Annotated in this window: 26 protein-coding genes and 1 tRNA gene; 7 read left to right on the forward strand and 20 right to left on the reverse strand. The window is 65.7% G+C overall.

Going from position 1 to position 41,019, the window contains the following annotated elements:
- Positions 1-199: 199 nt before the first annotated feature.
- The 8 genes from JHC57_RS07705 to JHC57_RS07740 all read right to left on the reverse strand — a co-directional run bounded on the left by JHC57_RS07705 (position 200) and on the right by JHC57_RS07740 (position 10,857).
- Positions 200-913 carry a response regulator transcription factor gene (locus JHC57_RS07705; protein ID WP_294029429.1) on the reverse strand — a complete coding sequence of 238 codons (714 nt, stop codon included), beginning with the start codon at positions 911-913 and terminating at the stop codon, positions 200-202.
- Complete coding sequence (locus tag JHC57_RS07710; protein WP_294029430.1) at positions 910-3,579, reverse strand: sensor histidine kinase KdpD; 2,670 nt, start codon at positions 3,577-3,579, stop codon at positions 910-912. Before JHC57_RS07710 ends, JHC57_RS07705 begins: the two co-directional genes overlap by 4 nt.
- Positions 3,576-4,166 (reverse strand): potassium-transporting ATPase subunit KdpC, encoded by a 591-nt coding sequence (kdpC, locus tag JHC57_RS07715; protein ID WP_294029431.1) that lies wholly within the window; start codon positions 4,164-4,166, stop codon positions 3,576-3,578. Before kdpC ends, JHC57_RS07710 begins: the two co-directional genes overlap by 4 nt.
- Positions 4,167-4,176: 10 nt before the next feature.
- Positions 4,177-6,213: a potassium-transporting ATPase subunit KdpB gene (kdpB, locus tag JHC57_RS07720; RefSeq protein WP_294029432.1), complete on the reverse strand. Its 2,037-nt coding sequence runs from the start codon at positions 6,211-6,213 to the stop codon at positions 4,177-4,179.
- A gap of 12 nt (positions 6,214-6,225) precedes the next feature.
- Positions 6,226-7,929: a potassium-transporting ATPase subunit KdpA gene (gene kdpA / locus JHC57_RS07725; RefSeq protein WP_294029433.1), complete on the reverse strand. Its 1,704-nt coding sequence runs from the start codon at positions 7,927-7,929 to the stop codon at positions 6,226-6,228.
- A gap of 12 nt (positions 7,930-7,941) precedes the next feature.
- Positions 7,942-8,031: a potassium-transporting ATPase subunit F gene (locus JHC57_RS07730; protein WP_294029434.1), complete on the reverse strand. Its 90-nt coding sequence runs from the start codon at positions 8,029-8,031 to the stop codon at positions 7,942-7,944.
- A 320-nt stretch (positions 8,032-8,351) separates the two neighbouring features.
- Positions 8,352-9,740 (reverse strand): nicotinate phosphoribosyltransferase, encoded by a 1,389-nt coding sequence (locus JHC57_RS07735; RefSeq protein ID WP_294029435.1) that lies wholly within the window; start codon positions 9,738-9,740, stop codon positions 8,352-8,354.
- Between the two features lie 52 nt (positions 9,741-9,792).
- A complete protein-coding gene (locus JHC57_RS07740) occupies positions 9,793-10,857 on the reverse strand; it encodes a bifunctional nicotinamide-nucleotide adenylyltransferase/Nudix hydroxylase (RefSeq protein ID WP_294029436.1) in 1,065 nt (354 codons plus the stop codon).
- A gap of 125 nt (positions 10,858-10,982) precedes the next feature.
- Here JHC57_RS07740 and JHC57_RS07745 point away from each other — a divergent pair, with 125 nt between their 5' ends.
- A complete protein-coding gene (locus JHC57_RS07745) occupies positions 10,983-11,642 on the forward strand; it encodes an NUDIX domain-containing protein (protein WP_294029437.1) in 660 nt (219 codons plus the stop codon).
- 68 nt (positions 11,643-11,710) lie between these two features.
- Here JHC57_RS07745 and JHC57_RS07750 read toward each other — a convergent pair whose 3' ends face one another.
- The 4 genes from JHC57_RS07750 to JHC57_RS07765 form a co-directional block, all read right to left on the reverse strand.
- A complete protein-coding gene (locus JHC57_RS07750) occupies positions 11,711-11,995 on the reverse strand; it encodes a DUF3325 family protein (RefSeq protein WP_294029438.1) in 285 nt (94 codons plus the stop codon).
- Positions 11,992-13,551, reverse strand: a complete 1,560-nt coding sequence (locus JHC57_RS07755; protein WP_294029439.1) for a PepSY domain-containing protein — start codon at positions 13,549-13,551, stop codon at positions 11,992-11,994. Before JHC57_RS07755 ends, JHC57_RS07750 begins: the two co-directional genes overlap by 4 nt.
- A complete protein-coding gene (locus JHC57_RS07760; protein WP_294029440.1) occupies positions 13,548-13,847 on the reverse strand; it encodes a hypothetical protein in 300 nt (99 codons plus the stop codon). The genes JHC57_RS07755 and JHC57_RS07760 overlap by 4 nt, the downstream gene beginning before the upstream one ends.
- Positions 13,848-13,915: 68 nt before the next feature.
- Entirely contained in the window at positions 13,916-16,030 is a 2,115-nt protein-coding gene (locus JHC57_RS07765) for a TonB-dependent siderophore receptor (RefSeq protein WP_294029441.1), read from the reverse strand.
- Positions 16,031-16,213: 183 nt separating this feature from the next.
- On the opposite strand from JHC57_RS07765, the gene JHC57_RS07770 reads away from it, so the two are divergent.
- From JHC57_RS07770 to JHC57_RS07780, 3 genes are read left to right on the forward strand one after another with little or no spacing between them, the layout of a single operon-like run.
- Entirely contained in the window at positions 16,214-16,861 is a 648-nt protein-coding gene (locus tag JHC57_RS07770) for a DUF4198 domain-containing protein (RefSeq protein WP_294029442.1), read from the forward strand.
- Positions 16,862-16,890: 29 nt separating this feature from the next.
- Entirely contained in the window at positions 16,891-17,400 is a 510-nt protein-coding gene (locus JHC57_RS07775; protein WP_294029443.1) for a hypothetical protein, read from the forward strand.
- Positions 17,397-18,356, forward strand: a complete 960-nt coding sequence (locus JHC57_RS07780) for a cation transporter (RefSeq protein WP_294029444.1) — start codon at positions 17,397-17,399, stop codon at positions 18,354-18,356. The genes JHC57_RS07775 and JHC57_RS07780 overlap by 4 nt, the downstream gene beginning before the upstream one ends.
- Before the next feature lie 123 nt (positions 18,357-18,479).
- On the opposite strand, the gene JHC57_RS07785 is transcribed toward JHC57_RS07780, so the two are convergent.
- Positions 18,480-32,423, reverse strand: a complete 13,944-nt coding sequence (locus JHC57_RS07785) for an autotransporter-associated beta strand repeat-containing protein (RefSeq protein WP_294029445.1) — start codon at positions 32,421-32,423, stop codon at positions 18,480-18,482.
- 770 nt (positions 32,424-33,193) lie between these two features.
- Here JHC57_RS07785 and JHC57_RS07790 point away from each other — a divergent pair.
- Entirely contained in the window at positions 33,194-34,354 is a 1,161-nt protein-coding gene (locus JHC57_RS07790; protein ID WP_294029446.1) for a sulfotransferase, read from the forward strand.
- Between the two features lie 232 nt (positions 34,355-34,586).
- Here JHC57_RS07790 and JHC57_RS07795 read toward each other — a convergent pair.
- Positions 34,587-34,662: transfer RNA gene (locus JHC57_RS07795), tRNA-Trp, on the reverse strand.
- Between the two features lie 92 nt (positions 34,663-34,754).
- Between JHC57_RS07795 and JHC57_RS07800 the strand changes: the two genes are divergently transcribed.
- Both JHC57_RS07800 and JHC57_RS07805 read left to right on the forward strand, forming a co-directional pair.
- Positions 34,755-35,687, forward strand: a complete 933-nt coding sequence (locus JHC57_RS07800; RefSeq protein WP_294029447.1) for a DMT family transporter — start codon at positions 34,755-34,757, stop codon at positions 35,685-35,687.
- Positions 35,684-36,307 carry a glutathione S-transferase family protein gene (locus tag JHC57_RS07805; RefSeq protein ID WP_294029448.1) on the forward strand — a complete coding sequence of 208 codons (624 nt, stop codon included), beginning with the start codon at positions 35,684-35,686 and terminating at the stop codon, positions 36,305-36,307. The genes JHC57_RS07800 and JHC57_RS07805 overlap by 4 nt, the downstream gene beginning before the upstream one ends.
- Before the next feature lie 177 nt (positions 36,308-36,484).
- On the opposite strand, the gene JHC57_RS07810 is transcribed toward JHC57_RS07805, so the two are convergent.
- From JHC57_RS07810 to gcvPB, 6 genes are all read right to left on the reverse strand, one after another.
- Positions 36,485-36,907 carry a hypothetical protein gene (locus tag JHC57_RS07810; RefSeq protein WP_294029449.1) on the reverse strand — a complete coding sequence of 141 codons (423 nt, stop codon included), beginning with the start codon at positions 36,905-36,907 and terminating at the stop codon, positions 36,485-36,487.
- Positions 36,904-38,463: a fatty acid--CoA ligase gene (locus JHC57_RS07815; protein ID WP_294029450.1), complete on the reverse strand. Its 1,560-nt coding sequence runs from the start codon at positions 38,461-38,463 to the stop codon at positions 36,904-36,906. The genes JHC57_RS07810 and JHC57_RS07815 overlap by 4 nt, the downstream gene beginning before the upstream one ends.
- 100 nt (positions 38,464-38,563) lie before the next feature.
- Positions 38,564-39,181 carry a DUF938 domain-containing protein gene (locus JHC57_RS07820; protein WP_294029454.1) on the reverse strand — a complete coding sequence of 206 codons (618 nt, stop codon included), beginning with the start codon at positions 39,179-39,181 and terminating at the stop codon, positions 38,564-38,566.
- A 14-nt stretch (positions 39,182-39,195) separates the two neighbouring features.
- Positions 39,196-39,642 (reverse strand): ABA4-like family protein, encoded by a 447-nt coding sequence (locus tag JHC57_RS07825; RefSeq protein WP_294029451.1) that lies wholly within the window; start codon positions 39,640-39,642, stop codon positions 39,196-39,198.
- 17 nt (positions 39,643-39,659) lie between these two features.
- On the reverse strand, positions 39,660-40,007 hold the full coding sequence (locus JHC57_RS07830) for a hypothetical protein (protein WP_294029452.1): 348 nt from the start codon (positions 40,005-40,007) through the stop codon (positions 39,660-39,662).
- Positions 40,007-41,019: aminomethyl-transferring glycine dehydrogenase subunit GcvPB (gene gcvPB, locus JHC57_RS07835; RefSeq protein ID WP_294029453.1), on the reverse strand; the 1,013-nt coding region annotated here is incomplete at its 5' end. The genes gcvPB and JHC57_RS07830, both read right to left, overlap by 1 nt.

Consider the following 41,019-nt stretch of genomic DNA (forward strand, 5'->3'; position numbering starts at 1 on the left):
GCTACCGTCGCGCACATATAGACTGTGAGGATCAGGGGCCCTTGCGCGCCCAGCCAGTCGATGACCCGGTCGTGCCGCGAAGCACCCGACGGGTTTTTGAAATCGTCGCCTATCATGGGGACTAGATAGGCGCTTACGCCATTTTAAATCGAGAGCAGGTCCGCCCCGACTTCATATGATCGGCGTAGAATTTGCGCGATTATTGCCCCTGCCCGGCTTCTTCGCTCACCGACCGCAACCGATAACCGATGCCGAGTTCGTTGCTGATGATCTGCGGCTGCTGCGGATCACTCTCCAGTTTCTGTCGCAGCGTGCGGACGAGGACACGCAGATATTCGACATGATGCTCGACCTCGCGCGGCCAGACTTCGGCCATGATCTGGTTGTGCGTGATGACGCGCCCCGGATGCCGCGCGAGCTGGGCCAGCACCGCATATTCCTTTGGCGTCAGATGAACCTCGCGCCCCGCCTTGACGACGGTGCGCGCGATGAGGTCGATCGTCACATCGCCCGCGGTCACCGCGAGCATCCCGCCGTCGCGGGTCATGCGGTTACGCAAGGCGACGCGCACGCGCGCGAGCAATTCGTCGGTGTCGAAGGGTTTGGTGAGATAGTCGTCGGCGCCCAGATCGAGCGCCGCGACCTTCTCTTCGGTCGCGTCGCGTGCCGACACGACGATCAGGGTCGTGTCGGAGTGCTGCTTGAACAAGGGCACGAGTTCGAGCCCGTCGCGGTCGGGGAGACCGAGGTCGAGCAAGGTGATGTCGGGCCGCTCGCTGCGCAGCAGATCGACCGCCCCGCGCGCATTTTCGGCCTCGACGATCGCATAGTCCGCACGTTCGAGCGCCGCGCGGATCAGCCGGCGGATATGGAGTTCGTCATCGACGACCAGAATCTTGTGGCGCACTTTCATGAAATATCCTCGTCGGCCGGATGCGTGACGATCAGTGCTTCGGGGATGCGGATCGTGAAACGTGCGCCGTGCGGATCGCTGGCGTTGCCCGCCTCGACCGACAGGCCCATCGCCTCGGCAAATCCCTTGACGATCGCGAGGCCGAGCCCGGTACCATGCTTGGCACGATCGCTGCCCTCGAGGCGGGTGAAGGTTTCGAAGACGCGCTTCTCGTTTCCGGGCGCGATGCCGGGGCCCTGATCGATCACCGACAGCAGGATCGCGTCGGCGGTGCGGCTCGCGCGGATCGTGATCGGCGTGCCGGGGTCGGCGTAGCGCCCGGCATTGTCGAGCAGGTTGATCAGGCAATGGTGGAGCAGCACCGGATCGAGGCGGACGAGCGGGATGCCCGAATTGATGTCGATCCGGACCTCGTGCCCGGCGAGCGAGGCACGCGTGTCATGCGCCGCGCTGGCCGCGGCATCGAACAGCTCGGTCGCCTCGGCCTTCATGGGCAGCGCCCCCGCCTCGACGCGCACCATGTCGAGCAGGTTCGAGACGAAGCGGTTCAGGCGCAGCGCTTCGGTCTCGATCGTCCCGGCCATCTCGGCGGTGGGATGGCGCCGCATTTCCTGCGCCGCCGAGAGGATCGTGGTGAGCGGCGTCCGGAGGTCGTGGCTGACCGACGAGAGCAAGGCCGAGCGCAGCCGGTCGCGCTCGTCGACCTGCCGCGCGCGCAGCGATGCCTCCTCCAGTTCCATGCGGTCGAGCGCGATCGACGCCTGATCGAGCAGGCTCATGAGCAGCGGCACCTGATCCGAACGCACCGGCTCGCGAGCATCGTCGCGAGTCAGGCCGAGCACGCCGAGCACCCCGCGCGTCGTGCGCAGCGGATGGAAGAGCCAGTCGGAGGCGGTGAGCGTCGCCGAGCCGCGTCCCGCGGGCTGTTCATTGTCCATCGCCCATTGCGCCGCCGCGCGCTCGATCTGTTCGAGCCGGTCCTCGGGCGGCACCGCGGCGCGGAGTGTCGGTCCGTCGACGGATGGCAGCAGGAGCACGGCGCGCACGTCGAGCAAACGGCCGACCTCGGCGCAGATCGCCTGCATCAGCACGTCCTGATCGGGCGCGGCGGTGAGCTGGCGCGAGAAGCTCGCGAGCGCGGCGTTCTGGCGCGCGCTCGATTGCGCGAGGTCGGCCTGCGCGCGCACGCGCGCCGCGAACTGGCTCGTGACGACGGCAACGCCGAGCAGTACCAATATGCTGACGACATTTTCGGGATTGTTGACGGTCAGCGTGCCCGTCGGCGGCAGGAAGAAGAAATTATAGGCGAGGCTCGACGCGAGGCCGGCGAAGAGCCCCGCGCGCAGCCCGAAGGTCGCGGCGGCGAACATCACCGGCACGAGATAGAGCAGCGAGATATTGCCGAGGTCGAGTATCTCGATCAGCAGGCGCCCGAGCGCGGTCATCACCGCGACCATCGCCAGCGACCAGAGGTAATGCGCCGGCTTTCCCCAGCGCCCGGGGATGGCGAGCTTCGGACGCGCCGCCGCCTTCGCGTCGGGCTCGCCCGGCAGGACGTGGACCGCGACGTCGTCGATCGTCCGCACGAGCTGGTCGACGACCGAGCCGTGGCGCAGCTCGAACCACCAGGGGCGCGCCGACTTGCCGATCACGATCTGGGTCGCGCGCGCGTCGCGGGCGAAGCTGCGCAACCCCTCGACCACGCTCGCCGCGGGCACCGTCGCGGTCGAGGCGCCGAGCCGCGAGGCCAGCGCGAGCGTGTCGGCGAGCTGCTTGCGATCATCGTCGGTCATCGCCTGGCTGCGCCGCGTTTCGATATAGACCGCCGTCCACGGGGCCCTGAGCGCATCGGCGAGCCGTTTGCCCGCGCGCACCAGTCCGGCCGCGACGGGCAGCTCGCTTACCGCGACGACGATCCGTTCGCCGACCGCGAAGCTGCCCGCGAGCGCGTTGCTGCGAACATGGTCGAGCATCTGTGCATCGACCGCCTGCGCCGCGCGGCGAAGCGCCAGTTCGCGCAGCGCCGTAAGGTTCGACTTGGAGAAGAAATGGGTGAGCGCGCGGGTCGCTTCCTGCGGAATATAGACCTTGCCGTCCTTCAGTCGCTCGATCAGCTCGTCGGGCGGAATGTCGACGACCTCGATCTCGGCATTTTCGAGGATGGAATCGGGCACCGTCTCGCGCACGCGGACGCGGGTGAAGGATGCGACGACGTCGTTCAGACTTTCGACATGCTGGATGTTGAGCGTCGAATAGACGTCGATCCCGGCGCCCAGCAGTTCCTCGACATCCTGATAGCGTTTGGGGTGGCGACTCCCCGGCGCATTGCTGTGCGCGAGCTCATCGACGAGCACGAGCCGTGGCCGGCGTTCGAGGATCGCATCGATATCCATCTCGCCCAGGCTGTGGCCCTGATGATCGACCTGCCGCCGCGGAATGATTTCATGCCCCTCGACCAGCGCTTCGGTCTCGCGGCGGCCGTGCGTTTCCACCACGCCGATCACCACATCCACCCCCGCTTCGCGCCGGTGGCGGCCGTCGGTCAGCATTTCCCATGTCTTGCCGACGCCAGGCGCCGCGCCGAGGAAGACCTTGAGACGGCCACGACCTTCCTGCGCCGCCTGACGCAGGAAGGCCTCGGGTGATGGTCGGTCGGCTTCGATCACGCGGCGGGTTTAGCCCCAAAGGCATCGAGTCGTCGATTGAGCTTGAACACATTCACGCGCGGCTCGCCGAGAAAACCCATCAGCGGACGCTCGACGTTCCGGTCGACCAGCCTCCGTACGGCCGCCGGATCGAGGCCGCGGACGCGGGCCACGCGATCGACCTGGAAAAAAGCCGCTTCGGGGCTGATATGGGGGTCGAGCCCCGAAGCGGAAGTCGTCACCAGGTCGGCTGGAACGGGTTGGCCCGGCGAGGTTCCGGAAAGTCTGGCGACATCGTCCTTCACGCGTGTTGCGAGCGCCCGCGACGCCGGCCCGAGGTTCGAGCCCGATGAGGCGAGCCCGTCGTAACCCTCGCCCGCAGCGGACGGCCGCGTGTTGAAATAGCGCTCGCTGACAAAGGCCTGACCGACGATCGTCGAGCCGATGACCCTGCCGCTCTCTCGCACGAGGCTGCCGTTCGCCTGCGTCGGGAAAAGCGCCTGCCCGATGCCGGTCAGCGCCAGCGGATAGGCAATCCCGAGCAGGGCGGCGAAAAGCAGCGTCATGACGAATGCCGGACGCAGCGAGCTGATAAGATCCTTGTTCATTTCGGCCTCCTCAGACCAGACCCAGGCCGCCGACGGCGAGGTCGATAAGCTTGATGCCGACGAAGGGCGCGACGAGGCCGCCAAGCCCGTAGACGGCGAGGTTGCGCGCGAGCAGCGGTCCCGCGCCCATCGGGCGATAGGTCACGCCCCTGAGCGCGAGCGGCACGAGCAGCGGGATGATCAGCGCGTTGAAGATGATCGCCGACAGGATCGCGCTTTCGGGACTGGTCAGCCCCATCACGTTGAGCACGCCGAGAGCCGGATAGAGCGCGATGAACATCGCCGGGATGATCGCGAAATATTTGGCGACGTCGTTGGCGACCGAGAAGGTCGTCAAAGCGCCGCGCGTCATGAGCAATTGTTTGCCGAGCCCGACGACCTCGATCAGCTTGGTCGGATCGCTGTCAAGATCGACCATATTGCCCGCCTCGCGCGCCGCCTGCGTGCCGGTGTTCATCGCGACGCCGACGTCGGCCTGCGCCAATGCAGGCGCGTCGTTGGTGCCGTCGCCGCACATCGCGACGAGCCGGCCGCCCTGCTGCTCCTTCCGGATCAGCTCGAGCTTGTCCTCGGGCGTCGCCTGCGCGAGGAAATCGTCGACCCCGGCCTCGGCGGCGATCGCCGCGGCGGTGAGCGGGTTGTCGCCGGTGATCATCACCGTGCGGATCCCCATCGCGCGCAGCTCGCCGAAGCGTTCGCGGATGCCGGCCTTGACGATGTCCTTCAGGAAGATCGCGCCGAGCAACTGGCCGTCCTTCGCGACCGCAAGCGGCGTGCCGCCGGCGCGCGCGATCTCGTCGGTGATGCGGCGCAGTTCGGTCGCGGCGGCGGTGGCACCCGCGCCCGGATTGGCTTTCAGGACGGAATCAACCGCGCCCTTCCGGATCACGCTTTCCCCGACCCTGACCCCTGAAATCCGCGTCTGCGCGGTGAAGGGGATGATTTCGGCGCCCTCCGGCAATTCGGCCATCGTCTGGCCGAATTTCTCGCGCGCCAATGCAACGATCGAACGACCTTCGGGGGTTTCGTCGGCGAGGCTCGCGAGCAGCGCGGCCTCCGCCAAGGCGGCTATCGACCGGCCGCCGACGGGGCGGAATTCGGTCGCCTGCCGGTCGCCGACGGTGATCGTGCCGGTCTTGTCGAGCAGCAGCACGTCGACGTCGCCCGCCGCCTCGACCGCGCGGCCCGATTTCGCGAGCACGTTGAAGCGCACGAGGCGGTCCATGCCCGCGATGCCGATCGCCGAGAGCAAGGCCGCGATCGTGGTCGGGATCAGCGTGATCAACAGCGCCGCAAGGATTGCGACCGGAATCGAACCACCCGCGTAGGATGCAAAGCCGGGTATCGTGCCGACGGCGATCAGGAAGATGATCGTCAGGCCGACGAGCAGCAAGGTCAGCGCGATCTCGTTCGGCGTCTTCTGCCGCTCGGCGCCTTCGACGAGCGCGATCATGCGGTCGAGGAAGCCCTGCCCCGGGTTGACCGTCACCTGGACGCGGATTTCGTCCGAGATGACGCGCGTCCCCGCCGTCACCGCGCTGCGGTCGCCGCCCGCCTCGCGGATCACCGGTGCGCTTTCACCGGTGATCGCGGCCTCGTTGACCGACGCGACACCCGCGACGACTTCGCCGTCCGAGGGGATCAGGTCGCCGGTCTCGACGAGTACGATGTCGCCGACCCGAAGCGCGCTGGCGGGAACACTTTCATGGGCTTTTCCGTCGCCCTTCACCCGCTTGGCGGTCAGTTCGGCCTTGGTGGCGCGCAGCGAGGCGGCCTGCGCCTTGCCGCGCCCTTCGGCGAGCGCCTCGGCAAAGGTGCCAAAGAGCACCGTAAGCCAGAGCCAGATCACGAGTTGCAACTTGAACCCCGTCGCAAGGCCGTCGTGACCGACGACGAGCAGCACGGTGAGCAGCGTTGCGACCACCGCAGTGGTGAACATCACCGGGTTGCGGACGAGTTCTTTCGGGTTGAGCTTGCGGAAGGCGTCGCCGATCGCCGGAACGATCAGATGCGCCGTGAACAATGATTTTTGTACGGACCGGGCCATTTGCGTGGATCCTCAGAAAAGCTGGCCATTGATCATCGCGAGATGATCGGCGATGGGGCCGAGCGCGAGGCTGGGCAGGAAGGTCAGGCCGCCGACGATCAGCACGATGCCGATCAACAGCCCCGTCCACAGCAACCCGGTGGTCGGGAAGCTGCCCGCCGTCGCCGGCGTATATTTCTTCGCCGCCAGACCGCCCGCGATCGCCAGCATCGGGACGATGATGAAGAAGCGACCGACCCACATCGCCGCGCCCAGCATGCCGTTATAGAAGGGCGTGTTGGCGCTGAGCCCCGCAAAAGCCGAACCATTGTTCGCGACCGCGCTGGTGAAGGCGTAGAGAATCTCCGAAAAACCGTGCGGACCCTTGTTGAGCGGACCCGCCAGCCCCGCCCCGGTCACCGACGCGATTGCGGTGAAGCCGAGGATGACGAGCGGCAGCACGGCGATCGCGAGCACCGCGAGCTTGACCTCGCGCGCCTCGATCTTCTTGCCGACATATTCGGGGGTGCGTCCCACCATCAGCCCGGCCACGAAGATCGCGAGGATCGCGAACAACAGGAAGCCGTATATGCCCGCGCCCACGCCGCCGATCACGACTTCGCCGAGTTGCATGTTGAACAGCGGGATCAGCCCGCCGATGGCAGTGAAGCTGTCATGCATCGCATTGACCGCGCCGCATGATGCGGCGGTGGTGACGACCGCGAACAGCGCCGATTGCGCGATGCCGAAGCGGACCTCCTTGCCCTCCATATTGCCGCCCATGGCGCCAAGATCGTGCAGGACGGGATTGCCGGCCGCTTCCTGCCAGTATGTGATCGCGGCGCCGGCGAGAAACAGCGTCATCATCGCGGCGAGGATAGCCCAGCCCTGGCGCGTGTTTCCGACCGCCTTGCCGAAGGTCCAGGTCAGGCCGACGCCGATCGCGAAGATCGAGAGCATCTGGACGAGATTGGTCAGCGCAGTGGGGTTTTCGAACGGATGCGCGCTGTTCACGTTGAAGAAGCCGCCGCCGTTGGTGCCGAGCAGCTTGATCGCCTCCTGCGACGCGACGGGGCCGAGCGCGAGCGTCTGCTTCGCTCCTTCGAGCGTCGTGACGTCGACCGATGCCGCCAGCGTCTGCGGCACGCCGCTCGCGATATAGAAGATCGCGATGGCGATGCAGAGCGGCAGCAGCAGGTAGAGTGTCACTCGCGTCATATCGGCCCAGAAGTTGCCGATCGTCTTCAACTCGCGTCGGGCGAAACCACGAAACAGCGCGAAAGCGAGTGCGATTCCGGTCGCCGCCGAAAGGAAATTGTGGATCGTCAGGCCGAGCATCTGCGACAGGTTCGACATGGTCGATTCACCGCCGTAGCTTTGCCAGTTGGTGTTCGCCGTGAAGCTGATCGTCGTGTTGAACGCCAGATCCGCGCTCGTCCCGTCATAGCCGAGAGGATTGAGCGGCAATACGCCCTGCAAGCGCAGGATCGCGTAGGTGAAGAGCGCAAGCGCCGCGTTGAAGATCAGCATATGCACCGCGTAGCGGCGCCAGCCCTGCTCCTCGTTCGGGTCGATTCCCGACAGGCGATAGAAGCCCGTCTCGACCGGACCGAGCAGGCGGTGGAGCGGCGTTCGCCGCCCCTCATAGAGCGCGAAGAGCCACTGGCCCATCGGCTTGCAAAGCAGCAGCAGGATGCCGGCGAACGCGGCGATCAGGAGCCATCCCTGAAAGGTCATGGCGCGCCTCCCCTAGAAGCGTTCGGGCCGCGCGAGCACGGCGACGAGGTAGAAAAGAAGGCCGAGCGCGGTGAAGCCCGCGAGCCACAGGTCGAGAGGCATGGCATCGATCCTTACGCGTCGTCGCACAGCCGCGCGTAACCGAGGCTCGCGGCGAGGAGGGCGAGGATGATGCCGATCCAGAGAATATCCTGCATGGGTGTTGCTCCGGCAAGGCGCTGGCCACGGGAAGCGGCGCGAGTCGTCTGCGGAGGCTCAAATAGGAGAGCGTCGCGTTTGAATTCGAGAGACCGAAAACCATGGGCGCATAGTAATCGCGTATGATTTTGCCGATTTCGTTCAGCGTGGCGCCCGATGGTGCGAACAGGAACGATAATGCGCTGGCGGGCACTCCCGGCGGGGCGCCGCCAGCGTCCTTCCGGTCAGCGCCGCCGTTCCGATCGCGCACGCACGGTGCCGAAGTCGTGGCGCACCAGCAGTTCGCCATTGCGCCACACGGGAACGAGCAAATCCTCGTTCGCCGCGACACCGTCGAGCCTCGCCGCCGTCATCCGGCCGTCCTTCATCACGACCGCCTGCCGCCCGGCCTTGCTCGCCTTCCCCGGATCGGTACTCGGCATCTTGAAGACGTCGTGCCATGCGCCGTCGCTGCCCAGCATCGCATTCGCCTTCATCGCGAAGCGCAGCGTGTCGCGGTTGACGTGCTGGAGCATCCCGCCGCCCATGCCGAAGGCGATATTGTCGATCGCGAAGCCTTCCCCGACCATCCGCGCGACGAGCCGGGCGATGCTGTCGACGGTCATCCCGTCGCCTTGGATCACGCGGACATGGGGGTCGAGGACGCGATAGCCCTTGCCGTTCACATGGCCGCCGAACTTCTCCCACAATGCCTTCACCGTGCGGAGCGGCGTCTCGATCGGATCGCCGCTGTCGGGACGCACGACCAGCGTGCCCTGCCGCGCCAGTATCTTCTCGCGCAGGCTGCCGCCCCAGATGTCGGCGACCGCGGCGTCGAGATCATAGCTGTCGGAGACGACCGCGACGATTCGCCCTTCGCCCTCGAACCGGTCGAGCATGTTGCGATAGGCATCCTCCTCGCGCTCGCGGCCCCAGCTCGTCATCGTGCTGTGCTCGGCGGCGGGGATGGAAAAGCCCGCCATGTCGGCGCCGTAGTAGCGCCGCGCCGCGACCAGCGCCTCCATCGTGTCGGTGCCCTGGAAATTGACGAGATGCGCGAGCCCGCCCAGCCCCGCGCTCTCGGCGGAGGACACGCCGCGCGCGCCGAAATCGTGGAGCTTGAAGGGGAGCTGCCCCTCGACATCGTCGGAGGTCTGTTCCAGCCCGGCGCGGATCACCTGCTTGCACTTCCAGCTCAGCGTCGCGACCGTCGTCGGGTACCAGATCGCGCGCAGCATCGCCGTCTCGATGAAGGTCGTCAGCCAGGGCATGCGCGGGTCGGTGTTTTCAAGCTGCACCATCGGCACGCCGGCGGGGACGATCGCGCCTTCGGGCAGCGCCTTGATCTCGAGTGGCAGGTAACCGCCGTGATCGGCGACGATCGCTTCCCAGCCCGCGCGGTTGAAGGGCACGCCGTGCGGGGCGCAGATCGCTTCGGCCTCGTCGATGTCGGCGGCGCTGATCGGCTGGCTGAAATAGTCGACCAGCAACGGTTGCAGCCCGAGGAAGACGATCTCGTCGGAAAAGGGGTTCGGCCGCGCCTCGACATAGGCGCTAATCACGCGCGCTTCGGGCGGATATTGCAGATAATGGCTCTGCTTGTAGCTGTCGGTCGCCAGGATCAGGTTTTTCATGATGTGAACTCCTCACATTCGCTTGTGTCGGCAGGCCTCCCCTGCCGCGGGGTTACAGGTCGGCCATTTCCTCGATGATCGACCAATGGTCTTCGAAGAACATTTCGGGGCGAAGGTCGCCGAGACGGTACCAGCGCGCATGCGCCGCATCGTCGCCGCCCCTGACCGCGAACAGCTTGCGCCGTTCGGGCAGGCGGAACAGGAAGGCGTGGGTGATGACGCGGCCGCGCAGCGAGCGGTTCGGGGCATCGAACACGCGTGTACGATGATCCTCGATGAAGCTCGCGAGCATCGCGGGCGGTATCTGCCCCTTGCCGTCGCTGATCCCTGTTTCCTCGCGCAGTTCGCGGATCGCGGCGTCGCGGATGCGCTCGCCGGCGTCGACGAAGCCGCCGGGCAGCGCGAGCAGGCCCTTGCCGGGCAATCGGCCGCGTTCGACGAGCAGGATATGCCCCGACTGGACGACGACCGCGTCGGCGGTGACGAATGGCCCTCTCCCCCATTCGGCCGGATAGCCGGCGAGATATTCGCTCTCTTCGAGCAAGGTGCGGAACGTCTCGCCCAACTTGAAGGCGTCGAGCCAGGCCGCGACGTCGGCGGTCAGGATCGACGCCGGCACTTCGGGAATGCGCCGGAAATAGCGCCGCCGCACATCGGTCGAACTGAAGGTGCCGTACTGACTGTCGATCTGGATATTGCTCCATTCGGGAAACAGGCGGAGATAATAGGATGACGCATCCTTGCCATAGCCCGTCAGCGCGACCTTGAAGTCGGCAATCCCGTGGCTGCCGAAGCCGTGCCCGTTGCCGACATCGAGAATGATGCGATTCACGCGCCGCTGCACCTCGGTCACCCAGGCGGTATCCGAATAGAGATGATCGTCGAGCGGTTCGACGATCAGCCGCTCCTCGGCCATTTCGTGACGAAAGGCCGCGCGGAGCATCGCCGCACGCTCGTCGAAGGTGAAGGGATTGCGCGGATCGCGCGCGACATTCGCCGAACCGACGAGGACGATCAGCCGCCCGACCTGTTCCAGCGCCTGGCGGATCACATGTTCATGCCCGATATGCAGCGGCTGAAAGCGTCCGATGAAGACGCCGAAATCTGCTTTTCCCATCGCTCGAGACTCCCTCGATCCATATCCGACCCCGGACTCCCCGGGATCATTTGCCATCCGATTGCGTAACGATGCCTCACTTATATCCATTTGACATATATCTAGTCAAGACATAAGTTGCGCTCATGCCGCAAGCCTATGACCCTGCCGACTTTCCACCGCTCGCGGTCACTGTCGATCTCGTTCTGATGACGGTGCGCGACGGCCGGCTGGCCGTTCTGCTCCAGCGTCGCAGCGACGGCCCGCACAAGGGCGGCTGGGCGCTCCCCGGCGGTTTTGTCGGTGTCGACGAGAGCCTCGACGACGCCGCGCAGCGCATCCTTGCGGGCAAGGCGGGTCTGACGGGCGGCTGGCTCGAACAGCTCTACAGCTTTGGCTCGCCCGACCGCGATCCGCGGATGCGCGTGGTGACGATTGCCTATTTCGCGCTGCTTCCCGCGGGCGAGTTGCTGGCCGCGCTCGACGAACGCGACGATCTGATAATCGCGCCTGCCGGTCCGGGCGAAACGCTGCCGCCGCTGGCGTTCGACCATGAAGAGATTCTCGATCACGCGATCAGGCGGCTGCGCGGCAAGCTGGCCTATGCACCCGTCGCCTTCGCTCTGCTCCCTCCGGTCTTTACCCTGCGCGCGTTGCAGGATGTTCATGAGGCGATTCTCGGCACCCGGCTCAACAAACCCGCCTTTCGCCGCCGCATGCTCGATACGGGGTGGATCGAGGGCACGGGCGAGCGCGAAGAGGGCGGCGCCTTTCGTCCGGCCGAATTGTTCAGGGCCAAAATATAGGATGATCCGGCAGGATGCGCCGCCCGGCGCAGCCTTCTTCCCCGGCTCGCTCCCAAAAGCCGCCGATGTCAGCGCGAAGAATTGCGCGAGGAACGCAACGACAGCATCAGCATCGTCGATACGGCACCGACACTGGCGGCACCGAGCCATTCGAGCGTCCCGGCCGCCCATCCGATACGATCGCCCGCAACGAAAAAGGCGAGCGCGAGACTGAACAAACCGCCCCACCGGGCACGATTTGCGGCTTTGCCCGTCAGTTTGCGCCCGAGCAGGTCGGACTGGTGGCGCGCTCGAGAGAGACAGAGCAGCCCGAAACCGATTGCGGTGAGAAGCAGGAGAAGAAGATGGATCATGCAGCCTCCGCGGCCGTCGCCGTCGAGCGCTTCCGTGCCCCCGCGCCCGGGCTCACGGTCCGGCGCCACGCCTTCGCCGCCGCCCAGCCGAAGCCCGCCGCGACAAGCAGCATCGCCATGTCGAAACCGGCAAAGACCCGGTCGCCGGCAGCAAGGCTGGCGACCAGCGAGCGGTCGGTGGTCAGCGCGTTCACGATCGGGACCGCTGCGAAGGACATGGCCGCGACCGCCAGCGCCTCCGTCCATGCGCTCCGGGTCGGACGAGCGGCCGCCCAGACGAATATGGCGCTCCATGCGATGAAAAAGGCGGCGATCTCGCTGTCGCTTCGGCCTGTCGCGCCCGAGGGCAAAAGCCGGTTGGCGAGGAAATAGACGGCCATTGCGAATGGAAGCCCGGCGATCGCACCGACGTTGAGCTTTTCGACAAGGCGAAACCCGAAATGCGGCCGGTCGGGATCGGGCAATCGGGCGCGGCGTTTCACCGTCCACAGGATGAGGCCCGAGCCCACCATCACGCATCCGGCGACACCCGAAAGGAAGTAAAGCGCGCGCAGCATGCTGCTGGCGAAGCGTCCGGCATGCAGGCCGATCATCGTCCCTTCGGTCGCGGTCGCGGCGCCCGCCGGATTGTGCGCCGAAACCAGCGTCCCGGTCACCCCGTCGAAGGTCAGCGAGCGCTGCCGGACCGACATGCCGGAATCGGGAGCGGTCGAGACGATGACCTGAGCGGTCCGGTCGCCGGGGTTGAGGATACGGACGCTTCCGGCACCGGCGCCCCATGCGCGCTCGGCGCGCGCAACGAGCGGCGCGACGGCGGTCAGCGGCGCGGCCCCCGCCTTCTCCGGCGGAGCCGGCCATGGGAAGGTCGCCTCGAAGAACTTTCCTTCGTCGGCGTAATTGGCGGCGATCCCCCACGGCATATAATGGGTCGCGAGGCTGACGAGCCCGGTATAGGTGATCATCAGGATGAAGGGCAGGAAGAGGACGCTCGACGCATTATGCGCATCGAGCCAGCTCCGCTGCCCCTTGCCGAGGCGGAGCAGGAAGAAGTCGGCGATGATCTTCTTGTGCGTGACGATGCCCGAAAGGATCGCGACGAGCATCGCCATCGCGGCGACGCCGACGATCCAGCGCGCCCAGTACCAGTTGATATAGTGAAGATCATAGTGGAAGCGGTAGAGGAATTCCCCGCCGCGCGTTTCGCGCGCATCGGCCTTCCGTCCCGTCCCGTCGAGCCGCGCCGAGGTCGGCGCGCCCGCCGGCGCGTCGGGGCCATTGGCCCAATAGAGCTGCAGCCCCGCGGCGCGCTTGCCCGCCGAGTAGATCGCCCATTCGCTGGCGTTTGGCGCTTCGCGAGCGAGCCAGCGGGTCGCCGCCGCGAAACCGTGCGGCGCATCGGCGGGGACGCTGCGCACCTCGGGCGTCATCCACGCGGTGATCTCTTCCTGAAAATAGGAGGAAGTGCCGGTGACGAAGATAGCGAAAAGCAGCCATCCGAGCAGCAGGCCGGTCCAGGTGTGGAGCCACGCCATCGATTGCCGGAAGCCGTTCCTCACAGCCGCCCTCCCCACGCGATGAGGCACCAGTCGGCAAAGGCCGCGATGGTGCCCGTCGCGATCAGTCCGGCCCACAGGCGCGCGGCCGAGCGGACGGCGAATGCCATCATCGCGATCGCCGCAAAGATGGCGAAGGAGAATATCGTCGCACCGATCGACGCCTGCTGGGCACCGCCCGGCAGCAGCCGCGCGATCAGCATGGTCAACGCGCCGGTAACGGCATAATTGAGCGGAACCGCGGCGAACGCACGCGCCGTGATATCGCGCCATCCGGCGCCGCGTAAGATCCGGGCCATCCTGCTCATGCCGTCCCTATCGCAACATTGCGACTGACTCGCAATAGCCTGACTCCCTGTCCGGTGCGTCAGAAGCGATAGCCGATCGTGCCCATCACATTGCGCGGGGCACCGATGAAGCAGTCGCCGCGCGCGAGGCAGGAGGCGTAATATTCGTTGTTGAGCAGGTTCGTGGCGTTGACCGCGAAGCGCCAGTTGTCCCAGTTGATTTCCGCCAGCGCGTCGACCGTCGTGCGCGACGGCGTGACGATCGACCAGACCGGGCTGGTCGAGACGCTCTTGCCGCTATAGACGACACCGGCTCCGAGGCGAAGCCGCGCTTCGCCCGTCAGGCCGAAGGTCTTGGTCGACCAGAGCGACGCGGTGTGGCGCGGCATATAGTCGAGACTGGTGTTGGTTTCCGATTTGAGCTTCGCATAGCCATAGTTGGCGAGCAGTTCGAAATTGCCCGGCAGCGTGTGGCTGGCCTCGATTTCGAAACCCTTGGTGTTGAGTTCGCCCGACTGGGCCGTGCCGCCAGCGGCAAGATAGAGGACGCGGTTGCGCTCCTTGATCCTGAAAGCGGTGGCAGTCACGAGCGTGCCCGGCGCGGGCTGCCATTTGATGCCCGCTTCATACTGCGTGCCGGTCTGCGGCCGATAGGGATCGCCGAAGCTGCCGTCGACATTTTCGATCCGGCCGGCGACGGGCAGGAAGCTTTCGGTATAGCTGAAGAAGGGTGAGAAGCCCGCGCCAAGCTCGCCGATGATCCCGGCGCGGAAGGTCGTGGCATTATCCTTCTGCCCCGACGAGCCGGTTACCCGATCGCGGCGGGCCCCCAGCACGACCGAAACGCGGTCAAAGAAGCGAATCTGGTCCTGAACGTAGATGCCAAGCTGCTTCTGGCTGTCCGTCGTGAAGGGGCCGGTGGCGTCGTAGGTCGCCAGCGAGGCATAGTCGATGTCGTAGAGATCGACGATATCGAAACCGTCGGCCGAGCGCTTGGCGACCTTGTTCCAGCTATAGTCGATGCCGACGAGCAGCTTGTGCTCGATATTGGCGCCGGTGTTGAAATTGAACTGGAGATTGTTGTCGGTCGAGAAAACGTTCATCCGCGCGTCGTTGGCGCCTGCGAAAAGACCGATGGTGCGCCCGTCGGTGCCGTAGACCGAGAAGGGGTCCTGCGGGTCGGAATAGCTGTCGGCGTAATGGGTGTTATATTCGAGGTCGCTGTCGATATAGCGGGCCTTGACGCTGAGCTTGACCGCGTCGGAGAAGCTGTGGGTGATGGAGGCACCGCCCTGCAGCGAGCGGCCGGCGTAACGGTCCCAGCCCGCCTTGCCGACGAACGTATATTTGTCGAGCCGGCCCGACGGATTGGCCGGGTTCGGACGGAAGGTGCCGACGATCGGCAGGAATTGCGAGGTCGAGCCGGTGTCGTCCTCCTGATAGAGGCCGGTCAGCACGATGTCGGTGTCGGGGGTGGGTTGCCAGCGGATCGAAGGCGCGAACATCACGCGGTCGTCGGGGACATGGTCGACATAGGTGTCGGCGTCGCGCGCGCGGCCGACGAAACGGACCGCGAGATTGTCGGCGAGCGCGAGATTGACGTCGCCCAGCACTTCCTTGCGGTCATCGCTGCCATAGACGAGGCTGATTTCGCCGCGCGTATCGAAGTCGGGCGTCTTGCTGACGAGGTTGACGATGCCGCCGATCGAACCCTGGCCGAACAGCACCGAGGCGGGGCCGCGCACGATCTCGACGCGCGAGAAATTATAGGGGTCGGACGTGATGGAGGCATAATAGGAGAAGATGTCGCGCATGCCGTCGCGGAACTGCAGCGCATCGAGACCGCGGATGTTGAAGCCGTCGACGCGGGTGTCGCGGCCATAGGGATTGGCGAGGACGCCGGCGGCATATTTCACCGTATCGCTGATGCTGATCGCGCCCTGCGCCTCATATTGCTCGGCGGTGATGACCTTGATCGGCTGTGGCAGTTCGGTCAGCGCGGTATCGGTCTTGGTTCCGGTATAGCCGGTGACGACGATCATGTCCTCGCCGGGGCCTGCATCCGCTGCGATGGCGGCCTCGGCGGTAGCGGCCTCGGCGGTGGCGGCATCGCCCGCCCCCTCGCCCGCCCATGCCGGGTTGATAACGAGAGCCAGCGCGGCGGCTCCGCAGAGCGCGATCGTTCGAACGGTCATGGCATTTCCCTTTTTGCGACTCAATCTCAATTGGGAAAAGGCCGCTATAGCGAACGGTTCGCAATAGCAAGCTACTAATAATCGTTTGCAATAAGCAGCTCCGGTGGCCACACAGCGATGGCGCGGGCTCGCACCGCAACCCCGCGCCGAATTTCTCACATGATCCGAAGACAGGACGTCCCGATGAAAAAGACTTTTGCCGCCCTGATGGCCGTCAGCCTCCTGACGGCGCCCGCAACAGCACATGAGGTATGGATCGAGCGCGACGGCAATGCACCCGCGCGCGTCTATCTCGGCGAGCCGGCCGAGGTCGTCCCCGAAAGCGGCGACCCCGAATTTCCCAGGCTGAAGGCGCCCACCCTGTTCGCCGAGAGCCGCGATCGCCCCGCCCCGCTCGTGCGCCGCGCCAATCATATCGAAGCCGCGGTGAGCGCACCCGGCGACGTCCGGCTCGTCGACGAGAATGTCTTCGATCCCTGGGCCGGCGAGGACGGCAAGCTGCAGGGCGTCGTCTATCATGCGCGCGCCGGACGGACCGAAACGCGCCACGCGCTCGATCTGGAAATCGTCCCGCTCGCGGCGAACGGGAACCGCTTTGCGGTGCTGTGGCAAGGCCGGCCCCTGCCCGGTGCCAAGCTGACGGTGATCGATCCCGATCGCTGGACGAAGGCCTATGTCGCCGACGACAAGGGCGTCATTACCGCGCCCGAACGCGGCAAGGGCCGCTACCTGCTCTCGACGAGCAACGAGGTTGCCGGTGAACGCGTGCTCGGAGGCAAGACCGTGGCGAGCACCGTCCATGTCTCGACCCTGACCTTCGTCGCGCCCTGAGGAAGGAAAGGCAGCGCAAGGAACTCCGCATGGCATCGAGACGTATTCCGCTCATGAACGACGCGCCGGCGGCACGAACGATAGCGCCATGGAGGTCCGCAAAAATTGCGCTTGCGGCGCTCGCGGCGCTGCATGTCGCGGGATGCGATCATTTCCCGCAAGATCCCGGCTCCACTCTCGAAACCATTCGTGATCAGGGCGTTGTCCGCGTCGGCATCGAGCGTCCGGTTCCGCCCGAAGCCGCCAGGTTGCTGCAACGGATCGAGCGCGCGACGGGCGCAGAAGCCCGGATCAGCCAAGGCGGCGTCGAGCCGCTTCTCGCGCAGCTCGACGCGGGCGAGATCGACCTGTTGATCGCGCCGTTCGGCAAGCAGACGCCTTGGGCGACGAAGGCGGCGCTCTCGCCGCCCGTGCGCGTGGAGGGTCAGGGCGAGGACGTGACCGAGTGGCGCGCGGCGATGCGGAGCGGCGAGAACCGCTGGATCATGCTTGTCGAGACCGAGGCACGCCGCGTTTCCGGCGCTCCGGACGCGTCATGAACGCCTTGGCGGACACCCACGTCGACCATCTCCCGGCCGACATTCGCGAGACGCTGAAAAGTGCCGAGCGGCTCGAATGGTGGAACATCTTCTGGACGATCACGATCGTCGTCGCGATGGGGCTCGTCCTCGGGCAGAGCCAGACGATGAAGACCGCGTGGATCGAGGACACACTCGGCCTCGTTCCTCCGATCGCCTTCCTGATCGCCGCCCGGATGGAACGCCGCGGCAAAAGGTCGCGCAAATTCCCGTTCGGGTTCGAACGCGTGAACGGCCTCGGTTTTTTCCTCGCGGCCGTCGCGCTCGCGGCGACGGGCGCGCTGCTGCTCTGGGATTCGGCGATGACGCTGATCGCCGCCGAACATGCGACGGTCGGTTCGATACGGATTTTCGGACGCGACATCTGGCTTGGCTGGCTGATGGTCGCCGTACAGATTTACGCGATGATCCCGCCAATGATCATTGGCCGCAAGGAATTGCCGCTCGCCGAGAAACTCGCCGACAAGCTATTGCATACCGACGCGCTGATGAACAAGGCGAACTGGATGACCGGCGCCGCGGGCGTCGCCGGCATCATCGGTCTTGGCCTCGGCTGGTGGTGGGCGGACTCGGTCGCCGCGGCCTTCATCTCGTTCGACATCCTCCACGACGGAATGAAGGCGATCCGCTCCTCGACCGCCGAACTCGTCGACGGTACCCCGCGCGCACTCGCCAGCGCCGAGATCGCGGAGGAAGCCGAAGCGCTCGAAGCAGCGCTCAAGGCGCGCTATCCCGATGCGACAATCAGGCTGCGCGAAACGGGGCGACTGATCCGCGCCGAAGTGCACGGCTGCCTTCCCGACGAACCATTCGACGTGAACGGCCACTGGCCGGGCAAAGCGGAACGCAACTGGCGCCTGGCGCAAATCGCATTCGTACCGGCGGCGACACAATCCCCACCTTCCCCGGAAGAATAGCCGGGCTGGCGGATTTTCCTCCTTGAAGAGGCGGAAGCATCACGCATCGCCATCATCAACTCCGAACCCTGACCGATGAGCGCGAGAAGAGGCGGCCGGCCTTCCCGCACCGTTTTCGTCCTGTCAGAACCGGACCCGGAACCCGGCCGTACCCTTCAGATTATAGCCCGCGCCGAAATCGGCGATCGCCGTATCGCCCGACACCTCGGTATAGAGGGTGAAGCGATCGTCGCCCCAACTGTAACTGCCGCCCAGCCCCAGTTCGCCCGACAGGCGGCGGTCGCGATTGACGATCGACGTTCCCGATACATCGGCAACCCCGCCGTCGAGCCATTCATAGGCGAGGTTCATCACGGTGTAGAGGCGCGTGCGGCGCGTGTCGCCCGCGCGGCCCTTCCAGCTCGTCTGATGGTCGATCGCCAGACCCCAGCGGGTCTTCAGGCTTTCGCCCCTGGCAACCGAAACCGCCGTGTCCGAAGGGTCGGCGAAACGGTCGAAATCGACCTTGGCATAGCTCATCTGCACCTGCGGCGTGATCGACAGGTTGCGGCCGATCGACGTCTGCTTGCCGAGTTCGAGGCTGAACGCCTGCCCATCACCCTTGTTGCCGCGCGCGAGCGATCCGAGGATGTTCGATTCAAGGTCGCTGTCGAACCAGCTGAGCTTGACCTGTCCGTCGGCATAGAAGCCCTGCGGCCCGTACCAGGTCATCGTCGCGCCGACGCCATAGCCCTGCGTGTCGATAGTGCCGTTACCGAAGATCGACGTGACCGCGCTGTCCGCCTTGCCATAGTGCGCGGTCAGCCCGCCGACGAGTGCAGCGCCGTCACCACGCTCTGCCAGCACGGCGTCGAGGCCGAGCTGTGCCTGCCACTGATCGGCGTTGCGGTCGGCACCGCTCGTCGAAACGAGCGCGTCCGGACGTTGCCGTTCGGATTCGAACCGGCCCCACAGGCCCGCACCGGCGATCGGCGACGCGGCCCATGACCGGTTGCCGACGCGCTGTTGCAGGGTCGGAAGACGGTTGAGCGACTGCAAGGCGCCGACATAGGCCTCATAGACCGGAACGCCCGGCTGATAGAGCGGAGCTTCCGGATTCTCGCCGTCCAGAAGCGCGGAACGAAGGTACCAGTCGCCATCCTGCGGCGTCGACACGCCATTCTTGTAGAGGCGATAGCCATAGGCGCCCACGACCACCGCCTGTTCGCCTTCGAACAGATAGTCGCCCTCGAGGGTAAAGGTGCCGTTCGAGACGCCCGCGACGTCGACGATCTTGATCCCCTCGACCGTCTGGTCGCCGAAGCCGCCGCGATTGATGACCGTGACGCGGGTGCTGCCCGAGGTGGCGCCGTTCACGATCAGGCGATCGGCCGCCGAGGCATCGCCGCCGAGTGCGGCCTCGATCTCGAGCATGCCGCCGTTGCCGACATAGTCGCCCGCCACGGTCAGCGAGCCGATGCCGCTGCCCGGCGCGACGACGCCCGCATTGGCGAGGCTGCCGACGCGGCCCGCGCCTTCGACGCGGCCCGCCGCGCCGACGGTGACCGCCCCGCCAAGGCTTCCCTGCACAGCCAGCGTGCCTCCGGCGACCGTCGTGCTGCCGCCGAAGCCGCCGTTGTCGGCGGTGACGAGCAAGGTACCCGCGCCATTCTTGGTCAGGACGCCCGTGCCCGAGAGGAGGCCGTCGTATGAGAAGACCGTGTCGGCCGCGGTGGCGATCGTTCCGCCACCGGCAACGATGAAGCCCCGCGCGCTGGTCACGTTGGCACTCGTTTCGAGCGTGCCGCCATCGAGCGTCACGTCGCCGCTCGCCGAGCCGAGATTGGTGTCGTCCGAAATGCGGAGCGTGCCGCCGACGATCTGCGTGCCGCCGGTGTAGCTGTTCGTGCCGCCGAGGACGAGCGTCCCCGCGTCGGTCTTGACCAGCTGCGCCGTACCGGTGAGCGCCGAAGCGATCGTCGCGGTGAAGTCAGCACCCGCCGTGCTGCCGTCGCCGACGCGGGTTGTCGCCTGCGCCCCGTCGAGCGCGACGGCGTCGCCGGTGATGACGTAACCGTTCGTCGCGAACTGCATGCCCGTGACCGACACGGCGCCCGGGCCGTTATCGACCGTGACCGTACCCGCCGTACCACCGAAGATCGCGAAGGCGCCGTCGGCATAGGGGGCGCCGAGATTACCCGTCGCGTCGGTCCAGTTGTTGTTGCCAGCGCTGCTCTGCCACACGCCGTCGCCGCCGTTGATCACGCCATCGACCTTCGGTCCGGCCGCGCCGTCCCAGAAATTCAGCGTGAGGCCACCCGAATTGACGAGATTGACCTGCCCCGCGACCGAGGTCTGGATGGCGGGGTTGGCGCCCGTCGGCATGGTGCCGAAGGTCACGCCGTTGTCGGTCAGCGTGCCGCCATAGTTGAACATGCGATAGATGCCGACGTCGAACGCGCCGCCCGCCGGTACGCCGACGTTGAGTACGCCGTCGAGGACGAGATTGCCGCCGACGTTAACGAGATCGTTGAGCGCGCCGCCTGCAACCCCGGCCTGCCCGAATTCGAAATCGAGCTGCGTCCCCGCCGCAAGCGACAGATTGCCGCCGACGGTCAGCGTGCCCGTTCCGCCCGCGCCCGGCGCAAGCCTTGCCCCGCTGGCGAGGTCGACATTGCCGCCGATCGTCCCCGTACCGCCCAGCGTCGCGCCCGCAGCGACACTGGTTACACCCGTCGCCGCCGAATAGTCGCCGTTGACGAACAGCGTACCTGCTTCGACCGTCGTGGTGCCTGCGAAAGACCCGATGCCGCCCAGCGCCAACGTGCCCGCGCCCGATTTGACCAGACCACCCGCGCCGCCGACCGGACCGGTAAGCGTCAGGGTCGTGCCGGCATCGCTGCGGAACACGCCATCGCCGATCAGTGTGATGGTGCGGCCCGAAACGATATCGGCCGTGGTGTGAAGCGCTCCGCCGCCGATCGACAGCCCGCCGTTCGCGTCGCCCAGATTGGCGTCGCTGCCGATCCGGATCGTACCGCCGTTGATCCGTGTCCCGCCGCTGTAACTGTTGGCGCCCGCCAGAACGAGCGTGCCTGCGTCGGTCTTGAGCAGTTCCGCCGCGCCGGCGATCCCGGCGTCGATGGTTGCGGTGTAGCCCGTGCCCGCGACGCTGCTGTCGCCGACCTGGACGATCGCCTGCGCGCCGGTCAGCGTCAGCCCGTCGCCGGCAATCACATAACCGTCGCTCGCGAACTGCATGCCCGAGGCAAGGACGTCGCCACCGCTGTTGTCGATCGTGACCGTGCCCGGCGCGGCCGCGAACACCGCAAAGCCGTCCTGCGCGTAATCGGCATTGATCGAGCCGTTCGCGTCGGTCCAGTTGTTGAGGGCGCCCGCGACACGCCACACGCCGTCTCCACCGTTGAGCACACCGTCATGTTTCGGCCCGGCCGCGCCGTCCCAGAAGCTGAGCGCCAGCCCCTGCGAATTGACGAGGTTCACCTGACCCGCGATTCCGGTCTGGACCGAAACGCCGCCGGTGCCGCCGGGGATCGTCCCCAGCGTCAATCCGTTGTCGATCAGCGCGCCGCCATAGTTGAACACGCGATAGATGCCGGGGCCGAAGCTGCCCCCCGCCGGGATCGTCACATCGATGGTCCCGTCGAGCGTCAGGTCGCCGCCGATATTGACCAGATCGTTGAGCGCGCCGCCCGCGACATCGGCCTGCCCGAACTCGTAATTCAGGATCGAACCGCCGGCGAGCGACAGATTGCCATTGATCGTCAGCGTACCGACACTTGCGCCCGGCGCAAGGATCGCGCCGTCGAGCATCGCGACATCGCCGCCGATGATGCCGATGCCGCCCAGCGTCGCGCCCGATGCAACGGTCATCTGCCCGGTCGCCGCCGACTGGTCGCCGTTGACGAGCAAGGTTCCCGCGTTGACGAGCGTGGCGCCCGCATAGCTGTTGGCACCCGCAAGCGTCAGCGTGCCGAGGCCGTCCTTCGTCAGCCCGCCCGCGCCGGTGAAGCGCGGAGCGATGCCGATGTCATGGCCGTCGGTGTCGACGATACCGCCGTTCGTGCCAAGCGTGATATCGCGCGTGCCGAAGCCGGTGAAGAAGCTGTCGTTATCGTCTGTCGCGCGCAGTACGCCGCCGTCGAGCGAGAAGTTGACGGTACCGAGACCGCCGCCGATCTGGCTGGTTTCAACAACTCCGCGATTGCCCGCCGTACCCGCAACGGTGATGGTTCCGCTGGAACCCGCCGCGATGCCGAGCGCGAAGCCGCCCTCGGCGCGGACGAGCCCGCCGTTTTCGATCAGGAGCGAACCGGCGCCGTCGTTGCCGACGGTCATCGAGAAATCGGTGACCAGCCAGCTCGAGCCCGCTCCGGTCACGACGACGCTGCCGGTATCGTTTGCGCCGATATAGCCTTGGTTGCTCGAGACGCTCGCGCCGTTTTCGATGCGCAGGGTACCGCTGCCGAAGCTGCCGATATTGAGTTGCTGCGTGTTGACCCAGGACGTGCCCGCACCGGAGACGACCGCATCGCCATGCGCCGAAGCGCCGACGACCCCGTCGTTGCTGGTGACCGCGGCGCCATTTTCGATGCGCAGCGTGCCGGCGCCAAACAGGCCGACATTGATCCGTCCACTGTTTTCCCAGAGCGAATCCGCGCCGCTGACGAGCACCTGACCGACGCCGTCGGTATTGGCGCCGATCTGCCCCCCGACGCTGACGACCTTGCCACCGTCGGTGATATTCAACGTCCCGCTGCCGTCATAACCGACAAACAGATCGGCATTGTTCGTCCAGGTCGACGCGACGCCGTTGGTGCCGACGCCCGAGACGTTGACGATGCCCTGCGCACCGGCATTGGAGCCGATCCAGCCAGACTGGTTGCCGACCTGACCGCCGGCGGTGATGTTCAGCGTGCCGTTGCCGAACTCGCCGATGACGATGTCGCTGGCGCCGGTCCAGGTCGAGGCGTTGCCGGTCGCGCCCTGTCCGGAAACGGTGACCGTGCCCTGCCCGCCCGTATCGTCCCCGATATAGGCGATGTCCGCCACGGTCACGAGGCCGCCATCGAGGATGTTCAGCGTGCCGGTACCGCGGCGGCCGACGCGGAGGATGCCGGTATTGGTCCACGTCGAGGCATTGCCGCTGCCGTCGGTGCCCGTAACGGTCAGCATACCCTGCTCGCCGCTCTCGCGGCCGATCACGCCTTCGGCATCGACGAGCGTGCCGCCGCTCGCAAGCCGCAGTTCGCCGCCGCGAACGTTGGTTTCGCCGGCAACACTGTTCGCGCCGGTCAGCACCAGCGTGCCGAGGTCGGACTTGATGAGGTCGGCGTTGCCGATGAGGTTCGACGCGATCGTCGCGGTATAGCCCGCACCGCCGATCGTACCGTCGCCGACGCGAATGACCGATTCCGGTGCAACGAGCGCGATGTCGTCGCCCGCGATGACATAGCCGTCGCTCGCGAACTGCATGCCCGATGCCGTGACGGCACCGAGCGTGTCATCGACGCTCACCGTCCCCCCGGCGCCCGAGAAGACCGCAAAGGCGTCGTCGGTGAAGGGCGCGTTCGCCGAACCGTCGAATTCGGTCCAGTTGTCGTTGCCGCCGCTCGCCTGCCACAGGCCGTCGCCGCCGGTGATCACGCCGTCGTTCTTGCCGCCGTTCACGCCGTCCCAGAAGCGCATGGTGAGGCCGGTGGTGTTGACCAGATTGACCTGGTTCGCGACCGAGGTCTGGACGAAATAGCCCGAATCGGCCGTCAGCCCGTTGTCGGTCAGCGTCCCGCCATAGTTGATGACACGATAGACGCCCGGTTCGAATGTGCCTCCGGGGGTCTCCTCGACATTGAGCGTGCCGCCAAGGACGAGGTCGCCGCCCACCTCGATCAGGTCATTATATGCGCCGCCAACGACATTCGCCTCGCCAAAGTCCAGGTTGAGCGTCGCGGCCGGGGCGAGGGACAGGTTGCCTGCGATGGTCAACCGGCCCGGAACTCCGCCGATATTGCCCGGATTGAGGTTGCCGTCGAGAATGGCAACATTGCCGCCGATCGTCCCCGTGCCGCCAAGTGTGCCGCCCGTCACGACACTGAGGCCGCTCGCCGCGCCGCCGAGGATGCCGTCGACGAGCAAACGGCCGCCCGCGACCGACGTTGTGCCTGTGAAGGCCGAGCTGTCGCCGGTCAGGCGCGTCGTGCCTGCCGCATGGTTGATCGTGCCGGTGCCCGAAATCGCATTGGCGAAGAGGTGGTCGGTGCCGGTGTGATTGAAGTTCAGCTCGCCCGTGCCGGGGCCGAAAATGATGTCCCCGTCGATGAAGCCCGCGGCCGCAGCAGCGCCGCCCTCGATGCCGCCGATATTGACCGAGCCGGTGGAACCCGCCTGCGCGGCGATCTGGAGACCGGAGCCCGTAGTCGCCCGGCCGCCGTCGGTGACGGTCAGCACCGCGGTGCCCGTACCGCTACCGATAACGAGGTCACCGGTCGTAGCAAAGCTGGACCCTGCGCCCGATACCGAAAGGTTCGCCGCCTGCGGCGCCGCACCGAAGGTCGCCGACGCAAAGCTCGCCGCGCCGCCCTGATCGACGGTGAAATTGCCCGCCGTCATCAGCAGCGAACCTGCGCTCGTCCAGTTGGAGCCGGTTCCGGCGATCGCGACGGCGATGGGGTTGGTGTTGCTGGTCGCCATGCCGATCTGGCTCGCGCCGCCGGTGCGCAGCACCCCGCCCGCATCGACCGTCAGAGCAAACGGAGCATTGAAGGTCGCGCTTCCCAGGATTCCGCCCGATACATCGGCCAGCGAGTTCGCCCCAGTAATGTTGAGCTGAGTCGAGGCGGTAAGGGCGCGCAGGTCGAAATCGCCCGCCCTGACCCGGAGCGTGCCGCCGTCCGTGACGTTCACGATAACCGAACCCGCGAAAGCGATATTATTCCCGCCAACGGACGCCGTGCTGAAGACCGAATTCGCGCCGTCGATGCTGAGCGTCGAGCGGCCCATGATCGTGCCGCCGCCGGAAAAGACGTTGGCCCCGCCGGCGATGCGAAGCTCGCCGCCCGTTCCGTTGATAGTCGTGCTGCCGTCAAAATTGCTGTTGCCGGTCAGCGTGGTCACCCCTGTGCCGGTTACGGAAAGCCTGCCGGTTCCGGTGATCGATCCGCCGTAGGTGTAAGCATTCGAACGGAAAATGACGAACCGGCCGTTGTTGACTACGTCACCGACGATCGAACCGGTGGTGCCGCTGTTGCTGCCGACCTGCAGCGTGCCGCCAAGGATCGTCGTGCCGCCCGTATAACTGTTGTCGGCGGCAAGCGCGAGCGAACCGTCGCCGAGCTTGGTCAATCCGCCACTCCCCGTCATTGCGTTGAGCACACCGTTCGAGGTCGCGGCGTTGGCGATGTCGATCGCGCCGCCGTTCGCGCCCAGAATATAGCTGTGCTGATTGACCGAGTTGGCGCCTGTCATCCGCAGGGTGCCGCCGTCGAGCGTGATCACGCCGGAGGCTGCGCCCAGGAAGCTGTCATCCGCCACCGAAATCACGCCGCCCTCGATCCGCGTGCCACCGGTGTAGCTGTTCACGCCCGTCAGCACGAGCGTGCCGCCGTCGGTCTTCACCAGTTGCGACGCACCGGTGAGGTTGGCGCTGATCGCCGTGGTGAAGCCCGCGCCCGCCGCGGTGCCGTCGCCGACGCGGACGATCGATTCGGGTCCGACCAGCGTCAGCGGCGCACCGTCGATCAGATAGCCGTCCGCCGCGAACTGCATTCCCGCCGTTGTGACCGCTCCGCCCCCGTTGTCGACCGTGACGGTGCCGGGTGCGCCCGCGAAGATGGCAAAAGTGCCGTCGGCAAAGGCGGCGTTGATCGCGCCATCGGCCCCCGTCCAATTGTTGTCGGCGCCACCGAGATGCCAGGTGCCACTGCCGCCGTTCACGACATTGTCGAACTTGGGTCCGGCTCCGCCGTCCCAGAAGCTGAGCGCAAGACCTTCGCTGTTGATGAGGTTGACCTGCCCCGCGACCGAAATCTGCACGGTAACATTGCTGCCCGCAGGCATCGATCCGAGCGCAAGGCCGTTGTCGATGAGAGTCCCGCCATAGTTGAACACGCGGTAGATACCGCCGCCGAAATAGCCGCCGCTCGACCCGGTGACGTTGATCGTCCCGTCGAGCGTCAGATTGCCGCCGACATTGACCAGATCGTTGAGCGCGCCGCCAGCGACGCCCGCCTCGCCGAATTCGAAATTCAGCACCGAACCGCCCGCGAGCGACAGATCACCGTTGATATTGAGCGTGCCGGGGCTGTTGCCGGGCGCAAGGATGCCACCGTTCAGGACATTGACGTTGCCGCCGATCGTGCCGCTGCCCGCCAGCGTCGCGCCGGACGCCACGGTCACAAGGCCCGTCGCCGCCGACTGATCGCCGTTGATGCGCAGCGTGCCGGCGTTCACACTGGTTGCGCCGGCATAGCTGTTGTTGCCGCTGAGCGTCAGAATGCCCGCGCCCGACTTGGTGAGACTGCCCGCTCCCGAAATCACCCCGCCCAGCGCAAAGTTCGTCCCCGCGTCGGTCAGGATCGTGCCCGCGCCGGTCAGGCTGCTGCTGCGCCCGCTTGCAAAGGATGCGGTGGTGCGCAGCGTACCGTTCGAGAAGGTGAGACCGCCCGCTGCGGCGCCGAGATTGACGTCGGCCGAAACCTGCAACGTGCCGCCGAGGATCGACGTCCCGCCAGCGTAGCTGTTGATACCCGAAAGGACAGTCGTACCGCCTCCCGTCTGATGCACGGAACCGCTGCCCGAGATCGCCCCGGCAAAATTGAGGAGGTCGGAGCGATTGAAGACCAGCAGGCCATTGTCGACGACATCGCCGACGATGCTGCCCGCCGTACCGCCATTGCCCAGCTGGAGCGTGCCCGCGTCGATCGTCGTGCCGCCTGTATAGAGATTTGTGCCGGTGAGGACGGTCGTCCCCGTTCCCGCCTGTCGCACCGATCCCGTGCCGACGATCTGCCCGCCATAAGACAACAGGTCGCTGCGGTTGAAACCGAGCGTGCCGAAATTGTTGACGGTCGCGCTGGCGATCGATCCCGTCGTGCCTCCACCGCCGACGAACAGCGTGCCGCCGTTGATATTCGTCGAACCGGTATAGCTGTGGTTGCCGGTCAGCACCCAGGTACCGCTGTCGTTCTTGGCGAGCGTGGTGACGCCCGTCCCGGCATTACCGATCGAACCCGCGAGCGTATTGTTACCTGCATTGGTGCCGCCGAGGGCGATGGTGCGCGCCTGATTGCTGCCCGCCAGCGTCACCGGCCCGGTATCGGTAAAGACGATCGCGCCCGTCCCCGATGATTCGATGAAGGTGACGCCCTGCGACAGGGTGAAGAGGCGGTTGGTCGTATCGCCGCTGCCGGTGTAACGCAGCGTCGAGCCGTTGCCGATTACGAGATTTGACGCGGCCGCCGACGAGGCGCCGATGCTGCTCGCGAACCCGCCGTCGGAGAGTTTGTCGACGCCGAGCACGCCGCCGCTGATTGTGGTGATGCCGGTGTAGGTGCTGTCCGGATTGGTCAGGATCCACGTGCCCGCATCGGTCTTGGTCAGGCGTGTCAGGCCCGCGCCATTGTTGTTGATCTGTGCGCCGAGGATGTTGTTGCCGGTGTTCGTGCCGCCGAGCGTCAGCGTCTGCGCCGTGTTAGCACTGGCGAAGGTCAGCGGACCTGCATGGGTGAAGGCGATCGCGCCGGTGCCCGATGCCTCGAGCTTGCTGGTCGTCGACGCGCCCAGCGTGAATTGCCGGTTCGTGGAGTCGCCGGCGCCGACATATCGCAGCGTGCCTCCGCTCAGCACGAGATTGCTTGCCGCAGAGGACGACGCCCCGATCGAGCTGTTCGCTCCCCCGTCACCGAGGCAGGTGACCGCCAGGATGCCCTGGTTGATGACGGTGATCCCGCCATAGCTGCTCGCACACCCCGACAGCTCCTGATAGCTGCCGCCATTCTTGACCAGGCCGCCGCTTCCCGAGATCGTACCGCCATAGACGGCAGCAGCGCTGCCGCCCGAGTTGATGGTCAGCGTAGCTCCGCCAAGAGCGATGTTGCCACCCAGTGCGCCCCCGCCAATCAGGTAGAGCGCGCTGTTGTTGTATCCGTTGAGATCGAGCAGCACGCCGGCAGTATTATCCAGCGAAAGCGGGCCAGAGCCCAAGGCGGTGGCAGATCCGGCGCGAACCGTGCCATTGATTATACGCAGAGAGCCTGTCGAACTGTTCGTTCCCGACAAGAGCAACGTGCCGGCTCCGGTCTTGGCCAGTTGCCCGCCGCCCGTGACGTTCCCCGAGAATTCGAGCACAGTGCCGGGATCGACGACGTTGATCGCGCCATTGCCGGTCAAGGCAAAGCCACGATCGGTCGAGGCGCTGGCGCCTGTATAGGCCAGCGTGCCGCCCGCCAGGACGAGGTTCGATGCCGCCGACGACGACGCGCCGATGGCGCTCGCCTGTCCGCCATTGGCGATGCAATCGATCGCAAGCCCGCTGCTGATCGTCGTGACGCCGGTATAGTCGTTGTTGCAGCCGCTGATCGTCTGCGTATAGCTGCCGCCACCACGCGTGAAGCCGCCGGTGCCGGTGATCCGCCCGGTAAAGACGCCGGGACCGCCGGCCGTCATCAGCGTTTGTCCGCCCAGATCGACAAGTCCGCCGCCTATGATCGCGGCGACATAGATGTCATAGCCGCCGAGGTCGAGCGTGGCGCCGGTGTTGACCGTCATATATCGGCCGCCGAAGCCGAAGGCGCGCGCCGATCCCGCGCGCAGGGTTCCGGCGGTCACGATCGTATCGCCGGTCATGGTGTTGGTTCCGTCGAGAACCAGCGTACCGGCCCCGTCCTTGAGGAAATAGCCCGCCCCGGTTGCAATACCGCTGATCGTCAGCGTCGTGCCCGCCTGTGCCACGTCGATCCGGCCATTGCCACCGGCAAGCGTGAAGCCGCGGTCGGTCACGACGGTGCCGCCCGTGTAACGAAGCTGACCGCCGTTTGTCAGGACAAGGTTTTCCGATGCGTTGCTCGCCGCGCCGATTCCGCTCGCGATGCCGCCGTCGGCAAGCGTGTTCACCGCCAGCGTTCCGCCCGCGACAGTCGTCACCCCGACATAGTCGTTCGCGGCATTGGCGAGCGTCAGCATGCCCGCGCCTGCCTTGGTGAAACCCGCCTCGTCGGGGCTGGTCACCAGTCCCGAAAATTCGACCGTCCGGCCTGTGGCGATCTCGATCGTGCGTTCGGCGCCGCCATCGACGAGCGTCATGCCGCGGTTCGACACCGCATCGACGCCGCCAATATAGGAAAGTGTGCCGCTTTCGAGGACAAGGTTCGCCGCATCGGCGCTCGACGCCCCGATGCTGCTGTTCACCCCGCCATCCGCAATGCTCGCCACTTCCAGCCGGCCACCGCTCAGCGTTGTGCCGCCCGAATAGCTGTTCACGCCGGTCAGGCGGACGGTGCCGCTGCCTGCCTTGGCAAAGCTGGTGGCTCCCCCATTGTCGATAATCGTCGATTCGATGGTGAATGTCCCGGAGCTGTTCTGCTGCACGCCCAGGGTGCTGCTGCCCGAGCCGCCGGTCAGGCTGCCCCCCGTTATCGTCTGGCTGTTGCCTCCAACCGAAGTGGCGACGATAATCGTGCCATCGATTCCCAAAGTAGCCGTCGGGTCGATGGTAACGGTTGTGGTCGGATCAAAGGTCGTGAATTGCAGCCCCGCCAGCTGCACATCACTTGCGACGGTTCCGAAAAAGCTCTCGGTATCGCCATCGCTGTCGGAAATATACTGGCCGTCCGCCCAAAGCGAGGCGTCATCCTGATCGGTATAATCGGCATCGGTGAAGGCGACGATGTTGCCGCCGACGACTTTGGCATAATCCGTGCCGTTGACAGTGGCCCAGCCGCCGAGACTCGTGTTGCTGGTGGTGAAATTGCCCGTGACCGGAAGGGCGAAGTCGACCAGGCCGCCCGAGCGGTTGATCGCGCCGAAATTGATCGTGACACTCCCGGTGCTGCTGGCCTGCGCACCGACCCTGTTATTACCGGCAAGGATGTTGAGGCCATTGAAGGTCTGGATATTGCTCTCGCCTGCGTCGCCAAATACCGTCAACGAACCGCCGGCCATGTTCAGCGTCGATGCGCTGGAAATGATGTTGGCGGCGGGCCCGCCAAGGAAGTCAAGGACAAGAAGACCGCCATTGACCGTTGTTGCACCGGTGTAGCTGTTCGCCCCGCGGAGGGTCAGAAAACCCTTGCCGGCCTTGGTCAAACCGCCCGTACCCGTGATGATCCCGGAAAAAATATCGTCCGTGACGGTATCCACGATGAGATTGGCCGAGCCCAGCGCGACCGTCCCGCCGGTGCCGGTGAGCGAAGGCGCGACGAGATCATGTCCGTCCAGATCCAGCGTGCCGCCGTTGACGATGAATCCCGTCGCGTTGCCGAAGGCGCCGGCGACGCCCGCCCGAAGCGTGCCGCCATTCACCGTCACCGTTCCGCGCTGCACATTCGCGCCGCCGAGCACCCATGTCCCCGCGCTATCGGCGACGATGTTGCCGTTGCCCGACATGGCGCCCGAGAAGAAACTGGTCCCGGCAAAGCTGCCGCCGAAGGTCAGCGCGTCGGGATTGGGATTGGCGGCGTTAAAGACAAGCGCGCCCGACAGATCGAGCGCGCCCGTGCCGTCGTTGCGGATGATATTGGTAGCGCCGTTGATCAACCATTCGCGGTTGCTGGCATCGCCCGCCCCGGTATAGCTCAGCGTCCCGTTGTTGAGTACGATCGTCGTGCCCGCGCCGAGCGAGCTTTCGCTGCCGATATCGGCGAGCTTGCCGAGACGGATTTCGCCCGCGAGCGCTGCCTGTCCGGTGAAGCTGTTCGCGTCGCCGAGTTCGATGATGCGCCCCGCCGACGCGGCGAAACCATAGGCTCCGCCACTGAGCACGCCGAGCAGGTGGATGTCGGCATTCTCGGCATTGAATGTGCCGGAGACCGAAATATCGATATCGCCGGTGAGCTCGAGCGTGCCGGTTCCCTGGTTGCGAATCTGGGCGTTGTTGCCGTTAATATCCCAGTTGCGGTTCGAACTGTCGCCATCGCCGAGGTAGATAACGCTGTCGCTATATTGGCTGGTCTGGTTGAAGACGATCGTGCCGTCCTCGACCGTCACCGGCGCGCCGAGCGAACTGGCCTGCCCCAGATCGCCGATCGAAGTGAAGCGCACCGAACAGACGCCGTTGCAGCCCGAGAAAACCGTCCGCCCTGTATAGGTGCTGGCGTCGTTGCTCATCGTAACACCGCTGGCGGCGACCGAAACCGACCCATTGCCCGTGATCAGCGCCGATCCGGCACCCGAGCCCTCGAGGATCAGATTGCCGCCGTTGCCGATGGTTACGGAGCGGGCGGTGCCGGCACCACCGATCGACAGACGCACATTGGCCCCCGCCGCAGTGAAGATATTGTTGCCCGCCGCGCCAAGAGCGCTGTCGGCGGCGGCATAGAGGCTGCCCGCATCGATATTGATATCGCCCGTAAAACTGTTGACGCCGTTCAAGGTCAGCGCCCCGTTGCCCGCCTTGACCAGGCCGTTCGAACCCGCGAGGGTCGAATTGATCGTGCCGCTCCCAACCGTCGTGATCGTCGAACCGGCGCCGCCGAGCGTGATCGAGCTGCCGTTCAGCACATAGCCCGCCGAACTGAAGGTGATGTTGCCGACCGTCACGGGAACCCCGACTGTTACCGTGCCCGCAGCGCCGCCAAAGATCGCGTTGTCGAGATCGCCATTATTCCACGGTTCGACGAACGGCCCGCTGACACCGTCGCCGTTCGGGCTCCAGTTGAGATTGGAGAGGTTCCACGTCCCCGTTCCGCCCGATCCCACCGCGGTGACATTGGCGTCCCAGTAGCGATCCTCGGCATAGGCCACGGAAGGCATGATCGACACGAGTGCGGCCGCGAGCGAAGCGCTCGACACGAGCAGGCGCGAACGGGTCCGCAGCTTCCGGTCGTTCCGGCGGGACATATTCTTCTCGGTCATCTTGTTTCCTTGAACACAGGCAATTCGCCCGCACGGACGGGCGGGAGAAATTGGCGGATCGATTATCGGGTGGTGGTCGGCAACGATATCGGGCGGCCGGCGGTCGCCTGAATGTAACGGCCGGAAATACCGGAACGAAACGCGCGATCCCTGTTCATCGACGACCCCCTGCTTTGGCGCGGCCCCTCGACTCGGACAACGCCCCTTTCCGATCGCCGCGCGGCCCGGAAGCTCGCGCGATCTGCCCCATGCCATGCCTCCGCCGCCGGAGCGGGTGGTCGCGGAGAGCAAGACCAGATCAATCCGTTCGGAACATCCGAAAGGTGGCGCGCCTAGTCCGCTACGAACTATTGGTTATCAACCGATTACCGAATCGCGAGGAAACACCGTATGTTACGGTGTCGATACGGAAGATTGAGACCGGGTAACGGCATCCAGAAACCCGTTACGACCATGTCACGCGTCACGAGCCCTTGCACCGCCGGCAGTGGTGCCCCTAGACCGTTTGCATGGCTCCGCCCGCTTTCTCTCCCGGCGACGAGCAGGCGATGCGCCAAGCCATCGCCGAACGTCCCGATGCAGCGCAGGCCCATGCGGCACTCGCGTCGTTTCTTTGCGCTGCGGGCCGCGCGGACGAGGCCCTGGCGCATCTCGACCGCGAGCGGCTCCGGCGGCCGTCGAGCCTTTGGCCGCTTTCGATCAAGGCCGGTATTCTTTCGGCCGAACGGCGGACCGCCGAAGCCATCGACGTTCACAGGGCGCTTGTCGCCATGGCTCCGGACAAGCCGCTTCTGTGGTCCAATTTCGCCGGCGACCTTGCCGCAGCCGGCGAGGCTGCCGGGGCGGCGGCCGCCTATCGCAGAGCGGTCGAGATGGCGCCGGGATCCGGTGCGGCCTGGCTCGGCCTTGCCAACCTCCGTCTCGCCCGCCCTGCAGCTGAGGATGTCGCCACGATCGAGCAGGCCGTGGGCGCCGCGGACGATCCCTATCAAAAGATGCAGATGCTGTTCGCTCTCGGCCGCTTTCACGATGAACTCGGTGCCTTCGACAGGTCGTTCACCTGTTTCAGCGAAGCCAATAGCCTGCGCGAAAGGCTTGTCCCCCATGATGCGAGCGGGCTCACCGCATTGGTCGATGCACAGCTTGGGCTGCCCGGGGCCTTTTTCGCGGAACAGCCGGAACCCGATATCGATGAGGCCGGCGCTATTTTCATCGTCGGAATGCCACGCTCGGGCTCCACACTCGTCGAACAGATGCTCGATTGCCATCCCGAAATCGAGGGCGGAGGCGAGTTGTTCGTCCTGCAGGAAATCGCAGCGTCGCTCGGCGCGTTCGAGGCGCCCGCGTCCTTCGCCCGCCGCGTGCAGGCGCTGACACGGGACGAAGCTGCGCAGCTTCGCACGCATTATCGGCACTCAACCGCGCGTTTTCGAAAGACGAAGCGCCGTTATTTCATCGACAAGATGCCGGCAAACTGGCGCTTCGTTACGCTTATCCAACGAATTTTGCCGAACGCACGCATCATCGATGTGCGGCGCGATCCGATGGCCTGCTGTTTTTCAGCCTATACGACCTATTTCAACCGGCATACCGATTTTCCGAACGAACTGGAGCATCTGGGCCAATATTTCGGACATTATGTCCGGACCATGGACATGGCGCGAACGTCGATGCCGAAGCGTGTCTACCGCATGGAATATGAAGAGCTCGTGGCGCATGCGAACCGCGAGATTCGTGCACTGCTGGAATTTTTGCAGCGCCCCTTCTCGGATTTCTGTCTTCGCCCGCAAGAAAACCCCCGGGCCGTCCACACGCCAAGCGCCCAACAGGTTCGCGAACCTGTTCATCGTCTAAAAGACCAGGTGCGGAATTATCTTCCATGGCTCGGGCCGTTAAGGTCCGCGCTCGAGCCCGGACATCCATCAAAATAGGTGATCGAATGCTGACTCAGAGAGCAGTCCCATATCCATCTTGCGGATCCAGCCGGGGCCCTGCGCCATGGGATCTCACAGAATCAGGCTGCCAGAACTTTCCCGAAGACACATAGTCCTTGGCCATTCCTCCTCTTCCGCAAGATATTGCGCACGGGAATTATCTCGTGCTTGTCCAAAGAGGGAGCGCCATGCTCAACCCCGGGACCGACCGGCCAAGCCATCGAAATAATGGCAGGGGCAGCAGGACTCGAACCCGCGACCCTCGGTTTTGGAGACCGATGCTCTACCAACTGAGCTATACCCCTAGGCCGGAGTGGGCCCCTAGCCCGATTGTGGAGCGGGAGCAAGGGGGATGACGGGTTGCGTCGCCCCACGGCGCTGATATGCGCAATCCGGCATGAGCGACGCGCCTTCCTCCGCAGCCCCGCAAAATTATCTCGGCGGAATCGCGCTACGGCTGCTCGCCATGGCGAGCCTCTCCCTGATGTTCGTCGTCGTCAAATATGTCGACCGCGCGGGCATCCATATCGTCGAGAGCCTGTTCTGGCGGCAGGTACTCGTCCTCCCCTTCCTCCTCCTGTGGGTTCGGGCGACGAGCGGGATGTCGTCGCTCAAAACCGCGCGCATCGGCGCGCATGCGCGGCGGATGATGATGGGGCTGACGGGCATGGCGTGCAATTTCGGCGCGATGATCCTGCTGCCGATGGCCGAGGCGACGACGATCAGCCTGTCGGTGCCGGTCTTCGCGGTAATCTTTGCCGCATTGCTGCTCGGCGAGGCGACAGGGTGGCAGCGTTGGAGCGCGGTGATCGTCGGGTTCATCGGCGTACTCATCGTGCTCGATCCGGTTTCGGGCTTCGCAGGCGGATTTGGCGGCACGCACGGTATCGGGACGCTCGTCGCGCTGACGGGAGCGATCATGACCGCGCTGATCACGATTGCGGTGCGCGACCTCGGCCGTACCGAAAATGCCGCAACCATCGTCTTCTGGTTCAGCCTGCTCTCGATGATCCCTCTGGGGATCGCCCTGCCCTTCGTCTTCACGCCGCACAGCGGCGATGAATGGTTGCTGCTGATCGGGCTGGGTTTCCTCGGCGCGATCGTGCAGATGTCGCTCACCGGCGCGTTGCGCCTCGCTCCCGTCTCTGTCGTGATCCCGATGGACTATTCGAGCCTGCTCTGGGCGATCGCGGCAGGCTGGTGGTTTTTCGGCACGCTGCCCGCCGACACGACCTGGGTCGGTGCACCGCTGATCGTCGCGTCGGGCCTGTTCATCGCCTGGCGCGAGCATCGCCGCCATATCGACCGGCCGAAGGAGGTTGCCGCATGACGCGCCCTGTTCTCTACCATTGTCCCGATGCCCGCTCGCTGCGCTGTCTGTGGGCAGTCGAGGAGACGGGAATGGACGTCGATTTGCGGATGCTGAAATTCCCGCCGCGCGCATTCGAGCCCGGCTATCGCGCGGTGAACCCGTTGATGACCATTCCCGGCTGGGTCGAGGATGGCCGGTTGATGACCGAGTCCGCCGCGATCTGCGAACGTATCGCCGAGGGGACTTCGCTCGAAGTCCGCCGCGACGAAAGTGATTATTGGGCGTGGCGCAACTGGCTGCATCGCAGCGATGCGACGCTGACCTTCCCGCTGGCAATCATGATCCGCTACACGCGCGTCGAGCCCGAGGAACGGCGGCTCGCGCAGGCGGTCGAAGACTACAGGGCCTTCTTCGGCGGGCGGGCAAAAAGCATCGAGGCGGCGCTGGGCGACGGGCGCGAGTGGCTCGTCGCGGAGCGCTTCACCATCGCCGATATCGTGATCGGCTATGCCGCCTTCCTCGCGACGACGCTTGGTGCCGACGACGTGCTGGGCGAGGCGACGAAGGGGTGGCGCGATCGCTGTATGGCGCGCGAAGGCTTTCAGCGCGCCCGCCAACGCCAGAAGGCGGCCGCATAACGGAAAAGGGCTCCACCATTTGGTGAAGCCCTCCGTGCCCCCCGTGCATGGCAACGCCAACGAGGAAAACGCATCGGCCTTTCGGGGTGTAGGTCGCGTGAAAGGCCGTATGTGGGGCCAATTTATGGCACGGCGGACAGGTTGGCTTTCACATTTTCACCGGCGATTTCGCCCGATCTAAAACCACATATCGCGAACGCAGCGACCATCGGGCGGAAGGTCCTCGAAGGTGTCGGCGCCGTCGAAATGATCGATCGGCAAATTCGCCACGGCCCCGGCCGGCGCGAGGCGGATATTGATCGCCATTCGGCGGCGGCCGTCCGCTTCGATCCGGAGTCCGCGCCAACCGAGCACACAGCCGCACGCGGGGCAGAAATGGATTTCGAGCGCCGGATCCGCCTTGCCGCGACGCGTGAACGTCCGCGTCGCACCATCGAGGCAAATCCTCTCGTTTTCATAATCATAGGCCCATAGCGTACCGTAACGTGCGCACATGCTGCAATTGCACGCGGTAATCGACCCGGGATCGCCGGCGAACGTCCAGCCGGTTTCGCCGCACAGGCAGCGCCCCGCGAGCGATGGCTCTGACGCGCCGTTCAATTCACCATCCGCTCATAGCCTTCCCAATAGGGCGCGCGCAGGTCCTTGCGCAGGATCTTGCCGCTGGCGTTGCGGGGCAGCGCGTCGATCACGTCGATGCTGCGCGGACATTTGAACGGCGCGATGCGCTCGCGCGCCCAGGCGATGATGTCGGCTTCCTCGGCCGTGGTGCCGGGCTTGGCGACGACGACCGCCTTCACTGTCTCGCCCCATTTGGCATCCGGAATGCCGATCACCGCGACTTCCTGAACCGCCGGGTGGCCGAAGATCGCGCTTTCGACCTCAGCCGGATAGACATTCTCGCCGCCGGTGATGATCATGTCCTTCATCCGGTCGTGGATGAAAAGATAGCCGTCGGCGTCGAGGTAGCCGGCGTCGCCGGTGCGGATCCAGCCGTCGTCGGTCATCGTGTTCGCCGTCGCGTCGGGCAGGTTCCAATAGCCGAGCATATTGTTCGACGAGCGCGTAACGACCTCGCCCACCTCGCCGGTCCGGACCGGCTGGCCGTCGGGTCCGAGGATGACGATTTCGACCCCGGGGAGCGCCTTGCCCGCCGAGCGCATCCGCGCATTGCCCGCGGGGTCGTGATCCTCGGGTGGCAGCATCGAAATGGTGCCCGTCGTTTCGGTCATGCCATAGGCCTGGATGAACTGGGCGCCGAACACCTTGATGCACTGGCGCAGCAGTTCGAGCGGGATCGGGGCAGCGCCATAGAGGATATATTTGAGGCGGCTGTAATCGACGCTGGCGCAGCGCGGGTGCATCAGCAGCATCTGGAGCGCCGCCGGGACCATGAAGAAGCGCGTTACGCCATGCTGCTCGACCGCGTCGAACACGCCGTCGGGGTTGAATTCGGCAAGGACGACGCCGGGCAGGCCCGCCGCGAGCGCCATGATGCCGAGCCCGGTGCCGCCGATATGCGCGCAGGGCATCGCGACCAGCACGGCCTCGTCATCCTCCCATTTGGTATAGGGCAGGTCGAGGCTGCTCGAATGTTTGCGTAGCGCGAAGAGGTTGCGGTTCGACAGCACCGCCCCCTTGGGGTTACCCGTCGTGCCCGAAGTATAGAGCTGGAGCACCGCATCGCTCGTGCCCGACGGTTCGAAGGGCACGTGCTCGGCCCCATCGATCATCGCCCACGCCTCGGCAGCGCCGAGGATCGCGGGGTCGTTCTGCAGCTTTCCCGCGAGCTGTTCGGCGAGCGTGTCGAATCCCGGCCCCGCGAAGACCATCTTCGCCTGTGTATCATTGACGATGAAAGCCCATTCGGTCGGTGACAGGCGCCAGCCGATCGGCGCCATCACGATGCCCGCGCGCGCGGCGCCATAGAAGAGGGTGAAATAGAGATCGCTGTTCTTGCCGATCCACGCGATGCGGTCGCCCTTTTCCAGCCCCGCCGCGAGCAACGCCGACGCGGCGCGCGCGGTGCGATCGTCTAGTTCGGCGTAGGTGTAGACGCGATCCTCTTCGCGCATGGCCACGCGGTGCGGACGCTCGCCCGCCCAATGGGTCAGGAATTCGTCGAACGTAAACAGCTCCGAAACGTCGCGGCCCATCGCCTCACTCTCCTCGAATCGCGTCTTTTGCGCGGCATCGCGAAAGGCTAGCGGCTCTACCCGCGAGGTAAAGCGCCGATCGCCCATCCTGTCAGGGACGTCAGGTGCGGCGGAAGAGCAGCATCAGATTGTTGGCGGGCATCGCGCGGCGCTCGTCAAAGGCGAGGCCGGCGGTCGCGGCGGCCGCCTTGACGACGCCGGTATCGCGCAAGCCCCAAGCCGGGTCGCGGGAGCGCAAGCTCGCGTCGAAAGCGAGATTGCTCTCGGCGGTCGAGACGTCAGGTTCGGTATAAGGGCCATAGAGGATCAGCGGCGCGCCGGGCGCAAGCAACCGTGCGGCGCCGGCGATCAGGCCGAGCGTCGCCGCCCATGGGCTGATATGCACCATGTTGATGCAGAGGATCGCGTTGGCCTGGTCGACCGGCCACGAACCCGCAGCCGCGTCGAGCGCGATCGGTGGCGCGACGTTCGCCAGCCCGGCCTCGGCACGATACGCGGCGATCGAGGTCAGCCCGGAGGGATCGGGGTCGCTCGGTTGCCAGTCGAGCTGCGGAAAGACGGCGGCGAAGTGAACGGCGTGCTCGCCCGATCCGCTTGCGACCTCCAGAACGGTTCCGCTGGCCGGTAACCAGTCGGCCAGAACCGCCGCGATGGCATCGCGGTTGCGTAGCGTCGCGGGGGCGTGGCGCTTGTCGGCCGCGGCGCCGTCGCCCGGCATCCAGGGCTGCGCGGTCACTTTTTCGCCTGCGCCCGCGCACGGCGCTCGCGCACGATCAGCCAGCCGAACAGACCGACCGGTCCGGCCATCAGGGTCAGGAACAGGAAAGGGAATTGCACGGCGCGGCTGAACCCCTTCTGGTCCGCGTCGCGTGCGATCCACATGCCGGTGAACAGGTCGAACGCCAGATAATGGATCCACCCGAGGGTCGCCCCGCCGGGGCTGTCGAACAGCTTCATCACGCCCTTCAGCGTCGTGAAATCGGCGCCGCCCGATCCGCCCAAGTCGATACCGCCGGTCAGGAAACCGACGATCAGGACCGTGTAGGCGAGGCAAAGCAGAAAGACGCCAGCATAGAGGATCGCCGCAAGAATCTTCGGGCTGCGCGGCAGAAAGGCCAGCGCAATCCAGCCCGCGAAGGCCCAGTAATTGGCCAACAGAAAGATATTATCCCAGCTCATCGCGCGTCCCCGCCTTATCAAATCAGTCCGCCGAGCCCGAGGACCACGACGCCCGCCAGCAAGGCAATGGCGCCGGTAACCGTGATCAGCAAGGTCATTCGCGCCGCGGAAGCGCGCCGCGACACGAGGAAAGCCGTCGCAAGGCCGAGGCCGATGGCGAACAGCGGCGCATAGACGAAGACCCAGTCATAACCGAACTCGTGGCGGACCCTGATCATCTCCCACTGCTCGACGACGAGGCCGTAGGCGGTGATCGCGATGAGCCAGCCGAGGATCGCGACGACCCCGAACAACGCCCCGGCCGCCACGCAACCGACGCCCGAGCGCGGCTCGGGACGGTCGAGGCCGGGGCGGTGTTCGGCCATCAATCCTCCCAGGCGAGAATGGGCTTGCGTGCAGCCGCCGTCTCGTCGAGGCGCGCGCGGGGGGCGAAATGCGGCGCGGTCTTCAGCGCCGGATCGCCGTTCTTCGCCCGCAACGCGATGCTGCGCAGCGCCCCGATGAACTGGTCGAGCACCGCCTTGCTCTCGGTCTCGGTCGGCTCGACGAGCATCGCGCCATGGACGACGAGCGGGAAATAGACCGTCATCGGGTGATAGCCCTCGTCGATCAGCCCCTTCGCGACATCAAGCGTCGAGAAACCCTCGGCGAGACCTTTGTCGCTGAACAGCGCCTCGTGCATGCACGGGCCCGACGCCGCGAACGGCGCGTCGAGCACGCCCTCCAGGCTGCGCAGCACATAGTTGGCGTTGAGCACCGCATCCTCGGCGACCTGTTTGAGACCGTCGGCGCCGTGGCTGAGGATATAGGTCAGCGCGCGGGTGAACATGCCCATCTGGCCGTGGAAGGCGGTCATGCGGCCCAAGGTTGCCGGATGTTCCTCCGCGGCATTTTCTTCCTCGATCAGTTTGTGACTGCCATCGGCGTAACGCGCAACGAAGGGCAGCGGGCCATAGGGCGCCAGCGCCTCCGACAGCACGACCGGGCCCGAGCCAGGCCCGCCGCCGCCGTGCGGGGTCGAGAAGGTCTTGTGAAGGTTGATGTGCATCGCATCGATACCGAGATCGCCGGGGCGCACGCGGCCGACGATCGCGTTGAAATTGGCGCCGTCGCAATAGACGTAGCCGCCCGCCGCGTGGACCGCGTCCGAGATGGCCTTCATCTCCCGCTCGAACAGGCCGCAGGTGTTGGGGTTGGTGATCATCACCCCGGCGACGTCGGGGCCGAGGCGGGCCTTGAGCGCCGCGAGATCGACGCGGCCTTCGGCGGTCGCGGGAATATCCTCGACCGTAAAGCCGGCAAAGGCCGCGGTCGCGGGGTTGGTGCCATGCGCGCTTTCGGGGACGAGGATGACGCGGCGATCCTCGCCGCGCGCGT

It is taken from the genome of Sphingopyxis sp. (assembly GCF_016463645.1).
In the GTDB taxonomy this organism is placed as follows: domain Bacteria; phylum Pseudomonadota; class Alphaproteobacteria; order Sphingomonadales; family Sphingomonadaceae; genus Sphingopyxis.

Excerpts from the sequence above, each read along its gene's own strand:
- JHC57_RS07730 (WP_294029434.1), bottom strand. The coding sequence starts at position 8,031 with ATGCCTCTCGACCTGTGGCTCGCGGGCTTCACCGCGCTCGGCCTTCTT.
- JHC57_RS07820 (WP_294029454.1), bottom strand. The coding sequence starts at position 39,181 with ATGCCGGGCGACGGCGCCGCGGCCGACAAGCGCCACGCCCCCGCGACG.
- JHC57_RS07765 (WP_294029441.1), bottom strand. The coding sequence starts at position 16,030 with ATGACCGTTCGAACGATCGCGCTCTGCGGAGCCGCCGCGCTGGCTCTC.
- kdpC (WP_294029431.1), bottom strand. The coding sequence starts at position 4,166 with ATGAACAAGGATCTTATCAGCTCGCTGCGTCCGGCATTCGTCATGACG.
- JHC57_RS07800 (WP_294029447.1), top strand. The coding sequence starts at position 34,755 with ATGAGCGACGCGCCTTCCTCCGCAGCCCCGCAAAATTATCTCGGCGGA.
- JHC57_RS07775 (WP_294029443.1), top strand. The coding sequence starts at position 16,891 with ATGGCATCGAGACGTATTCCGCTCATGAACGACGCGCCGGCGGCACGA.
- JHC57_RS07760 (WP_294029440.1), bottom strand. The coding sequence starts at position 13,847 with ATGGCCCGGATCTTACGCGGCGCCGGATGGCGCGATATCACGGCGCGT.
- JHC57_RS07780 (WP_294029444.1), top strand. The coding sequence starts at position 17,397 with ATGAACGCCTTGGCGGACACCCACGTCGACCATCTCCCGGCCGACATT.
- JHC57_RS07745 (WP_294029437.1), top strand. The coding sequence starts at position 10,983 with ATGCCGCAAGCCTATGACCCTGCCGACTTTCCACCGCTCGCGGTCACT.
- JHC57_RS07735 (WP_294029435.1), bottom strand. The coding sequence starts at position 9,740 with ATGAAAAACCTGATCCTGGCGACCGACAGCTACAAGCAGAGCCATTAT.
- JHC57_RS07815 (WP_294029450.1), bottom strand. The coding sequence starts at position 38,463 with ATGGGCCGCGACGTTTCGGAGCTGTTTACGTTCGACGAATTCCTGACC.
- JHC57_RS07785 (WP_294029445.1), bottom strand. The coding sequence starts at position 32,423 with ATGACCGAGAAGAATATGTCCCGCCGGAACGACCGGAAGCTGCGGACC.
- JHC57_RS07740 (WP_294029436.1), bottom strand. The coding sequence starts at position 10,857 with ATGGGAAAAGCAGATTTCGGCGTCTTCATCGGACGCTTTCAGCCGCTG.
- JHC57_RS07805 (WP_294029448.1), top strand. The coding sequence starts at position 35,684 with ATGACGCGCCCTGTTCTCTACCATTGTCCCGATGCCCGCTCGCTGCGC.
- JHC57_RS07790 (WP_294029446.1), top strand. The coding sequence starts at position 33,194 with ATGGCTCCGGACAAGCCGCTTCTGTGGTCCAATTTCGCCGGCGACCTT.
- kdpA (WP_294029433.1), bottom strand. The coding sequence starts at position 7,929 with ATGACCTTTCAGGGATGGCTCCTGATCGCCGCGTTCGCCGGCATCCTG.
- JHC57_RS07770 (WP_294029442.1), top strand. The coding sequence starts at position 16,214 with ATGAAAAAGACTTTTGCCGCCCTGATGGCCGTCAGCCTCCTGACGGCG.
- JHC57_RS07825 (WP_294029451.1), bottom strand. The coding sequence starts at position 39,642 with ATGAGCTGGGATAATATCTTTCTGTTGGCCAATTACTGGGCCTTCGCG.
- kdpB (WP_294029432.1), bottom strand. The coding sequence starts at position 6,213 with ATGGCCCGGTCCGTACAAAAATCATTGTTCACGGCGCATCTGATCGTT.
- JHC57_RS07705 (WP_294029429.1), bottom strand. The coding sequence starts at position 913 with ATGAAAGTGCGCCACAAGATTCTGGTCGTCGATGACGAACTCCATATC.
- JHC57_RS07750 (WP_294029438.1), bottom strand. The coding sequence starts at position 11,995 with ATGATCCATCTTCTTCTCCTGCTTCTCACCGCAATCGGTTTCGGGCTG.
- JHC57_RS07830 (WP_294029452.1), bottom strand. The coding sequence starts at position 40,007 with ATGGCCGAACACCGCCCCGGCCTCGACCGTCCCGAGCCGCGCTCGGGC.